This window comes from Candidatus Rhodobacter oscarellae (genome assembly GCF_001078595.1).
Taxonomy (GTDB): Bacteria; Pseudomonadota; Alphaproteobacteria; order Rhodobacterales; family Rhodobacteraceae; genus Rhodobacter_B; species Rhodobacter_B oscarellae.
In genome coordinates this window covers 1558675-1613999 of sequence record NZ_LFTY01000002.1, presented here as the reverse complement: position 1 = coordinate 1613999, position 55325 = coordinate 1558675, and the positions used below count along the sequence as shown (strand labels likewise).

Below are 55325 nucleotides of genomic sequence, written 5' to 3'. Positions count from 1 at the left end.
TGGCGCCGCCGGCGGGCTTGGCGGGCTCTTTACGGGCACCAGTTTCGCGACCAGCCAGGATTCGATTGCCGTGCAGGGCTATCTGGGCTCGCTTGATGCGATGCTACGGTTGGAGCAGGATCTGGGCTTTATCAGCCACTTCAGCGACGAGCGCATCGATCCGCTGCAGCGGCTGGAAATCGACGCCACCAAAGAGCAGGCGTACAAGGTCTTCAAGAAGAAAGTTCTGATCAGCTACGACCCAACCGAGGGCCTCATTAAGATGGAGGTGATCGCCGCCGATCCGCAAGTCGCGCAGAGCTTTGCAGAGCGGCTGATCTCCTACGCCGAAGAGCAGGTCGATAACCTCACCCAGCGCCTGCGCGAGGATCAGATGTCCGGCGCGCTCAAAAGCCTTTCCGAGGCCGAGAAAAAGCTGCTGTCGGCGCAGGCCAAGGTGCTGGAGATCCAGCAGAAACTGGGCGTCCTTGACCCGGTCACCGAAAGCCAAGCGCTGATGACGCAGATCACGTCCTTTGAGACCCAGCTGCAGGAAAAGAAGCTGCAACTGGCGCAGCTGCAGTCCAACGCGCGCCCCAACAGCGCCCGCGTCGAGGGCACCGAGGGCGACATCGCGCGCCTGAGCAGCCTGATCGAAGAGCTGCGCTCGCAGCTGACGCAGAACAGCTCTTCCAGCGAGTCGCTGGCCTTCATCACCGGGCAGTTGCGCCTGGCCGAGGCCGATCTGCAGACCCGTCAGGCGTTGGTCACCCAGGCTGTGCAGCAGCTTGAGACCGCGCGGATCGAGGCGAACCGGCAGACGCGCTATCTTGAGAACTCGGTCAAGCCCATCGTGCCCGACACGGCGAGCTATCCGCGCGCGTTTGAGAACACGATCCTCGCCTTCCTGATCTTCGGCGGCATCTATATGATGTTCTCGCTGACCGCGTCGATCTTGCGCGAGCAGGTCTCGGCCTAGGGCGGGCTTCTTAGCTGGGCTAGGCCCAGCACCGCCCGCTTTGGCGCGTTCTGACGCCAGATCGAGCCGCCTGCCATCACGCAAGCAAGCCCCTTGGTGGTGGTCATCAGCACGGTGAAGGTGCCGGTCTCTCACAAGGCCCAGACCTCGATGATGAGCGCTTGGTTCTGCAGGCCACCACCGGCAAATTGCTCGCCATACTTCGTCTATCACGCGGTCGCGCGGGCCGCGGTTTTGGGGGGCGTGCGAGGGCGGCAGCCCCGCGCGAAAGGCAAGCCCGTGAGCACGTTGTGAGCGGCGCGTCTTCCCAAGCCGATTTGGCTGTGGCATCTACGCGCCGGCCACAATGCGATCACATAGAGGAGCCTCATGCCCAAGCCCCCCCGCGCCTGGCAACGCATGCTTTCGGGCCGCAGGTTAGACCTGCTGGACCCGACGCCCGTTGATATCGAGATCGAGGACATCGCCCATGGCCTAGCCTTCGTTGCGCGTTGGAACGGGCAGACCGAGGGCGACTTTGCCTATTCGGTGGCCGAGCATTCCTTGCTGGTCGAAGAGATCTTCGCCCGCCAGCACCCGGACGTGCCCGCGCGGTGGCGCCTGGCCGCGCTGCTGCATGATGCGCCGGAATACGTGATCGGCGACATGATCTCGCCGGTGAAGGCCGCCGTGGGGCCGGGCTATGGCGCGCTGGACGAGCGGTTGACCGCGGCGATCCACATCCGCTTTGGATTGCCCGCGCAGATCCCGAAATGGGTGAAGGCCAAGATAAAGCGCGCCGATAAGGTCTCGGCCTGGCTGGAGGCGGTGCAGCTTGCCGGTTTCAGCGAGGCGGAGGCGAATAAGTTCTTTGGCAAGCCCCGACCCGAGGACGTGGCGGGGCTGACGCTGATCCTGCGCGCGCCGGTGGAGGTCCGCGCGGCGTTCACCGCGCGCCACGAAGCGCTATTGGGGCAGCTATGAGTCTGCATATCCGCCGCGCCGGACCGCTGGACGCCGCCCCGTTGGCCGAGCTTTTGAACGCAATCATCCGCCGCGGCGGGACCACCGCGATGACGGTCGAGTTGTCGGCGGCAGGCATGGCCGCCTGGATGGCGCAGAGCGCTGACCGCTCGGCCTGGCACTTGGCCGAGGATGACGGCGGCACGATGCATGGGTTCCAGACCATCGGCCCGCATCAGCACCTGCCGCCCGAGGCCTGCGACATCGCCACATTCGTGCGGATCGGGCGCACCGGGCTTGGGATCGGCACGCAGCTATTTGAGGCGACCTGTGCTGCCGCCCGCGCGTTGGGCTACACCTGGATCAACGCCACGATCCGCGCCGACAACCCCGGCGGGCTGGCCTATTATCAAAGCCGCGGCTTTGAGGATTACGCGCGCAAGGACGACGTGGCCCTGGCAGGCGGGCTCGTTGTGAACCAATTGCGCAAGCGCTACGAGCTTTAGGGCGGCGCGCCTTATTGGCCCTTGACTTGTTGCCCGCTTGCCCCGATAAGCGCGGCTCTTATTCACAACACGCCCATGGGCGCGCTGTTCGCGGTGGCCAAACGCCAAAAACGCCTCTGACCAGAGGGACCAAAGAACGCGGAAGGTAAAGGAAGAATGCCATGTTTGCGGTCCTAAAGACCGGCGGCAAGCAGTACAAAGTGGCCTCGGGGGACGTGCTCCGGGTCGAGAAGCTGGCCGCAGCGGCGGGTGAAACCGTCCAATTCAACGAAATTCTGATGGTGGGCGACACCGTTGGCACCCCGACCGTCGAGGGCGCAGGCGTCCAGGCCGAGGTGATCGAACAGATCAAAGGGCCCAAGACGATTAACTTCGTCAAGCGCCGCCGCAAGCACTCGTCCAAGCGCACCAAGGGCCACCGCCAGCAGCTGACGCTGCTGCGCGTGACCGAGATCCTTGCCAAGGGCGCCGACACGTCCGGCGTGATGGCCGCTGTGGGCGCAGGCTCGGTTTCGGCCGCTGCTGTTGCCGCCGTTGCTGCGCCAAAGAAGGCGAAGGCTGAGAAGCCCGCCAAAGAGGAAAAGCCTGCTAAGGCTGCGAAAGCGGACAAACCCGCCAAGGCCGAGAAAAAGGCCGAGGCCGCGGCGCCCGCCGCCGCTGAGGGCGCTGACGACCTGAAGAAGCTTTCCGGCGTGGGCCCGGCCCTGGAGAAGAAGCTGCTCGCCAACGGCGTGACGAGCTTTGCCCAGATCGCCGCCTGGAGCGCCGAGGACATCGCCGATTTCGACGAGAAACTGTCGTTCAAAGGCCGGATCGAGCGCGAAGGCTGGGTCGAACAGGCCAAAGAGCTGGCTAAAGGCTAAGGAGAGAACGAGATGGCACATAAAAAAGCAGGTGGTTCCAGCCGTAACGGCCGCGACTCCGCGGGCCGTCGCTTAGGCGTGAAACTGTACGGCGGTCAGCACGCCATACCCGGCAACATCATCGTGCGGCAGCGCGGCACGAAGTGGTGGCCGGGCGAGGGCGTAGGCATGGGCAAAGATCACACCATCTTTGCGACCTCCGAGGGCAACGTGACCTTCCACAAAGGTCTCAAGGGCCGCACCTTTATTTCGGTACTCCCAGCCCAGGAGGCCGCCGAGTAAAAGCCGAAACCTAAGGGTTATGATTTTAGGGGGATCGGCTTAAAAGCCGGTCCCTTTCTCTTTTTGGAGGACCGGCGTCACCTTGGGCCAATACTTAGGCCCATCCGCGAGGAGGAAGCGGAGCCATGACGACGAATATTACCGGAAAAGACCTGATTGATTTGGGGTTTGAACAGGGCCGCGAGCTGGGCGCTGCGCTGGAGCGCGTGCGCGTGTTGGGGCTTGAGGGCCAGGCGCTGGCCGACTGGGTCAACGCCAACAAGCCCGCGCCCAAGCTAAAGCCGCAGGTCGCCCCCGAGATCCAGTTCAACCTGGAGGCCGAAACCGAGGCCGAAGAGGAAAACGTCGCCAAGGTGCGCGAGACGATGGACGTGCTGATGCGCACGCCGACGCTGCGCGCGGGCGCGGTGATGCCCGACGCCTGCCCGGCGGGTCCGGTGGGCACGATCCCCGTGGGTGGGGTCGTGGCGGCTCAGAACGCAATCCATCCGGGCATGCACTCGGCTGATATCTGCTGCTCGGTCATGGTGACCGAGTTCGAGGACGCGCAGCCCAAGGACATCCTGGACGCGGTGCATAAGGTCACGCATTTCGGCCCCGGCGGGCGCCCGAACGGGATGCGTTATACCATGTCGCCAGAGCTTTATGACGCGTTCCGCGAGAACTCTTTTCTGAACGATAAGAAGATCTTGCAGGCCGCTCTTGAGCATCTGGGCACTCAGGGCGACGGCAACCACTTTGCCTATGCGGGCACGTCGTCCGCGAATGGCACCACTTGCTTGGTCACCCACCACGGCTCTCGCGGGCCGGGGGCGAGCTTGTACAAGCTGGGGATGCGCGCGGCGGAGGCCTGGCGCAAGAAGCTGTCAACGGGCGTGCTGAAGCAGAACGCCTGGATCCCCGCGGATACCGACGAGGGCGAGGCCTATTGGCAGGCGCTGCAGTTGATCCGCAAGTGGACCAAGGGCAATCATAACTGCCTGCATCAGGCCGCCGCGCAGGTGGCCGGCAAGGACGTGCGCGAGCGCTTCTGGAACGAGCATAACTTTGTCTTCCGCAAGGGGGACATGTTCTACCACGCCAAGGGCGCGACGCCGGTGGATACCGAGATGCTGCCCGATACCAACGGCACACAGATTGTGCCGTTGAACATGGCCGAGCCGGTGCTTCTGATCCGGGGCGCGGTGACCGACCGCAACCTGGGCTTCGCGCCGCATGGGGCGGGGCGCAACTTCTCGCGCTCGGCGCATAAGCGTGCCTTGGGCGAGCGCTCTGAGGCAGAGATCTTTGCCGCTGAGACGCAGGGCATCGACGCGCGGTTCTATAGCGGCAATATCGACACGTCAGAGCTGCCCTCGGCCTATAAACCCGCCGCGACCGTGCGGGCGCAGATGGCCAAGTTCGGCCTTGCGGATGTGGTCGACGAGATCGTGCCCTACGGCTCGATTATGGCCGGTGACTGGGAACGCGACGCGCCTTGGCGCAAGAAAGCCGCGGCAAAGCGCGCCGCGCGGCAGACGGGAGGACCGGGCGATGGCTAGGTACATCCTGACCGAGCGTCTGTTGCTGCGGCCCTTCCGGGCCGCGGACGGCCCCCGCGTGGTCGAACTGTTGAATGACTTTGCCGTGTCCAAATGGCTGGCCAAGGTGCCGCATCCCTTCGGGCATGCGGACCTGCGGCTGGTCGACGAGGACGGCTCGGACCGCTGGCCGGAGCTTGTCGCGATCACGCTGGACGGCGCAGTCGTGGGCGGGATCAGCGCGGGCGAGCATTTCGGCTATTGGATCGGGCGCGACTATTGGGGGCAGGGGATCGCGACGGAAGCCACCGCCGCGATGCTGACCTATGTCTTCAACGAGGAGGGCCGCGACGAGATCACCTCGGGCTGTTTCACCGGCAATGGCGCCTCGGCGCATATCCTGAACCGGCTGGGGTTCCGCGAAGAGAGCCGCGACTTTGTGGAAAGCCGCGCGCGCGGGGTTGAGGTGTCCAATGTGAACCTGCGGCTGACTCGCGAGAATTGGAGGCGGGTGTCATGACACTGACAGCAACCTCTGCCAATGCACCGGTGATCGCCTGGGATTTCGACGGCGTGCTGAATGACAACGTGAAGGATGGAAGGTTCGTCTGGGCGGATGATTTTGAGACGTTCACCGGGCAGAGCCTTGCGAGGTTCAAGGCCTTTGTGTTTGAGAAGGATTTCCAGCAAGTGATCACCGGCCAAGAGGACCTGCGGGACCGCGTCGCGATTTGGGCGAATGCGGTGGGCTATGCGCCTGGCGCGGACGCGATGCTCGAGGAATGGTTCTCGCGGGATTTCCACCCCAATGCGCAGGTGCTGGCAGAGCTGGATCACGCGCGCGACCATGGCGCGCGACAGGTCATGGCGACGAATAACGAATGGCGGCGCACGAAGCGGATTGGCGCGCACCCGGCCTTTGGGGCGCGGATGGAGCGCATCTTTGCTTCGGGCGAGATGGGTGCCTGCAAGCCGAACCAGGACTACTTCGAGGCCGTTACCACAGGGTTGGGCGTTGTTCCCGGCCAGATGATGCTTGTCGATGACCTGGCCGCCAATGTGGCGGCCGCTCGTGCCAGCGGCTGGGCTGCGTTCCACTTCACCGAGGCCACGCGCGGCGCGTTGCGGCGGGCCGTATCCGCGCATTGCGAGGCAGGCACATGAGCGTGCCTTTGAAACCGGTTCTGTCCGCGCAGAACGTCACTTTGCGGGACGCCCGGCCCAGCGATGCCGAGGCGCGTCTTGAACTTGGGCGCAACCCCGAGATCGAGCGTTGTTTTGGGCTGGACCCAAGCCTTCTCCGCGAGTTGACCATAGAGCACGCGCGCGACTGGGTGGCCGGTATTGCCGCGAACCCGATGGAATTCGTGATCACCGTCGATGGAACACTGGTGGGCGCGACGCGGTTGCATTCCTTGGTGGCTGCAGATCGTCGGGCCAGTTTCGCGATCGGCATCATTTCAGCCGCGCATCTCGGTCGTGGGCACGGCACCACGGCCGGACGCCTTTTGCTGTCGCATGGGTTCGACACGCTTGGATTGCATCGGATTGGGTGCCGCGTGTTGGCTTTTAATGCGCGTGCCATCGCGTCTTACCGCAAGCTTGGGTTCGTCGAAGAGGGCCGGGAGCGCGAAGCAGCCCAGATCGGCGATGAATGGCATGACGACGTGATGATGGGTCTTCTGGCGCGTGATTTTGAGGCAGGCACATGAGCGTCGCGGTTGGTCTCTTCGCGGCCTTTGCGGCCAGCCAGGTCGGTACGCCGGGCCCTGCCAATATGGCGATGCTGGCCACCGGGGCGCGTTATGGGTTCCGGGCGGCGCTGCCGTTCATGCTGGGGGTGCTCTTTGGCAAGCAGTTGATCATCTGGCCGATTGGGTTCGGTCTGATGGAGCTGGCCGAGGCGGTGCCTTGGCTGTTCACCGCGCTGAAATACGCGAGTGCGGCCTATATCATCTTTCTCGCCTGGAAGATCGCAAATCTGCGCCTAAAGCCTGGCGCGGCGGGGGCGGTGCCGGGCTTTCGGGCCGGGTTGATCGTGCACCCGCTGAACCCAAAGGCCTGGGCGATGATCACCGCGGGGTTCACGAATTTTGTGGGCCCGGAAACCTCTGCTTTACAGGCAACCGCTATCATCGCCGCCGTGCTCTTTGCGGTCCAGGCGGTGTTCCACCCGATCTGGACCTTTGGCGGCGACAGAATCGCCGCGACGGTGGCCGGAACCCGGGCAGAAAGATACCTGATGTGGACGCTGGCGGCGCTGACCGTGGCGTCGGTTTTATTCGTTTTGACCTCGGGAGGAGGGGGCTGAAAGATGTTGGAGCAAAAGATAGAGCAACCCAGTTTTGAGGCGGCGCGGCTGAATTTGCGGCCCTTGCGTGCGGGCGACGCCGCGCCCCTGGAATCCTATGCGGGCGACCCGCTGGTGGCGCGCAACATCAACTTGCCGCACCCGCTGCCGCCGGGGGCGACGCAGGCGTTTCTGGCCCAATGCGCGGACCCCGGGCGGGTCGAGGATGTCTGGGCCATCGACGGCACTCGGGCGGGTCTGCCCGCGCTGGTGGGCGCGGTCGGGCTGGAACGCATGGACCGGCAGCAATCCGAGATCGGGTTCTGGATCGCGCCGCAGTTCTGGAACCAGGGGCTGGCCTCCGAGGCGGTAGAGGCGATGATCGCGGCCAACCCGCATGGCGCTCGGACCCTGTTCGCCTGGGTGTTCCAGGACAACCCCGCCTCGGGGCGGGTCTTGAGCAATGCGGGGTTCGAATATCTGGGGGACGCCGAGCACCACTCGGTCGCCCAGGGCATGACCGTGCCGACCTGGACCTATCTGCGCAAGCTGGAGTGACGGCGCGCCGTCGGCGCCCACCCGGCGCTAGTGTCGCGCGATTCGCCTGAAGATTCCCCTAATTTTTCGTCACTCGACCGAACAATCCAGGCCGTAAGGAGGCCAACATGACGTCGACCCAAGACATTGAAACCGCACGCCTGGCGCTGCGCATGCTGCGCCCCGAGGACGCGCCGTGGATCGCCCGCGAGATCGCCAACCCGGCGGTGCATCGCTGGCTGACGTCGCCGCCATGCCCCTATACCGAGCAAGACGGGCGCGAATTTATCGAGATGTTCCAGGACAACCCGCGCTATCGCGTGATCACGCAGGGCGGCGCGCCCTTGGGCGTGATCAGCATGGGTGACACCAAGGGGCCGTCCTACGAGCTTGGCTATTGGCTGCGGCAAAGCGCCTGGGGGCAGGGGATCATGTCAGAGGCGGCGCGCGCGCTGGTCGACTGGCATTGGCAGCGCTCCAAGGCGCCCCTGATCAGCGGTTGGGTCAAGGGCAACGCGGGCTCGGCGCAGATCCTCACCCAGCTGGGGTTCACCTACACTAAGGAGATCAAGCGCTGGGTGAATTTCTTTGGCGAGGACCGCGACCTGATCTGCGTGCGCCTAGAGGGTCCGCATGTGCCGCTCTTCACCTGCCGGACCGAACGGCTGGTGCTGAATGCGGTGACGCTGGAGGATCTGCCGGTGATCCATCGCGAGCATGGGCGCCCCGAGACGGCGCGCATGCTGGCCAGCGCGATCCCGAACTGGACGCTGGAGCAGGCGCGGGACTGGCTGACCGGGCGGCTTGTGCCGGGGCGGCAAGGGTTCAGTCGGGCGATCCGGCTGCATGACGGGACTTATGTGGGCTCCATCGGTTGTGGCGGACCAGAGATGTCGCTGGGCTATGTGATTTCAAAGGCGCATTGTGGGCAGGGCTATGTCACCGAGGCGCTGCGCGCCTTCCTGCCCGCGGCTTTCGCGCAATGGCAGGACCTGGACGAGATCACCGCCGACGCCTTTACCGACAACCCCGCCAGCGCGCGGATCTTAGAGAAGTTGGGCTTTGAACCCCGCGGCCAGGGTATGGGCGACAGCAAAGGCCGCCTTGAGCCCGCGCCCGTAAACCTCTATCGCCTGACGCGAGCACAAATGGACGCGATGCAATGAAATTCCTCGACCTGGCGAAGGTCTATATCCGCTCGGGCAGCGGCGGCAACGGGGCGGTCAGCTTCCGGCGCGAAAAGTATATCGAGTATGGCGGGCCCGATGGCGGCGACGGCGGGCGCGGCGGCGACGTGATTGCCGAGGCGGTGGACGGGCTGAACACCCTGATCGACTTCCGCTATCAGCAGCACTTCTTCGCCAAGAACGGCCAGGGCGGCATGGGCAAACAGCGCACCGGCAAGGATGGCGACGACATCGTGCTGCGGGTGCCGGTGGGGACCGAGATCCTCGACGAGGACGAGGAGACCGTGCTGGGCGATCTGACCCGCGTGGGGCAGCGGATCGTGCTGGCCAAGGGCGGCAATGGCGGCTTTGGAAACCTGCACTTCAAGTCCTCGACCAACCAGGCGCCGCGCACAGCGAATCCGGGGCTTGCCGGGGTGGAGCGCACGCTCTGGCTGCGGCTGAAACTGATCGCGGATGCGGGGCTGTTGGGGCTGCCGAATGCGGGCAAGTCGACCTTCCTGGCGGCCACGTCCAACGCGCGGCCCAAGATCGCGGATTACCCCTTCACCACGCTGCACCCGAATCTGGGCGTGGTCGGCGTGGACAACGCAGAGTTCGTGATGGCGGATATTCCGGGGCTTATCGAGGGCGCGCATGAGGGGCGCGGGATCGGCGACCGCTTTCTGGGCCATGTGGAGCGCTGCGCGGTGCTCTTGCACCTGGTGGACGGCACGTCCCAGGACGTCGCGGGCGACTACGCCACCATCATTGGCGAGCTAGAGGCCTATGGCGGCGCGCTGGCGGATAAGCCTCGCGTGACCGCGCTGAACAAGATCGACGCGCTGGACGACGACGAGCGCGCCGAGGCGCGCGCCGCATTGGAGGCCGTTGCGGGGCCCGTCATGCTCATGTCGGGGGTCAGCCGCGAGGGGCTGACCGAGGTCCTGCGCGCCGTGCGGGCCCAGATCGAGGACGACCGCGTGCGCGAACGCCGCGCCGGCGAGGAGCCAGAGACGTGGAAACCCTGAACGCAGCAAAACGCGCGGTCATCAAGATTGGCTCGGCGCTTTTGGTGGACCGTGACGACGGAACCCTGCGCGCCGATTGGCTGAAAGGCCTGGCAAAGGACGTCGCGGCGCTGAAGTACCGGGGCACGGATGTGATCCTGGTGTCCTCGGGCTCAATCGCCCTGGGGCGCGCGGTGCTGGAGATGCCCGCGGGCACTCTGGCGCTGGAACAGTCCCAGGCCGCCGCCGCGGTGGGCCAGATCCGGCTCGCCCGCGCCTATGAAGAGGCGCTGGCCCCGCACGGGCTGACCACGGCGCAGGTGCTTCTGACGCTGGAGGACAGCGCGGACCGGCGGCGCTATCTGAACAGCCGCGCGACGATGGAGCAGCTCTTGCGATTGGAGACCGTGCCCATCGTGAACGAGAACGACACCATTGCCACCGACGAGATCCGCTTTGGCGACAACGACCGGCTGGCGGCGCAGATCGCGGTGACCGTCGGCGCGGATGTTTTGGTGCTGCTCAGCGATGTGGACGGGTTTTATTCCGGCGATCCCCGCCAGGACGCCGCGGCGAAGCGCTATGACAAGGTCGAGGAGATCACGCCAGAGATCGAGGCGATGGCCGGCGATGAGGGCTCTGGGCTGTCGAAGGGTGGCATGAAGACCAAGCTCTTGGCGGCAAAAACAGCCACCGGACGGGGCTGTGCGATGGTGATTGCCGAGGGGTCGCTGATGCGACCGCTGCAGGCTTTGCATGATGGCGCGCCCTGCACCTGGTTCGCCGCGCAGGGCGATCCGCAGGCCGCCCGCAAGGGCTGGATCGCTGCGATGAAGCCCAAGGGTGAGATCCTGGTTGATGCCGGTGCGGCAAAGGCGCTGGGGCGCGGCAAATCGCTCTTGCCGGCAGGAGTGACCACGGTCAGTGGCGATTTCGGGCGCGGCGATCCGGTTGTGATCACAGGGCCGGACGGCGCGTTGGGGCGCGGGCTCTCGCGCTACACCAGCGCCGAGGCGGATGCGATCAAAGGCCGGCAATCGGGTGACATCGAGGCGGTGCTGGGCTATCCAGGGCGCGCGGCTCTGGTGCATCGCGATGACATGGTGACATGAAGAAGGGGCGATAGGATGAAGGATTTAAACGATATTCCCGCCGTGATGGCCGATCTGGGCACGCGCGCGAAAGCTGCCGCTGCGCAGCTTGCCTTCGCCCCAGCCCAGGCCAAGACCGCCGCGCTGAACGCCGCCGCGGATGCCGTTTGGGACCGCCGGGCCGAGATCATCGCCGCCAACGCCCAGGACATGGCGTTTGGCCGCGACAAGGGGCTTTCGGATGCGATGCTCGACCGGCTGATGCTGGACGAGGCGCGCATCCAGGGCATGTGCGACGGGCTGCGGGCCGTGGCCGCACAGGACGACCCGGTGGGCGAGGTGATCGCCGAATGGGACCGGCCCACCGGGCTGCATATCCGCCGGGTGCGCACGCCGTTGGGCGTCGTTGGCGTGATCTATGAGAGCCGCCCGAATGTGACCGCGGATGCAGGCGCGCTCTGCCTGAAGGCCGGGAACGCCGTCATCCTGCGTGGCGGGTCCGAGAGCTTCCACTCCTCCGGCGCGATCCATGCCTGCCTGGTGGATGGGCTGCGCGCCGCGGGGCTGCCCGAGGATGCGATACAGCGCGTGCCCACGCGGGACCGCGCCGCGGTTAGCGAGATGCTGACCATGGTGGACATGATCGACGTGATCGTGCCGCGCGGCGGCAAGGGCCTTGTGGGGCTGGTGCAGCGCGAGGCGCGGGTGCCGGTCTTTGCCCATCTCGAGGGCATCGTGCATATCTATATCGACGCGGCGGCGGACCCGCAGAAGACCATGGATGTGGTGCTGAACGCCAAGACGCGGCGCACCGGCATCTGCGGAGCGGCGGAGTGCTTGTTGATCCACAAAGACGCCCTGGCGCTGGGTCAGGACGTGGTGACGATGCTGATGGAGGCGGGCGTCGAGGTGCGTGCGGAAGGCCTGGAGGGCTCCTTGCCCGCCACCGAGGCCGATTGGGGCATGGAATACCTCGACATGAAAATTGCCGCGAAGGCCGTTGATACTATTGATGAAGCTGTGGCACATATCCGGCAATATGGCTCCGATCACACTGATTGCATCCTGACCGAGGATGACGAAGCGGCAGAGCGGTTCTGTGAGCGGCTCGACAGCGCGATCCTGATGCGCAACGCCTCGACGCAGTTCGCCGATGGCGGCGAGTTCGGCATGGGTGCCGAGATCGGCATCGCCACAGGCAAGATGCACGCACGCGGGCCGGTGGGCGCGGCGCAGTTAACCAGCTTTAAATACCTCGTCGAGGGAGACGGCACGATACGCAAGTAGGGCGGGACTTGTCCCGCCGTCTCTCAAAGTGACTGCGGGAAGGCCGGACTATCGCCCGCAACCCTCTGCTCGACATGGGCCAATCACGTCTCAAACGGTCGTGACGTGACCTGCACGGAGTTACCCGCTGGGTCCTTCGCGTTGGCGAATTCATAGTCTCCAGCGTCATGTATTGCGCCGAACTGGACCAAGGTTGTATCGGCCTCGGCGCAGAAAATGGCCACATCCGCGACTTGGAAGGACAGCTTGGTCTGGGCCTGCCCCTGACGGGCCTTGGCGCTGGCTTTGTGCAGCAAAAGGCGCGCGCCGGGCCCGTCGGGGATCAGCTCTGTGATCCGATCCCCGGGGCGGTTACGGGCGCGGTAGCCAAACACATGGCAGTAGAATGCCTGAACCGCGCCCAGGTCTTTGACGTAGAGCACGATATGGCTCAGCCCCGGCATTTAGCGCAGGATCGAGGCGCCCGCGTATTCCGCGCTCTCGCCCAGCATTTCCTCGATACGGATCAACTGGTTATACTTTGCCAGCCGGTCAGAGCGCGCCAGCGAGCCGGTCTTGATCTGCCCGCAATTCGTGGCCACTGCAAGGTCCGCGATAGTGGCGTCCTCGGTCTCGCCGGAGCGGTGCGACATCACGTTGGTGTAGCCCGCGCGATGCGCCATATCGACCGCCTTTAGCGTCTCTGACAGCGAGCCGATCTGGTTGACCTTCACCAGCATCGAGTTGGCGCAGCCGGACTCGATGCCTTGGCTCAGCCGCTCGGGGTTCGTCACAAAGAGGTCGTCGCCCACAAGCTGCACATGCTTGCCCAGAATTTCAGTCAGGGTGCGCCAGCCATCCCAATCATCCTCGGCCATGCCGTCCTCGATTGAGATAATCGGATAGTCGCTGACCAGCGCATGCAGGTAAGAGGCATTGTCGTCAGAGCTGAGCACCCGATCCTCGCCCACCAGCACGTATTCGCCGCCCTTAAAATACTCTGTCGCGGCGCAATCCAGCGCCAGGTAGATATCCTCGCCGGGGCGATAGCCCGCCTTGTCCACGGCGCACAGGATGAAATCCAGGGCCTCGCGGGTGGAGGCGATATTAGGCGCAAAGCCGCCCTCATCGCCGATGCCGGTGGAGAGCCCCGCTTCAGAGAGCTCTTTCTTCAGCGTGTGGAACACCTCGGAGCCCATGCGCACCGCCTCGGCCATCGTCGGCGCCGAGACCGGCACGATCATGAATTCCTGGATGTCGATGGGGTTGTCGGCATGCTCGCCGCCATTGATGATGTTCATCATTGGCACCGGCAGCACGCGCGCCGAGGTGCCCCCCACATAGCGATAGAGCGGCTGCCCGGTGAAGTCGGCCGCGGCCTTGGCGGCGGCCAGGGACACGCCCAGGATCGCGTTGGCGCCGAGGCGGGCCTTGTTGGGCGTGCCGTCGAGCTCGATCATCGCGGCGTCCAGCGATTCTTGCTCGGTCACGTCGGCGCCGATCAGCGCCTCGGAGATCTCGCCGTTCACAGCGGCCACGGCCTCGAGCACGCCCTTGCCCTTGTAGCGCGCGGCGTCGCCGTCGCGCTTTTCAACGGCCTCATGGGCGCCGGTGGAAGCGCCAGAGGGCACCGCGGCGCGGCCCTGGGTGCCGTCCTCGAGTGTGACGTCAACCTCGACGGTGGGGTTGCCCCGGCTGTCGAGGATTTCGCGGGCGTGGATGTCGATGATCATGCTCATGGGGGCCTCCGATATGGGCGGGGTGCAATCATTGGGGCGGTCATAGCAGGGCAATGTGACAGATGAAATGGTCCAGTTAGCGATAACATCGCCCCGGGGTGCCGCGCCCGGGCTGTTGTTAAAATGAGTGCCTGCGGCACGCTCTTTGTCCCCGTACTCGCCTCCGGCTCCGTGCGGGTGGGCTGGGCGCGCGGCGACGTGCTACACTGACGTTGCGGCCTGCGAGAGGTTGCGCAGCTTGGTCATGGCCAGGTCACGCCCGAGAAAGCCCAGCCCGCAATCGGGCGCGGCGATCAGCCGCTCTGGCGGCAGATGCTCTAGGATAGCAGCCATGCGCGCCGCGATTTCTTCGACGGGTTCCACCCGGCTGGAGGCCACCGTGACAAAACCCACGATCAGCTTAGAGCGCTCAAAGAGCCCGAAGAGCTCTGCGGGGTTGTGCCGGTGCGCGTCCTCGATAGAGATCTCATCAGCCACGCCATCCACCGCGCGGGCGATCTGCACATAGCTGTCCTGGTCGGCCTTGGGGTAGTCCATATCATCCAGCCGGTTCGGGTAGCCGCAGCACATATGCATCACGCGGGTCACCGTGTCGGGCAGCCCGTCAAAGCAGCGGCGCAGCGCCTCGACGCCGAAATCCAGCGCCTGATCGGGCTTGCGGGCAAAGATCGGCTCGTCGATCTGGATATGGGTGCAGCCGGCCTCGGCCAGCGCCCGCGCCTCGGCGTTCAGCGCCGCGGCGAGATCAAAGGCCTGGGCGCGCGGGTCGCGGTAATGCTCATCGGCGGTGGTGTCCGAGATCGTCATCGGGCCGGGCAGGGTGATCTTCACCGGGCGGTCCGGCGCTGCGGCCTGCGCGACCTGCCAGTCGCGCACCAAGACGTTCTCGCCCGTCGCTCGGACGGCGGAGCGGATCGTCGGCAGCTCGGCCACATAGGCGCCGTTGCGCAGCACCCGCTTGGTGAGGTTCTGGAAATCGAAGCCCTCAAAATGCCGGCACTGGTAATGCACGTAATTGTCGCGCCGCACCTCGCCATCGGTGGGCACGTCGACGCCGCAGGCGATCTGATCGGCCACGACCTGAGCCGTGGCGCGGTCCAATGCCTCTTGGATCTCGGGCGCTTCGGACCAGCCGCGCAGCACCGTGTCGTTATAGTCTTCGGCGTCATGGCCGACCTGGAACCAGTCGCGGATCGGCACATAGTCAGGCTTGGGATAGGCGCCGATGCAGGTGGTCTTGAGCGGCATGATCGCGGTCCTTTGGGGGCTGTATCAGGCCGCAGTTTGCGCCAGCGCGCGCTCGCGCAGCAAGACAAAAAGCCCTGAGGCGATCACCACCGCCGCGCCGATCAGCGTGGCGGCGTCCGGGCGCTCGCCCAGAAACAGCATGGCCAACACCAGCGCGAACAAAAGCCGCGTGTAGCGGAAGGGCGCGACCGCAGAGACCTCGCCCGTGCGCATCGCCGCGGTGATCGCGTAGTAACCCAGCGCCGTGGCCGCCGCGGCCACGAATGTGATCGCAAGCGGGCCAGGCGCGAGGGGCGCCGCCTCGGTAAAGGCCATAAACAGCGCCGAGCTGGGGATCAGGCTGGCCGTGCCCCAGATCGCCAATTGCAGGTTGGTGACATCCGGCGGGGCCAGGCGCGAGGCGATGTCTCGGACCGCCAGGCCGATTGCCGCACCCACCGCCCAGAGCGCGCCGAGGGCGATGCCCTCTGAGGAGGGGCGCAGCATGATCATCACGCCCAAGAGCCCCACCGCCACGGCCACCCAGCGGCGCGGGCCCACGTGCTCTCCCAGAAACAGCGCCGCCCCCAGGGTTACCAGCAGCGGCACCGCTTGCACGATCGAGATCGTCAGCGACAGCGTCGTCGCCGAGATCGCGCTGACCATGCAGATCGCCGTGCAGGCCTCGACCAGGTTGCGCAGGATCACCGGCGGGGCCCAGAATCCCGGGGCATAAAGCGGCTGGCCCGCGCGCAAAGCCAGCGCCACGAAGAAGACCAATCCCATGCTGGCGATGATCAGCACCATCTGCCCCACGGCCAAATCCGCCGAGGCCACCTTGATCAGCGCATCGCCTATCGCAAACGTCGCCATCGAGAAGAGCATCAGCCCGATGGCGCGCAGATTGCTCATGTGTCTTTGTCGAGGGGGACGCCGTAAAGCTCCAGCCTGTGGCCCTTGAGGCGGTAGCCCAGCTTGGCCGCGATCTTTTCCTGCAGCGCCTCGATTTCGGGGTCCACGAACTCGATCACCTCGCCGCTTTGCAGGTCGATCAGGTGGTCGTGGTGGTCGCGCTCGGCGTCCTCATAGCGGGCGCGCCCGTCGCCGAATTCCAGCTTGTCGAGGATGCCGGCCTCTTCAAAGAGCTTCACCGTGCGATAGACCGTGGCCAGCGAGATGCGCGGGTCCACGGCGCTGGCGCGGGCGTAGAGCTCCTCGACATCGGGGTGGTCGTCAGCCCCCTCTAGCACGCGCGCGATCACGCGGCGTTGCTCGGTCATGCGCAGGCGCTTTGCCTCGCAGCGTTCCAGGATCGTGTCGCCCATCTTTCCCCTCGGCTCACCGGTGGTGAAGGGTTCTACCGCAATGGCCCGGCGAAAGGGAACGGTTGTTGAGAGAATTTTCACAGATTTTTTTGAACCATGAGCGCGGGCGGTCCGACCCATGTTCAACAAGTCGTTGGGCCCCAACGCACGAATTCAAGGAGAGAACACATGCGCGCCGCGATTATCTTTTTTGCCGGGTTTATGACGCCAACCCTGCTGGCGATCGCGCTGGCTGGCTAGCCCTTCACCTCATCGGCGTCATAGGCCTCGATGATCTTGGCCACCAATTGGTGGCGCACCACGTCCTTGGATGTGAAGTAGTTGAACGAGATGTCCGAGATTTCGCCCAGCAGGCGCTCGGCGTCGCGCAGTCCCGACTGCACCCCGCGCGGCAGGTCCACCTGGCTGCGATCCCCGGTGATCACCATGCGCGAGCCCTCGCCCAGACGGGTCAGGAACATCTTCATCTGCATGGTGGTGGCGTTTTGAGCCTCGTCCAGGACCACAAAGGCATTCGCCAGGGTGCGCCCGCGCATGAAGGCCAGAGGCGCGATCTCGATCTTCTTCTCCTCGATCAGCTTGCCGACCTGCTTGGACGGCAAAAAGTCATTCAGCGCGTCGTAGAGCGGCTGCATGTAGGGATCGACCTTGTCCTTCATGTCGCCGGGCAGGAAGCCCAGGCGCTCGCCGGCCTCAACGGCGGGGCGGGACAGGATGATTCGGTCCACATGGCCCGAGATGAACATATTAACGCCCACGGCCACGGCCAGATAGGTCTTGCCGGTGCCCGCAGGCCCGATGCCAAAGCCCAGCTCATGCGCAAAGAGGTTCTGCACATAGGCCTTCTGTGCGGCGGTGCGCGGCTCGACGGTTTTCTTGCGGGTGCGGATCTCGACATCGCCCTTGCGGAACATCTCGATCTGGTCGCCATCCCGCGCGCCGGTCTGCTCGCCGGTGCCGCCGAGGCGGATCGCACCGTCAATCTCGCCGGGGTCCACCGCACGCCCGCTTTCCAGCCGCGCATAGAGCCGCCCCAGAACCGCGGCGGCCTGCGCCCGCAGCTCGGCCTCGCCCACAATCGTCAGCAGGTTCCCGCGCCGCAGGATCTGCACGCCCAGCTTCTGTTCGATCTGCGCGAGGTTCCGGTCGTGCTCGCCGCACAGGTCAATCAGCACGCGGTTGTCGGCAAATTCCAGAGCTGTCTCGTGCGGGTCTTCCGCAGTTGCGCTTTCGGGCGACAGGGTACTGATGGCCAATCTGAACTCCTAGATGTTGTGAGTCGGAGCGTGCCAAGACCTAGGCCGGGGGGCAACCCAGAAGTTCGAAATGTCACGAAAACTCTGCAATAGGTCAGCGCTGATCACATCAAATCCGGCTCGCGCCCCAGGCGCGTGGCGACCCGCGCCACCGTCAGGCCCTGGATGATGATCGAACACAGCACCACCATATAGGTGCAGGTCAGGATCAGCGGCTTCCACTCGCTGTCGGGCAGGCTCAGCGCCAGCGCCACCGAGATGCCGCCTTTGAGGCCGCCCCAGGTCATGATCGGGATCGTGCCGGGCGAGAATTCGCGAAAGGGCCTCAGAAGCGTGACCGGGATCGCCACCGCCGCCAGCCGCCCGATCAGCGCCAGCACGATGGACATCGCCCCCGCAATCACCGCGTCCAGGCCAAAGGCCACGGCAAAGACCTCCACCCCGATCATCAGGAACAGAACCGCGTTCAGGATCTCGTCGATCAACTTCCAGAAGGCGTCGACATAGTTCCGCGTCTCCTCGCTCATGCCCTGCTTGGCGCCGATATCGCCAATCAACAGCCCGGCGCAGACCGCCATGATGGGGGCGGAGAAATGCAGATAGACGGCAAGCTGGTAGCCGCCGAAGACCAGGCCCAGCGTCAGCAGCACCTCCAGCGAGTAGTCATCGATGCGCCGCATCACCCGGAAGGTCAGCCAGCCAAGCACGATGCCAAGCACCGCGCCGCCCACGGCCTCTTGGAAGAACAGCGTCGCCGCGTCGGCAAAGCCCGAGCCGTGATGGTCGTCGCCCGGGAAAGCTATCCCCACCAGCACCAGGAACACCACATAGCCCACGCCGTCGTTGAACAGGGACTCACCCGCGATCTTTGTTTCCAAGGACTTGCGCAGGTTCGCCTCGCGCAGCACGCCCAGCACCGCGACGGGGTCGGTGGGCGAGATCAGCGCGCCAAAGACCAGCGCCACCAGGAATGGCATGCCTGTGATCACAGAGAACCCGGTGCCCACGATCACCGTCGACAGCGCCACGCCCATCGTCGCCATCAGCGCCACAACGCGCCATTCCTGGCGCAGATCGCTCAGCTTCACATGCAGTGCGCCCGCGAACAGCAAAAGCCCCAGCATGCCCTCTAAAAGCGCCTCGGAGAACTCGAACGCCTCGACCTGCGCCTGGATCGCGGGGGTGATTGAGAGCCCCGGCATAAGCCAGTCGAGCCCCATGACGGCCAGCGACGCAAAAAGCGCCACCACAAGGATGCCAATCGCCGAGGGAAGCTTTAAAAACAAATAGTTGATCGCCCCAAAGGCCCCGGCCAACACGATCAAAAGCGCTGCGATCTGTAATAAGGTCATCTATGCGTCCCTCGTTCTTACGACCGTTTAGCACGCAGGGCGGGCCGCAGGAACCGGCTTGACTATCGCGGCACTTGGGCGTTCGGTCGCGCGGATGGAACGCAAGGACAATATCGACCTCTTCGGGGCGGTCTCGTTGATCGGCTTCTCGGCGCTTCTGGGGCTGAACCAGGTGGTGATCAAGATCACCAATGTCGGCGTGCAGCCGGTGTTTCAGGCGGGCGTGCGGTCCTTCGGGGCGATGTGCTTGCTTTACTTATGGATGCGGTTCCGCGGCGAGGGCCCGAATTTCACCCGCCGGGTTGCGCCGTGGGGGATCCTGGCGGGGTCGCTTTTTGCCTTTGAGTTCATATTGTTGTTCGTCGCGCTGGACTTCACCACTGTGGCGCGGTCCTCGCTGATGTTCTACACGATGCCGGTCTGGCTGGCGGTGATGGCGCATGTGCTGATCCCGGGAGAGCGGCTGACGGCCCCCAAGATCGCGGGGCTGGCCTGCGCGGTGGCCGGGGTCAGCCTGGCGCTCCTGTCGCGGGACGGCGGCGGTGGCGCATTGATGGGCGACCTTATGGCGCTGATCGGAGCGCTTGGCTGGGCAGGGATCGCCGTGGTGGCCAAGACCACGCCCTTCAGCGAGGATAAACCCATCATGCAGATGTATTGGCAGCTTTGCACCTCGGCGGTGATCCTGCTGCTGGCATCGCTGTTTTTCGGCCCGTTTATCAGAGAGTTCGCGCCGGTCCATGTGGCCACGATGGGGTTCCAGATCGTGGTGATGGGCGCGCTCGGGTTCCTGTTTTGGTTCTGGCTTTTGATGCGCTACCCGGCCTCGGGCGTGGCCTCGTTCAGCTTCCTGGCGCCGATCTTTGGCGTGGGCTTTGGCTGGCTAATCCTGGGCGAGCCGGTGGGCGTGTCTTTGCTGGCAGCCCTGGCGCTGGTCTGCCTGGGGCTGGTGCTGATCAACCGCGCGGCTCAGGTGCCGCAGAAGGTCTGATGCACGACCTCTTCGGGCTGGGGCGGTTTGGCGTAGTCGGCTTCGGAGAGCTCAAAGGGCTTGGACAGTACCGCGTTTAACTTGAAGAACGGCGCGTAATCCTCTGATGTTGCGGCTTGAATGGCCTCTTCAACGCGGTGGTTGCGCGGGATGACGGCCGGGTTGGTGGCGCGCATCAATGCAATGGGGTCGCCGGGCTCGCGGGCCAAACGCGCCTGCCACTCCTCCGCCCAGCCATCATAGGCGGCGGGGTCGCTGAACTGCTGCCGCGCGGTGCCCTCCGACAGGCCCCGGAACGTATTCGTGAAATCGACCCGCAGGGTCGCCATCCGGCCCAGGAGCCCCTCGATCAGGGCCGCGTCGCCATCCTCCTCGGTCGCCAGCCCGATCTTGGCGCGGAACTCTTTCAGCCAGGCTTCGCGGTAGATATCGGGGAAGCGATGCACAGCGTCGGTCGCCAATTTCACCGCCTTATCAATGTCTTCGTCGATCAGCGGCAGCAGAGAGGTGGCAAGCTGCGCCATGTTCCACACCGCGATCTCCGGCTGGCGCCCATAGGCGTAGCGCCCAAACTGGTCGATCGAGCTGAACACCTTGTCGGGGTGGAAATCGTCCATGAACGCGCAAGGGCCATAGTCGATCGTCTCGCCCGCGACATGGCTGTTATCGGTGTTCATGACGCCGTGGATAAAGCCGACGCCCATCCAGCGGGCAATCAAACGGGCTTGCAGCGCGATCACATTCTCTAGCAACTCCAAAGCGTTACCCGCATCTGGATAGTGCCGGGCGATCACGTAGTCGGTCAAGGCGCGCAGCGCCTCGGTGTCGCGTTGAGAGGCAAAATACTGGAACGTGCCCACGCGGATATGGCTGGAGGCGACGCGCGTCAGTACCGCGCCGGGCAGGGGGCGTTCGCGCATGACGGTCTCGCCTGTGGTGACGGCGGCCAACGCGCGCGTCGTGGGGATGCCAAGTGCGTGCATCGCCTCTGACACGATATATTCGCGGATCACCGGGCCGACCCAGGCACGGCCATCCCCGCCACGGCTATAGGGCGTTCGACCGGAGCCTTTTAGTTGAATATCGCGCCGCAATCCTTTGTTATCTATAAGTTCTCCTAAGAGGATCGCCCGGCCATCCCCAAGCCGAGGCGACCACCCGCCGAACTGGTGCCCGGCATAGACCTGGGCCAGCGGATCCGCGCCATCAAACCGAGCATTCCCGGCAAGCGCTGCCACACCGGGCTCCGAGGTCAAAGCCTGGAAGTCCAGCCCAAGCTCCTGCGCGAGCTTTTGGTTGACCGCGATCAGCCCCGGCTCCGCGACAGGCACCGGGTCTTGGCGCGTGTAGAACCGTTCGGGCAGGCGCCCATAGCTGTTGTCGAAGGGGATGGAGAGGCTCATGCGCTCTATTTAGGGCGCATCTGGCGTCGGCGCCACCCAAGTCATCAAATTGTAGCGGTCGCGGATCTTGAACCCCAGGCGGGCATAGAGCCGCGCGGCGCTTTCTTTGTCGCGGTTCACCTCTAGATGCAGCGCCTTGAGCCCCGCCTTGGCCAGCTCCGGCAGCAAGGCGGCCAGCGCCTCGGTGCCCATGCCGCGGCCCCGCACCTTCTCGCGAATATAGAATTCGTCAATGAACCCATCCATGCCGCCAAGCTCGATCGACCAACCAAAGCACACCGCAATATAGCCGACAGGGGCACGTCTTGGCCCGATGACCCAGATTGCACCATAGGGCGACCCTTCCAAAAGAGGGAGGATCGCATCCTTTAAGTGTTGGTCGGAAAACGTCATGTTTTCAGTGGCATGGAATGCGTTGACCATGGTCAATACGCGGGCGAAGTCCTCAGGCCCGGCCAAATGCAGCATGTCTATAGCCGTCCCAGACGCTCGGTCAGCAGCGCGTAGAAGCCGTCGCGGTCCAGATGCCCTATAAACAGCGCGTTGGCGGGCCGCTTGGTGACGCCCCACCAATCGGCCACGGTCATGCCGCGGGTCAGGTCTGACTGGGTTTCGATCTCGACATTGATGTGCTTGCCGCTGAAGAGATCGGGCTGAAGCAGATAGGCGATCACCGTCGGGTCGTGCAATGGCGCGCCCTTAGAGCCGTATTTGGCGACATCGAAACGCTCGAAGAAATCGGTCCAAGAGGCGACGGCCTCGCCCACGCGGCCCTGAGCGCGCATGGTCTCGACCCAATCGCGGTTGGTAAGCGCCTTGTGGGTCACATCCAGCGGCAGCACGACGATGTCCACGCCGGATTTGAACACGATCTCAGCGGCTTCCGGGTCGACATAGATGTTGAATTCAGCGGCGGGCGTGATGTTGCCGACCTCGAAATAGGCGCCGCCCATCAGCACGATCTGCTGGATGCGGTCGGCGATCTCGGGCGCTTTTTGCAGCGCCGCCGCGATGTTGGTCAGCGGCCCAAGCGGGCAGAGCGTGACCGTGCCCGGCGGTTCTCTTTGCAAGGTCTCGATGATGAAATCGACGGCGTGCTGGTCTTGCAGCGGCATCTGAGGGTCGGGCAGGGCGATGCCGTCCAGCCCGGTCTTGCCATGCACGTGCTCGGCGGTCACCAAGGGCTGTCGCAGCGGGCAGTCGCAGCCGGCAAAGACCGGTATGTCCGGGCGCCGGGCCACCTCGCACACGATGCGGGCGTTCCTTTCGGTCAAGGACAGCGGGACGTTGCCCGCCACGACGGTGATGCCCAACACGTCCAGCTCGGGCGAGGCCAGGGCCAAGAGGATCGCGACCGCGTCGTCCTGGCCGGGATCGGTGTCAATGATGATCTTTCGTGTCATCTGGCTAAGGTCTCTGGGAATGCGTCCAATGGCAAGGTCAAGTTAGCCTTGCTCCCGTTCATCGGCCTTCACCGCGTCCCAAAGCGCGTCCATCTGGGCCAGGTCGCTGTCTTCGGGGCGTTTGCCCATGGCGGAGAGCTTGGCCTCGATGCCTTGGAAACGGCGGGTGAACTTGGCATTGGCGGCGCGCAGCGCGCCTTCGGGCTCGATCTTGAGGTGCCGGGCGATGTTTGCGATCACAAAAAGGAGGTCCCCGAACTCCTCTTCCATATCGGCATGCGTTTTGTGATCACGGGCCTCAACAAGCTCGCCGACTTCCTCGGACAGTTTGGCCAAGACCTGATCCACGTTGGGCCAATCGAAGCCGACCCGCGCGGCGCGCTTTTGCAGCTTCACCGCGCGCAGCAGCGCCGGCAGCCCGACCGCGACATCATCCAGCACCCCGGAGGCTCCGCGCGCGGCGCGCTCTGCCGCCTTCACGCTCTCCCAGTCGCGGGTTTGCTGCTCGGCTGATTTGTCCCGCGACTGGTCGCCGAAGACATGCGGGTGGCGCGCGACCATCTTGTCAGACATCGTGTCTGCGACGTCGTGGAAGTCGAAAAGCCCAGCCTCATCCGCCATTTGCGCGTGGAACACAGATTGGAATAGCAGATCGCCCAGCTCGCCTTTTAATTCGTCCCAGGCCTCGCGCTCGATGGCATCTGCGACCTCATAGGCCTCTTCAATCGTATAGGGCGCAATGGTGGCAAAGCTCTGCTCGATATCCCAAGGGCAGCCCGTTTCGGGGTCGCGCAGCCGCCGCATAATCTCGAGCAGCCGCGGCAACCCGCCCTTGGGGTCATGCACCAAGGTGTCGCTGTCATTGCTCATTGCTGCCCCTTTGGATCTGTGAAACTGCTTGGTCCGTTATCAGAGGGATCGACGAGGGAGACAAGCCATGCCGGTGATCAATCGGATCGGGGATTTTGCCGCAGAAATGGCCGAGTGGCGGCGGTGGATGCACCGCAACCCCGAGCTTGGCTTTGATTGCTTTAAGACCGCGGGCTTTGTGGCCGAGCGGCTGCGGGAGTTCGGCGTGGATGAGATCCATGAGGGCATCGCGACCACAGGGCTTGTTGCGATCATTCAGGGGCGCGGCGCAGGAGAGGCCTGCATCGGGCTGCGCGCCGATATGGACGCCCTGCCTATTGAGGAGGTGACCGGCGCAGATTACGCCAGCGAGACGCCCGGCAATATGCATGCCTGCGGCCATGACGGGCACACCACCATGCTGTTAGGCGCGGCGAAATATCTGGCCGAGACGCGCAACTTTTCGGGACGGGTCGCGCTGATCTTTCAGCCCGCCGAGGAGGGACCCGGCGGCGGTAAGGTCATGGTCGATGAGGGCATTATGGAGCGTTTCGCCATTGACCAGGTCTATGGCATCCACAATGCGCCTTTGTATGGCACTAACACCTTCCACACCAAACCCGGGCCCATCATGGCCGCGGCGGATGAATACGCGGTTGTGGTGCGCGGGGTCGGCGGGCACGCGGCCTGGCCGCATGAGGCGGTGGATCCGATCCCACCCGCTCTGGCGATGATGCAGGCCATTCAGACCATCACGTCGCGTAATCTGCGACCGTCCGATGAGCTGGTCGTATCGGTCAATCAAATCCAGACCGGCACGGCGACCAATATCATCCCGGCTGAGGTCAACTTTTCTGGCACAATCCGGACCTTCTCGAAACCGGTGCAAGAGATGACTTTTCAGCGCCTGCGCGAGATCGTGGCGGGTCACGCGGCGGCCTTTGGCGTAGAGGCCGAGATTGAGATTGAGGTGGGATACCCGGCGACCGTCAATCACGTGCGCGAAACTGCATTTGCCGCCGGTGTCGCCGCGGAAGTGGTTGGCGAAGATAACGTGTCCACAGAAATCGCTGCCGAGATGGGGTCTGAGGATTTCTCTTACATGTTAGAGGCCCGGCCCGGCAGCTATCTCTTCCTGGGGCAGGGGGACACGGCCTATTGCCACCACCCGGCCTATGACTTCAATGACGAGATTTCGCCCATAGGGGCGTCGTTTTTCGCACGCCTTGTTGAGCACGCGCAGCCAATCGAGTGACGCGCCGCTCAGCAGGCATGGTCGAACCTGCGGACGCATTGAAAAGGAATTTTTAGCAAGTTCTTTACCGAATCGCCCCAAAATAAAGGGCGGTAGGGAGGGGGTAATCAATTCAACGGTTTAACCCCCGCCTCCCACCCTTGATTGTCCGGTGATTCGGTGAAGATTTCCCTTCCAACCCTGTTGCGTGTCAATTTTTTGATGTCGACAGGTTCCCAGTTAGACGCCAAGTAACACATGGATTGACCATTAGATCGCCGCCGCCGCGGCCGAAATGTAGAGGGTGGAAATGGGCCTAGAGGACGCAAAAAACCAGGTCGACACGGCGCTGACACGCGAGGGGCTTAAGGGGCTGTCGAACGAGAACACCTTTGGCGGGATCACCTCTTTTCTGCGACGGACCTACACTAAGGACCTATCCGGTGCCGACATCGCCGTGACGGGTATCCCTTTTGATCAGGCTGTAACCAATCGCCCTGGCACCCGGCTTGGACCGCGTGCGATCCGCGAGGCCTCCGCGTTGCAGGCCCCGGACGCGCCCTACGGCTGGGGCTATGACCCGATGAGCGAGTTGGCCATCGCCGATTACGGCGACCTGGCGTTTGACTATGCGGTGATGGCCGACGCGCCGGGGGCGATCGAGGCGCATATCCGCGGCATCTTGGAACAGGGTGCGGCCTGTATCTCTCTGGGCGGCGACCATTCAGTGACCCTGCCGATCCTGCGCGCGCATGCGGCAAAGCACGGGCCGCTGGCCTTGGTGCAGTTTGACGCCCATGGTGACGCCTGGGCGGATGATGATGCAGCCCGCGTCGACCATGGGACCTTTGTTTACAAGGCGGTCAAAGAGGGCATCGTTGACATGTCCCACTCGATCCAGGTGGGCATCCGCACCGACAACCTCGACCCGCTGGAGTTTGAGATCCTGGACGCCGCAGAGGCGCACCGCCTCGGGCCGCAAGCCGTGGCGGATCGGATCAAAGCCAGGGTGGGCGACGCGCCAGTCTATCTGACTTTTGACATCGACTGCCTAGACCCCGCCTTTGCGCCTGGCACGGGCACGCCCGTCTGGGGCGGGCTTGCAAGCTGGCAGGCGGCGGCGATCCTGCGCGGGATCGCGGGCATCAACATGGTGGGGGGCGACGTGGTCGAGGTCTCGCCGCCCTTTGACCATGCCGGGATCACCGCGGTGGCGGGGGCTCATGCCGCGCTGGAGCTGATCTGCCTTTGGGGCTGGACGCGGCGTTAGGGCAATCATGGGCTTGAAACCATCGGCGGGTGACGTAACTGAGAGTACATGAAGATGCTTCTCGCCCTCATCGCCCTCGTTTTGGCCTTTGCGGCCTATGTCCGATTGGCACCCAGCGACCCGACGCGATGGCATGTCGACCCAGTGGCCGCGAAAGACCCCGGGCAGGCGGGCGCGCTGATCCGGCACGCCGTGCCGCTCTCGCCAACCGAGGCGCTGGCCGTCTTCGACGCACTTGTCCAGCCCGCGGTGCGGACCGCTCGCTTGGCTGGGTCGGTGGAGGAGGGGCGCGTCACCTATGTTGCCCGCTCGCTGGTGATGGGGTTCCCCGACTACATCACCGCCACGGCGGTCCCAACAGAGACGGGATCAGAACTGGTGATCCTGTCGCGCCTGCGCTTCGGGCGCAGTGACTTGGGTGTGAACCGCGCGCGGCTTCAGCGCTGGCTACAGCAACTCCCGCAGGCTTAGTCTACTGCGTCCATTCCGGGTCGCGCTTGTCGATAAAGGCCTGGATGCCCTCGACGGTGTCGCGGTGCATCATGTTCTCGACCATGACCTCGCCGGTATAGGCGTAAGCCGCCTCAAGTGGCATCTGGATCTGCTCGTAGAAGGCCTGTTTGCCGATCTTCACTGCCGAGCCCAACTTGGAGGCGACCAGATCGGCCAGCTCCGCAGTCTTTGTGGCCAGCTCCGCCTCGGGCACCGCATGGTTGATCAGCCCAAGCTCTGCCGCGCGGGCGGCGTCGATGAAGCTGCCGGTGGTGAGCATCTCAAAGGCCTGCTTTCGCGGGATGTTGCGGCTGAGCGCGACCATGGGCGTGGAACAAAAGAGCCCGATATTCACGCCGTTCACCCCGAACCGCGTGCCCTCGGCGGCCACGGCCATGTCGCAGCTCGCCACCAACTGACAGCCCGCGGCGGCGGCGATGCCGTGCACCTGCGCGATCACCGGCTGCGGCAGGCGCGGGATGGTCTGCATCATCGTCGAGCAGCGCGCGAAGAGATCCGCGAAATAGGCAGCACCACCATCCTCATTGGCGCGGCCGCGGGTCATCTCCTTGAGGTCGTGGCCGGGGCAGAACGCCCGCCCGTCGCCCGCGATCACGATCACCCGGATTGAGCGGTCCTCGGCCAGCCGGTCGAACTCTTCTTGGATCGCCGCCAGCATCCCATCAGACAAGGCGTTGAGGTTGCTGGGGCTCGTCATCGTCAGATGCGCCACCGCGCCACGGTCCTCGCGCTTGAGCAATGCCATCTTGTCCTCCTTGTCTTTTGGTGACTACCTAGTGCGAAACGCCGCGCGAGGGAAGCATGCAGCCAGTTATGACGCCCGATGACCTGATGGGTTTTATGGTCGAGGTCTTCCCGCAGGTGCACAAGGATTTCAACGTCGAGGCCGTGACCGAGGACGGGGTGCGCATGCGCCTCTACGTGACCGAGGCGAATCTGCGGCCCGGCGGGACGGTGTCTGGCCCATCTATGTTCGCGCTGGCGGATGTGGCGATCTATCTGGCCACGCTCAGCCGGATCGGGCCCGAGGCGCTCGCGGTGACCACCAACGGCTCGATTGATTTCATGCGCAAGCCGTCCGCGAATACCGATCTGATCGCCGAGGCGCGGCTCTTGAAGCTGGGCAAGACGCTGTCGGTGGGGGATGTGCTGATTTACTCCGAAGGGGTGGACGCGCCGGTGGCGCGGGCGACGCTGACATATTCGATCCCGCCGAAACGAGGGTAACAGATGTATGGGCCTGCCGTTGGTGCGCAGGCTCTGGCCTGAACCGCCCTTGGAGCGCGCCAAATCTCTTGCAAGAGATTTGCACTTTCCTTCCAAGGAAAGTGGGCCCGCAGACTGGCGAGCGGTCGCTGTTAAGGGATCATCTCGTGTCGCGCCAAAGAAACTCTTTCAAGAGTTTCGCAATTTTCTTGCAAGAAAATTGTGGCGCGCGAATGCCCGCCGGTGGTCGAGGCCAGATAAACACCCAGCGGCTCAGAAAACACGTCACCCAACGAAAAAGGCCACCCAAACTGGGCGGCCCTTCGCAATAGATATCGCGTCGATTAACGCTTGGAGAACTGGAAGCTCCGGCGCGCCTTGCGCTTGCCGTATTTCTTCCGTTCCACGACGCGGGCGTCGCGGGTCAGGAACCCGGCTGCCTTCAGCGCGCCACGCAGGGAGGGATCGTAAAGCTGCAGCGCCTTGGAGATGCCGTGCTTGACGGCACCGGCCTGGCCCGAAAGCCCGCCGCCCTTAACGGTCGCCATCACGTCGAACTCGCCCTCAACGCCAGCCACGGTGAAGGGCTGGCGCAGGATCATCTGCAGCACGGGGCGCGCGAAATAGGCGTCCATCTCTTTGCCGTTCACGGTGACCTTGCCGTTGCCCGGCTTGATCCATACCCGCGCCACGGCGTCTTTACGCTTGCCGGTGGCATAGGAGCGGCCCAACTCGTCGCGGACGGGCTCGCGGGTGATCTGCTCTTCTTGGGCTACGACGGCAGCGGCGGTGTCCTCGGCCACGACGCCCTCTGCGACCTGGCCCAGCTCTTCCAGAGAATTCACTTGATCGGCCATTATGCGGTCCCCGCGTTCGTACGTGTGTTCTTGGAGTTCATCGCCTTGACGTCCAGCACCTCGGGCGCCTGCGCCTCATGCGGATGCTCGGCACCCGCGTAGACACGCAAGTTGGTCATCTGCTGGCGGCTGAGGCGGTTGCCTGGCAGCATGCGCTTGACGGCCAGGGTCAAGACGCGCTCGGGGTGGTCGCCCTCAAGGATCTCGCCGGCCTGGCGGCTCTTGATCCCGCCGGGGTAGCCGGTGTGGCGCCAATAGGTCTTGTCGGCGCGCTTCTTGCCGGTCAGCTGCACCTTGTCGGCGTTGATGATGATCACGTTGTCGCCCATATCCATGTGCGGCGTGAAGGTGGCTTTGTGCTTGCCACGAAGGCGGTTTGCGACGATCGAGGCGAGACGGCCCAGAACAACGCCTTCGGCGTCGATAAGGATCCACTTCTTGTCGATGTCCGCAGGGGTCGCGGTGAAGGTTTTCATTGCGGTCTCTTTGGTCAGAGGTTCATTCGGATGCGCGGTTTATAGAGATTGCCGCCGCGCAGTCAATAAGCGGGTTGTGAATAAAAGTATTGGAAATCAGTGACTTAAAATTAAGGTATTATATTACCCCATAAAATCGCCCACGCCGCGCCCCTTGCGTGACGCCAAAATCCGCGCCAGACTCACCGCGTCGATCCCAACCTGCCGCCGCAACAGAGACCCGCCGACCTTGCCAATCGAACTCGCCCCCGCAGCCGCCGCGCTGGTCGTGCTGGCAGTTGCAAGCCTCGCCGGAATGTTCCCGGTGGTCAAACTGATCCGGGTGCGCGAGGCCCAGCACGAGCTGCGGCACGGCTCTGCGGGCTGGATCCGATCCATCTCTGGCTGGTCCGTCATCGCGTTCTGGCTGCTGGCGACCTGGTTCTGCGGCACCATTCTCGGCGACTGGTGGGCCAGCGGCGACCTGGACGCGGCGATAGAGCGGTCCTGGCTGCGGCTGCGCATACTACTAGAGATCGCGATCGCCATCGCGGAGTCTGACTGATGGAGCCGCTGGGCGCGCAGCAGCGCGGCCTTCTATGCCCGTCCTGCGGCGGGCAATGCGCCTATGACCCCGCCGCGCGGGGCCTGAAATGCGAAAGCTGCGGCACCGTGCAGAGCCTCAAAACGCCCAGCGACGATCAGGCCGCCAAGGAGTTCCCCTTTGATGCGGACGCCCCCGCCGAGGAGGCCCCGGCCTTTCGCGGCAGCCAGGTGCACCACTGCCAGACCTGCGGCGGCGACGTCGTGTTCACAGGCCCGGCGCTCAGCGAGCGCTGCCCCTATTGCAACGGTCCGGTTGTGCTTGGGACCGAGGATCTGGGCTATGAGACGACCGCGCTGGTGCCCTTTCGCGTGCCCGAGGCGGACGCGCAGGCCTATGCGCTCGACTGGGTCCGGCGGCGGATCGCGGCGCCGAGCGATCTGGCCCGCACCGTGTCAAAGGGCCGGGTGGCGGGGCTCTACGCGCCGTTCTGGACCTTCGACAGCCAAGAGGCCGTGCAATACTGGGCCAGCTACACCGTGGGCAGCGGCAAGAACCGCCGCCGCAGATCGGTTTCGGGGAAGATGAGCATCACGTTCGATGACCTGCTGATGCCGGCCTCGCCGCATGTCACGCCGCTGATCCGCGACGGCATCCTGCACGAGTTCCATCCCGAACGCCTGCGCCCCTATGGGGCAGGGTACCTGGCGGGTTTCGCCGCCGAACGCCATCATCAGAGCGTCGCCGAGGGGCTGGAAGCGAACCGCACAGACAAGCGCCTTCTGATCCGCAACCGAATAAAGTGCCATGTCGGCAGGCCCGGCACCAAGGTCGGTCGCTTCAGAACCGATACATCGGGCATCCACTACCGGCGCATCCTGCTGCCGGTCTGGATTTTGCACTACGCCTATGGTGGCAAAGGGATGAAAGTGGTGGTCTCTGGCATCGACGGGCGTACCTTTGGCGAGCGACCGTTCTCCTATTGGAAGCTGGCGGGTCTATCGGCTTTGGCCTCGGCGGCGGCGCTTGCGTTTGGGATGGTTTGGGGCGCGGCAGGGTTTTTGTGAGCGGGGTCTACTGCCAGCGCGATAACCCCGCGCGATGATGTCGCCCATGGCCGCCACCCTACTGCGTCTTCTACCGGGCTCTGGGTTCGCCTTCTTCGGGGCGGTCCATAAGCTTCTCGATCTCTTCCATCTGCGCCTGAGGCAGTGGACCGAGATCCAAGGCCGCCACGAGCTCTGCCGCCTGCTCGGGCGTCCGCATGCCCGGCACGGGGATGCAGCGCGGGCTGCGCGCCCAAAGCCAGGCCAGGGCGCCTTGCGCCAGGCTGCGCCCGCCCACAGTTAGGCATTCCCGCACCGCCTCCAGCCGCGCCACGTAGGCGGGGTTGGCACGACCGTCCTTGAAGTACTGCATCCAGCCCGCATCGCTGGCGCGTACGTCATCCTCCGCCAGCACCGTTGTGGCGCCGATCCGCCCGGCCAGAAGCCCCATCGCCAGGGGTGAGCGGATAAGCGGCACGCGTTCGCTGCCGTCCAAGGCGTCCGAGATCTTGTCCCCGCGAAAGAACACGTTCATCGCCAATTCCACCGCGCGGAACCCCACGTGCTCCGGGAAAGCCGCGGCCCTGTCCGGAAAGTCCGTGCTCCAGCCATAGGCGCCGACGCGGCCCGCGTCGTGCAGTCCCTGCAGCATGTCAAAGATCGGCGCGGCCTGGTCCAAGGGCAGATCGTTCAGATGCAACAGCACTAGATCCACTTGGTCGCGCCGGAGCCGTCTGAGCGAGGCCTCAAGACTGTCGCGGATCGCATCGGGATCCGTCACCACGCCGGTGAGCTCCCGCCGCGCGGGGTCGATCCCGAGGCCGATCTTGGTCACCACGCGCGCGTCGGGTTTGTCGCCCAGAACCTCGCCGAGCAACGCCTCGGAATGCCCCGCGCCATAGGCCTGCGCGCTGTCAAAGACCCGTAGGCCCGCCTCATAGGCGGCGGCGATTGTCGCGCGCGAGACCGCGTCGTCGGTTTCGCCCCAGCCCACCGGGCGGCCCTCTAGGGAGAAGGGGCCGCCGATGGCCCAGCATCCCATGCCAAGTGCGGGCACCGGCGCGCCGGTCCAGTCTTGTCTTTGCATCACTGGGGAACCCCCATTCCAGAATAGATCGCGATTTTGTGGTCGAGATAGGCCGAGCAGGTCTCGATCTCGGCGCGCTTGGCCTCCAGCCGCGCCGCATGGGCGCGCAGGATCGCCAGGCGCTCTGCCATCGCGGCCTGGGTCTCTGCCAAAGGCCCGTTGGCCGAGGCCGCAAAGCGCCTTACGTCCTCCAGCGGCATGCCCGTCTTGCGCAGGTTGCCCAGCACCCGCAGCCAATCGAGCGCATCCCCCGAGAATTGCCGCCAGCCCCGCGCGTCACGGGCCAAGGGCGGCAGCATGCCAGAGCGCTCGTAGAACCGGATTGTATCAATGGATAGGCCGCTTTCAGCGGCGGCTTCGGCGATCTGCATCCGCGCCTCCTAACTGCTTTCGAATCAGAGATAGCTTACTGGAGTCACTCCAGGTCAAGCAGGCATCTGCTGCGTGGCGCAATGGATGCCGCCGCCGAGTTCTCCCAGAGCGTCGGTGTTCAGGGTGACGATCTCGCGGCCCGGGTAGTGGCGTGCCAGCGCCTTGGCGGCGATAGCGTCGGCATCTGGATCGCCGAATTGCGCCGAGATCACCGCGCCATTGCAGGCATAGTAATTCACGTAACTGGCCACGAATTCCGGGTCGCGCACGCGCCGCTGGACGGGCTCGGGGATGACCTCCACATTGTACTCCGCCGCCAGGGCGTCATGGGTTTCTAGGGCGGCGCGGTGGAACGGGTCGCGCGGGTCCGGCGCGTCGGGCAGGTTCATCAGGATGCGCCCCGGCCCGGCGAAGCGCGCCAGGCTGTCGATATGGTAATCCGTGATGTCCTGGTCATAGACCCCGCGCGCCCAGGTCAGGCGGTCCGCGCCGTAGGCCTCTTTGAGCCGCGCGCCGATCTCGTCGCGGCTGAGCCCCGGGTTGCGGTTCTCGATGAGCCAAGAGCTTTCATGCGCAATAAGGCTGCCATGGCCGTCATGGTCGACGCCGCCGGGTTCGCCTTTGAGGCCCGCATCGACCAGCGGCAGGCCCAGGCGGCGCGCCACGGCCGTCGCCACCTGCGCGTCATGCCTGTGAACCTGCTTACTCCCCCAGCCGTTGAACTGGATATGGCTGATGACGGTGTCAGAGCCGCTCTTGGCAAAGAGCGGCCCCGCGTCGCGCGCCCAAAGATCCTCTGTCGGGACGTCCCATAGCTGGACATCCGAGCGGGTCCGGCGCTGGATCTCGGCATGCAAGCTGGCATCGGCCAAAAGGGTCACGGGCTCAAAGGCAGCAATGGTGGACGCGATGTCGGCGATCGTCGCTTGCACGTCGTAGAGGTGGTCTGCATCGCGATAGACCCGGCGGCTTGCGGGCCACATCATGAGGGTGCGTTGGTGGCGCGCCTCCTCGGGTGGCACGTAAAGCGGCTGCATGGCATGTCCCGTTTTGGCAAAGGGCACGGCGGCGGCACCCGCAATGAAGGCGCGGCGGTGTAGCTTGGTCATGGCTGGTCCCACTGGCGTTGAATTTGCTCCCAGATCTTCTCGCCGATCAAGCAATCATAAGCCCGGGGCTGGAGCTGCTGCGCGGGGATGATCTGCGCGGTCGCCGGGCGGGACACCATCTCGAGCACGAGCTTGCGACGCACCGCCTCGGCGAAGTCATCCCAATCCAGCACCGGGATCACGAAACTGCCCGGCCCGCCGATCACGCAGGCCTCGTAATAGCGGTCCAGGTCGTCAAGATGCCATTGCGCGCCCATGCCTTCGCGCGTCATCAGCGGCAGGCCGTTGATGACGATGCCCTGCGCGAGCACCGTGTCGCGGGCGCGCCTTACCGGGCGGCCCTGGTTGTTCGGGCCATCGCCAGAGACGTCGATGACCCGGCGCAGCCCCTCATAGGGGTTGGTGCGGATCGTCTCGGCGCCGTAAAGCAGCGCGCCCGAGATCGAGGTGCGCCGCAGCGCCGGATTGAACTCGGCGGTGAGCGTGTTGGCGAAAGCGGCCAGGTCGTCGCGGGTCTCGAGCACTCGCCAATCCACGACCACACGCTGCGTGCCGGCCCATTCGACATAAGTCATGGCGACGCGCTGCAGAAGGCCGGATTTCACGGCGGCATATACCGCATCCGATTGCAGCGCCTCTGCATAGCCGCGCCGCTGGATCTCGAGCTCGCGCTCGGTCATCGAACGCGACACATCCACCATCAAAACCAGCTCTAGATCGACCTCAATTCCGTCAGCCTGAGCGGGCAGGGCGAGAAAAATCAGCGCGACAACTCGGAGAAGGGCGGCGGCCATGCCTTTAGCATGGCCGCGATCCTGCCGCCTTGTCCATTCACTTTTTGTGGGCCTCGTAGGCGGCCTCAAGCTCGCCGCGCAGAAAATCGCCAAAATTAATCGGCTCGAACCGCGGCGCGCCGGTGCCGGGCAGGGGCGCCACGTCATAGGCCACGTCCGGGTCGTAGAAGAATGGGACCGAGTAGCGCTCGCGCCCGGTGCGATTGACCACCCGATGCGGCGTAGAGCGCAGTTTGCCGTTCGACATTCGGTGCAGCATGTCGCCCACATTCACGATGAAGGCGTCCGCGCGGGGAGGTGCATCAATCCACCCGCCGCCGGGCGCCTTGACCTGAAGACCACCCACATCGTCGGTGGCCAAAAGCGTCAGGCACCCGAAATCGGTATGCGGCGCGCTGCCATAGAGGTCCGGCGGGCTGCCATCGGGCAAGGGCGGGTAGTGCAGCAGGCGCAGCCACGTCGTGGGGCGGGCAAAGGCGTCGAGCACCGCGGCGGGGGCGTCGATACTGCGAAGCGCCACCCCCATGAGCCGGTGGGCGAGGGCGGTCATCGTGGCGTTATACGCCTCCACCGCCTCACGAAAGCCCGGCAGGTCGGGCCACTGGTTCGGCCCCGAAAGGTAGCGCGCCGGGTCCTGGGCCTCCTCGCGCATCATCATAAAGCTGGCGGATTGGTTCGGCTTGGTGACCTCGGCCAGAGAGGAGTTCACATCCGTCGAGGTGGCGGTGGCGATATAGCCGCGGTGGTTGCGGTCGAGCGCGATGGCCTGCTTCTGGGCCAGGGGCTGGGCGTGGAAGGCCCGGTTGGCGTCAAAGACGCCGTTTACGAGCGCAAGGGGTACGCCGTGCCCGGTGAGATAGGCGAACCCGACCGTGCCATAGGCCTCGGCGAATGCGCGCACCAGTGTATCAGTCGGTTTGGTTGCATCGAGGACGGGGATTTCCATGAGATCTTTTACACCGAACTGAGAAAGGCGTCGCGCGTTTTTGACCCCTGAGATGTATCGGCATTTCGAAGGTTTTGGAAATTATGATTGCGGGATTGCGGCAGCCCCTCGTTGTGTTCGCGCGCGCAATTGTTGGATGATCGCGTTTTGGCCTGGAGCGGGCATTGGTGCGCCGCAATTTTCTTGCAAGAAAATTGCGAAACTCTTGCAAGAGTTTCTTCAGCGCGACACGAGATGATCACTCTACCCCAGCGTCTTATCGGCGCGCGGGGGCCACTTTCCTTGGAAGGAAAGTGCAAATCTCTTGCAAGAGATTTGGCGCTTCCAAACGCCCGCTTCAGGCCAATCCGAGCATCAATTCCGCAGATTTCTCCGATCTGACTGCGGATTAGCCAAACCCATCGCCGTCGCTGTTTTGCTGCCAGGGCTTCACCAGGTTGCCAAAGCGGGTGAATTGCGCCTCGAAGGACAGCTCGACCGTGCCGATGGGGCCGTGGCGCTGCTTGCCGACGATCACTTCTGCCTTGCCATGCAGGCGCGCCATCTCTTCTTGCCAGGTGGCCATGGCCTCTAGGTTGGCGTCGTCGGGCTTCTCGCGTTCTTTGTAGTATTCGCCCCGGTAGACGAACATCACGACGTCGGCGTCCTGCTCGATGGAGCCTGATTCCCGCAAGTCGCTCAGCTGCGGGCGCTTGTCGTCGCGGCTCTCCACCTGGCGCGAGAGCTGCGACAGGCCAATCACCGGGATGTCGAGTTCCTTCGCGATGGCCTTGAGCCCCATCGAGACCTCGCCGATCTCCTGCACCCGGTTGTCTGCCGAGCCGCGCACCAACTGGATATAGTCCACGATCAGCAGGTCCAGACCATGCACACGCTTCAGGCGCCGCGCGCGGCTGGCAAGCTGCGAGATCGGGATCGCCGCGGTGTCGTCGATGTAAAGCGGGCAGGCCTCCAGGGTCTTGGCCGCCTCTACGAAGCGGCGGAACTCTTCCTCGGACATGTCGCCTTGGCGGATCTTATGCGAGGAGATCTCGGACGCCTCGGCCAGGATCCGGCCGGCGAGCTGCTCGGCGCTCATCTCTAGCGAGAAAAAGCCGACCACGCCGCCATCGATCGCGCCCTCGGAGCCGTCCTGCAATTGCCCGCGTTTGTATGCTTTGGCCACATTGAAGGCGATGTTGGTCGCCAACGAGGTCTTGCCCATTGAGGGCCGCCCCGCGAGGATCAAAAGGTCGGACTTGTGCAGCCCGCCAAGTTTGCCATTCAGATCGTCGAGCCCTGTGGAGATCCCCGCCATATCGCCATCGCGCTGGTAGGCCGCGTTGGCTTGATTAACGGCGTCCGTTACCGCCTTGAGAAAGCTCTGGAAACCGCTCTCGGACTGGCCCTGCTCGCCGAGCTTGTAAAGGGCCTGCTCGGCCTCGATGATCTGCTCGCGGGGCTCGCTTTTGACGTCGACCTTGGCGGCCTTGGCGGCGATGTTGCCGCCGAGCCCAATCAAGTCGCGCCGAATTGCCAGATCATAGATCATCTGCGCGTAATCGCGGGCGGCAAAGCTCGAGATCGCGGCCCCGGCCAGGCGCACCAGATAGGCCGGTCCGCCGAGTTCCTTCAGCCCCTCATCCTCCTCCAGGAACGCCTTGAGCGTCACCGGAGAGGCCAGCGCATTCTTGGCAATGCGCGCGGCCGCGACCTCGAAAATCCGGGCGTGCACGGGGTCATAGAAATGCCCCGCGTTGATCACCGACGCCACCCTGTCATAGGTGTCATTGTTGGTCAGAATCGCGCCCAGAAGCTGCTGCTCGGCCTCGATGTTATGTGGCAAGGTCTCAACGTCGTCCGCCGGAGCGGAGGCGTGAATCGCCGCTATTTCGTTCATTATTGCCCCCTTGTCCCGGTGCTCAGGACTAGTGGAAGAATTGGGCGCTGCCTACACGGAAATCTCTGTGGGTAACCGCCTGAACAAGCCTGTGGAACCCGATTTCCCGCGCGAGCGATGCCCAGGTTTCGTATGCGAGTATACCCGATCCGCTACATGCGGTGCAAGCATGCGATTCTGTGGAAGGATCATTCACATTTCCCTCACAGAACTTATCCACGAGAAATTTTAGGCTTTGGAAAGGATTGTCCCGGCGCCCGTCCTAGGGATGCGCCGCTTGCCATTCCCGCGGGTCGTGCAAGAACGCCTCGACCTCGCTTAGGGTCTCGGCGTCAAAGGCTGCCCGGTCTTTCGCCACGGCCAGGACATCCCACCAGGTGCATAACGAATGCAGCGCGATCCCGTGGTCCAAAAGCATCTGCCGCGATCCGGGGAAGATGTCATAGAAGAAGATCACCGCAGTGTGACCGCAGGTAGCCCCGGTCTCGCGGATCGCCTCGACGAAGCTTACCTTCGAGCCGCCATCGGTGGTCATGTCTTCCACCAAGAGCACCCGCTGGCCCTCGCTCATGCCGCCCTCGATGCGGGCATTGCGGCCGTAGCCCTTTGGCTTCTTGCGGACATAGGACATCGGCAGGGCCATGCGTTCGGACACGAAGGCGGCAAAGGGGATCCCCGCCGTCTCGCCGCCCGCGATATTGTCGAACGCCTCGAAACCGGCGTCCCGCATCACCGTCACCGTCAGGAAATCCATCAGCGTGGACCGGATGCGGGGGAATGAGATCAGCTTGCGGCAGTCGACATAGGTCGGCCCTTTGAGCCCGGACGCGTAGGTGAAGGGTTCGCGCGCGTTGAAATCCACCGCGCCGATCTCCAGCAGCATGCCCGCTGAGAGGCGCGCGATTTCGTCTTTGGCGGGGAATGAGGACGGGATCATAGCGGCTCCATGTTTTCTTAGTCGGCCCCGCTCAAAGGACGCTCCAATGCAACGGGCGGCCCGGGTCGAATACGGTAACGGAAGAGCCACCCTCGACGGGCAGGGGCGGCGGCAGGTCTTGCGGGGCGCCCTTGGTCAGGGTCACGGTCTCGGTGTTCGCCGGCAGCCCGTAGAAGGCCGGGCCGTGCAGCGACACGAACCCTTCCAACCGGTCCAGCGCGCCAAGACCCTCGAAGGTCTCCGCCAGGCAGGCCAGCGCGATGGGCGCGGTGAAGCAGCCGGCGCAGCCACAGGCGTTCTCCTTGGCGTGGGTCGCATGCGGCGCGCTGTCGGTGCCCAGAAAGAACCTTGGGTCGCCAGAGATGGCGGCGCGCTGCAGGGCCTCGCGGTGGCTGCCGCGCTTTAGGATCGGCAGGCAGTAGTAATGCGGGCGGATGCCCCCCACCAGCATGTCATTGCGGTCCAGCATCAGGTGCTGGACGGTGATCGTGGCACCCAGAGTGCTGTCCTGCGCGCTGGCATAGTCCACGGCGTCAGAGGTGGTGATATGCTCCATCACCACCCGCAGGCCGGGCGTCGCGCGGCGGATCGGGTCCAGCACGCGGTCGATGAAAACCGCCTCGCGGTCGAATATGTCGATCTCGGCGTCCGTGACCTCGCCATGCACGCAAAGCGGGAGGCCGATTTCAGACATGCGCTCGAACACCGGGCGGACCCTGTCAAAATCGCGCACACCGCTGGCGGAATTCGTGGTGGCCCCGGCGGGGTAGAGCTTTACCGCCTTCACCAGGCCAGAGGCATGGGCCGCGGCCACGTCGTCTGGATCCGTGTGCTCGGTCAGGTAGAGCGTCATCAGCGGATCGAACGTGTAACCGTCTGGCAGCGCAGCCATAATCCGGTCCCGATACGCGCGGGCATCGTCCCCCGTCACCACTGGCGGCACCAGGTTCGGCATAATGATCGCGCGCGCAAAGTGGCGGGCGCTTTCGGGCAGCACGGTTTTCAACATGGCGCCATCGCGCAGATGCAGATGCCAGTCGTCGGGGCGGCGGATTTCCAGGCGGGTCGTCATGCGGCATCATCTAGCCGAGCATCGCGCGGGTTGCCAGGGGCGGAATCGCTAGACAGGTGGCGATTGCGCTGTCTAGGGTCGAGGAAGTTTCAGAGATTGAGGAAATGGTGTTGCGTAACAATGAGTTAAGCTATGTGTGATGAACGGCGCTAACCATCAGATGCTCAGCCGGCGCGCCTTGGCGCATGATTCGGCGAGTTTACGCGCCACCTGGGAGCGCCTGAAGGACGTCATGGCGCCCGGGGCGCTCGACCCGCTCGTCAAAGAGTTGCTTTATATCGCTGTCTCGGTAACCAATGGGTGCGATTATTGCATCCACTCTAACACCGCTGCGGCACGGGCGAAGGGTATGACGGACGCGCAATATATCGAGTTGCTGGCGGTGATCGGGATGGCGGCGCAGACCAATCCGCTTGTGACGGCGATGAAAGTGCCGGTGGACAAGGAATTCCAGGTCTGAGCCATGCGCCTGCTGCAGCGCGGCATTGCTTGATCGGCAGTACTCATTCGCCGTCGGGACGCCCATATAGTTGTTGTAACCAGACCAGAAAATTTTGAGGCCCAATATGGCAACCGCAACCCTGACCGCCCCCGCTTCGCGCAACCCTCTGACAGCCGTGCTGGCTTTCTTTTCGTTGTTCCGTCGGGCGCAGCGTTTTGAGTATCTCTTCAGCCTCAACGACGCGCAACTTAAGGCGCGCGGGCTCGACCGCGAGATGCTGGCGCGTCACTACATCAGCGGCCTGACCACCAATTAATCGCGCAGAGCGCTAGGCGGCGGCCTCCCCGTCGCCCGCGCAGAACGCATAAAGATCGCGGTAACTGGGCTCATCCAGAAGCTGCTGAAAGCGATCGAGATGCGCCTTTAGCACGGCGAGGCGCAGTTCTTCCAGTTTTCCGCCGGAACGGTCGTTCAGCGCCGCCATCGCGCTGACGATCTGTGGCGCGCGCTGCGCCAGACTAGCGTCACTCTGGTCGTTGAATTTGCGCCGCTTCCAGTAGCGTCGGCCGATGCCACGGTTGGCCTGGTGAGCGCATCCAGCGTCCCGTCGCCCACATGGATATGCCGGTATTCGTGCATTACGCGCAGAATTTCATGCGTGTAATTTTGGGAGTATTTTGAAAAATCAAGATGTTATAGAGCCCGATCACGCGGTGAAAGGCGACCTACCCCAAAAGCTATGTGCCCTCACTCCTCGCCGCTGCGACTGGTGTGTATGACATGCCTGCCCACGCTTGTTTTTCCACAACATTGCTGCGCGGGTTGTGGACAAACACGGGAATTCGGTATTGTTGCCTTGTTTTTTAAGGCCCTGTGGGTGAAACTGGCCGCAAATCGAAGCGCCGTTCACGAAAAGGTACGATACGGCGCCATATTGAGGTGAGTCGTCACAGCTGTGGCGAGAGGAACGAGAGAGAAATTTATGGACCTCCCCATTATTGCGTCGCTGTGGATTGGCGGCTCGCTCAGCTATATCGAGCAGGTTTGCCTCAAGAGCTTTGCGGATCACGGCCACCGCACGATCCTCTACACCTATGGCGAGGTCACGGGCGTACCAGATGGCATCGAGGTGATGGACGCCAATCTGATCTTCCCCAATCAGAACTACATCCGCCATGCGAAATCGGGCTCTCCGGCGGTGCATGCCGACGCGTTCCGATACCGCATGATCGAGATGCAGAACGTGATCTGGGTGGACGCGGATATGCTGTGCATGAGGCCGTGGGACTTCAAGGATCAGTGGGTGTTCGGTTGGGAAAAGCCGGGTCGGCTGGTCTGCAACGCGGTGCTGGGGCTGCCCCGTTTCTCCAAGACGCTGTCTAAACTCAACGACCTGTGCGGATCCGAATACCCGATCCCGCCCTGGGCCAAACCCGAGGAGAAAGCGCGGCTAGAGGCGGCCCGCGACGCGGGCAATCCGATACATGTGTCCGAGTTGGAATGGGGGGTGTGGGGCCCCGCGGCGCTGACGCATTTCCTGAACGAGACCGGCGAGATGCAATATGTGCTGCCGCAGATGGCGTTCTTTCCGATCTCATTCAAATACCGCCGCGACCTGCTGAAACCCGGCCAAGTCATCGACGAGCAGCTCGATGACGGCTGCTATGGCGTGCATCTGTGGAACCGGCGGCTGCGCCGGCGGCTGGTGACGCATGAGGGCGGGATTGCGCATCCCGACAGCTTCCTTGGCCGCGCGCTTGCCCGACACGAGGTCGATCCAGAGGGCGCCCCGATCCCTGACGAGCCCCCCGCCAGCGTTCTGGCCGAGCGCGCCGAGGAAGAGGCCAAGCAGGCGGAACGCGCCGCGGCGCAGGCGCCGCGATCCTCCAAGTCGAAGGTCGAGGTCGACGATGACGAAGAGGAAAGCCCCAGCCAGTCCAACAACCCCCATGTCACCCTCACGCGGCCCGCTGCAATGGACGACATGCCGCTGATGATGAACCAGCAAACCAGCCATTACCAGGCGATCATAGACGGGCTGGAGGGGCGCACGGGCAATATCACAGGGTACCTTAAAGGCCCCGCGGAACCCATTGAGAACGATAATATTCTCGTGGTGACCTCGATGAAGAACGAGGCGCCGTTCATCCTGGAATGGGTGGCGTATCACCAATCAATCGGAGTCAAGCATTTCCTGGTCTACACCAACGATTGCACCGACAATACCAACGAGATGCTGGACCGGTTGGAGGAGATGGGCCACCTGACCCGCGTGGCGAACCCTTGGGTGAAGGACAGCGGCAAGAAGCCCCAGCACGTGGCCCTCAAGGACGCGCTGAAAAAGCCCTGCTATCACGACGCGGACTGGGTCTTGACGATCGACTGCGACGAGTTCGTCAACATCCATGTGGGCGACGGGACATTCGCCGATCTCTTTAAGGCGGCGAACTATCCCAACGTGGTCAGCTTCACCTGGAAGTTCTTTGGGAACAAAGACATCCACGGGTACGAGGACCGCCCCATCACCGAGCAATTCGTCAATTGCGCGCCCGAGTTCATCCCCAAGCCGCGCCTCGGCTGGGGGTTCAAGTCGATGTTCCACAAGTCCTCGCCTTATACCCGGATCGGCGTGCATCGTCCGCTGGGGATTGATGACGGCGAAGAGGATCAGGTGCGCTGGGTGAACGGCTCTGGTCGCGCGATGCCGGACATGCTGTTGACGAATAATGGCTGGCGCTCGACCAAGCGGTCGGTGGGCTACCGGCTGGCGACGCTGAACCACTATATCCTGCGCTCGGCAGAGAGCTTTTTGGTCAAGCGCGACCGCGGGCGGATCAACCACACCGAGCATGACCAGGGCATCGACTATTGGACCCGGCGCAACTACGCGACCGAGGTGGATGATCGGATCAAGGCGCGTTTGCCGGGCATGTATGAGATTCTGGACAGTTACAAGTCCGACAAAGTGCTGTCCAAGCTGCACGAAGAGGCCGTTGACTGGCACCAGGGCAAGATTAAGACCCTGATGGAGAAGCCTGATTATAAACAGCTTTTCGACGACCTGACGATGGTCGAGCGGCCCGATGCGCTCGACATCGCCAAGGAGGCCGAGCAAGAGGCCGAGCAGCTCAAAGAAGAGACCCGCGCCGCCCGTGACGCCGAAAAACCCACTATGGCCTATGAAAAGGCGCAGCCGCTGACCAGCCTACGCCTGGTCGTCGCACCTGAGACGGCGCTGGACCAGCCGACTCACGAGCGGTTCACCGATGCGCGCGGCTTTGCCAATAAGATTAACGGCTTCCTGTGGGAGGGCCCGGCCAATGCAGTGATGTTCGCGCCGCGTTCGCGCCGGCTGGTGGTGGCGTTTGACAACGTCTCTATCGCGCGCGCAGAGGGCCAAAGATGGCCCTGGGGGTTCAAGCAGCTGTGGCAAGAGATGGAGTGCTCGGTTCTTGGCGTCATGGCGGTGGAACGCAACTGGTTCCGGCAGGATTTCGTGCATGACGCGATGGAGACCCTGCGCGACCAGGGCTTCTTTGAGCAGTTCGACGAGATCCTGTTCTATGGCGCATCCATGGGGGGGTATGCGGCGCTTGCCTATCAAAGCCTGGCGCCGGGCTCGAACGTGCTGGCGATTGCGCCGCAATCCACACTCAGCCGGGAGATCCTGCCGGACGAGGATCGTTGGGGCTGGACCAAGCGGCTTGATTGGGAGGGGCGCTATCGGGACGTGGTGGGGCTGACGGAGAGCGCCAAGAACAACTTCATCATCGCCGATCCATACTACAAGCCGGACTACGATCAGGTCAGCCGGATCACCGGCGACAATGTCACCTGGCTGAAGACGCCGTTCATGGGGCATCAGTTGCCGAATGCCTTCGCTGTTATGAACATCCTGAAGGACCTGCTTTACGCGGGCGCGGGCGGCACATTGACGCCAGAGCTGTTTTACAAGCTGTTCCGCGCGCGCAACGATCTGCCGCGGTACCAACACGACCTGCTGATGGAGGCCGAGCGCCGCGGCAAGGTGAAGTCTGCGATCCGGGTTTGCGAATACACGCTGAAGAAACGCAAGGCGCCGAATATCCAGAAATCCCTTGACCGTCTGCGCGAAGAACTGGCCGCGCTGGAGGGCCGCAAGGAGGCGGCGGAGTGATGGCAGATGCTTGCAAGCATCTGGTCAGAGCCTTCAAAGGCTCTGGTCAGCGTGCGAATTCATAGGTGAAGCCATGAACATTGAGGGCAACGAGAGAACCCGGGCGGAGGCAGACGCTTTGAAGCGTCTGGCAAAAGCCTTGCAAGGCTTTTGGGCCGTCGGAGAGCGCCGTCCATGACCCGCCGTTTGATCATCACCTGCATGAAGAACGAGGCCCCGTTCATCCTTGAATGGGTCGCCTATCACCGCTCTATCGGGTTCAACGACTTCTTGGTCTTCACCAATGATTGCGACGACGGTACGGTGGAGATGCTGGATTGCCTTGCGGGGCACGGCATCCTGACGCGGATGGACAATCCTTACTTGGACATTCCTGGCGATCATAACCCGCAGAAGGGCGCGCTGCGCTTTGCTGAGGACCTGCCCAAGGTGGCAGAGGCCGATTGGGTAATGGTCTCGGACGTGGACGAGTTCGTGAACATCCATACCGGCGATGGAACGTTGGATGCGCTGTTTGCGGCCACGGGCGAGATTGATGTCATCTCGATGCAATGGCGGCTTTTTGGCAATGGCGACCTGGACGCCTACGAGGACAAGTTCGTCACCGAGCAGTTCATTCATTGCGCGCCAAAATTCGCGCCCAACCCGGTGCAGGCCTGGGCCGTCAAGTCGATGTATTCCAACGCGGGCGACCATAAGGTCGGCAAGCTGACGCGCATCGGTGTGCATCGCCCTATGAATCCCGGCAAGGGCGAGGGCCCCGACACGATCCGCTGGGTGGATGGCAGCGGGCGGCCGGTTCTGGATAAGTTCGTCAAAGAGGGCTGGCGGTTCGGCACCCATTCCTACGGCTATGACCTGGTGACGCTGAACCACTACGCCTGCCGGTCGGCCGAGAGCTTTGTGGTCAAGCGCGACCGGGGGCGCGTCAACCACGTGGATCGCGACCAAGGTCTAGCCTATTGGCTGCGCATGAACTTCAATATGGAGCAGGACCGCTCCATCCTTGCGCATGTGCCGCGCGCCTATGAGGAGTTCGACCGCCTGGCCCAGCTCGACGGCGTTCTGAAATGCCACTCGGACGCCGTGCGGGCCCATAAGAACAAGATTAAGTCCCTGCTGAAGCGGCCTGACACGAAAGACTTTTACCAAGACATCACCTCGGACCGCATGCAGCTTGTGTCGCGCCACCTGAACCTGCTGAACCGCAAGATCCTGACGGAGGGGCCAGGGCGTATCCCCAAAGAGATATTCGAGCGCATCGCCCAGGTGCCCGATCTGATGGCGGGCTAGATGGTCGACGCGGTTTGGCTGCACATTGGGACGCCGAAATCGGGCACCTCCAGCCTGCAGAACCACATGCTAAAGAACCGTGCGCATCTCGCGGCGCAGGGGCTGGCCTATCTAAGCCCGAACGGCAAGGGTAGCTCCAACGATCTGGCGATTGCCATCAACAAAGCCCGACCCGAGATTAAGACGCTGGCGGAGGAACTGAACCGCCAAATTGAGGAGGCGCCGCAGCGGGTTGGCCTCATCTCGTCAGAGATGTTCTACGGGATCAAGCCCGAGACCCTAACGGGGTTGATGCCCGCCTTGGCGGAGCGCCCGCTGACAGTGCTGGTCTATCTGCGCCGCCAGGACCGATTTATCGAGGCGATGTATCTGCAGAAGTCCAAGAACGGGCGGTTTCGGGGCTCGATCGCGGAGTACATCGCGAAGTTTCAGGGCAGCGGCTCGGACTATGCGGCGATGTTGGCCGATTGGGCGGCGCATGAGGCGCCTCTGGTGCCCCGCGTGCTAGAACCCGCGCGTCTGGCGGGGGGAACGGTTGTGACCGATGCCCTGTTGCAGATGGGGATCGATGAGCCCGGCGAGATGCAGCGCGATCTGAACCTGTCCCCGGGCTATCACCGCGTGCAACTCTTGCAGGCGGCGGCTTCGGTCGAGGTCGCCGACCCGCGGCGGCTGCAACGCCGGCTGGCCGCGCGCTATCCGCAGTCGCCCGAGGAGCGTAGCCCGGTACTTACGCCACAAGAACGCATAGAGTATGTCGCGAAATATGCCGATGGAAACGCAGCCTTGGCACAGCAGTTCTTTTCCGGCCAAGAGGATCTATTCGACCGGTCGGACCTAGAGAGCCCGGCGGATGAAACAGGTATCCCGGCCTACACGGATGCGCAGCTGCGCGAAATCTCGCGGCTTTTGGAGATTATCAAAGAGCTGCGCTAGGATTTGCCTCGGGCGTCTGCTGTGGCTCTTGCGCGTCGTCCATCAGCCAATCGGGCAGGGGCCCGCGGCGTGAGATGACATCTTTTGCATGCGTCAGCGCGCGCCTGAAGAACGGCCCGCCGCGGTTCTTGTCCAAGACGTATTTGGCGATCAGCGCCACGCGCAGCGGCTGGTTGCGGCGGTTCACAGCATGCACCAGCGTGCGTAAGTATCGGTTGTTGTCGCGGCGACGGCGCATGAGTCGATAGAAATCGCCTTCTTGCAGCGAGCCTTCTGCGGCTGCCTCGGTGACCTGGTGCATCACGTCCAGCTCGCGCAGTGCAAGCTCGATCAGGCCGTCGAGATGCCGGCATTTCAACCGAACGACATTGGGTCCGTTGAAGAGGCTTGCATGCACGTGATCCAGCGCGCGGAACGGGTCAAACAGGATGTAGACGCGCTGTGCGCCCTCCACCATGTCCGGCGCGTAGCCGTAGCGGTCGTTAAAGACCAGCCGCTTAGCCTCGGGGTAGCGCGCGTCCCAGCCAGCGCGCTCTGGATCTAGGGTCGCTTGCGGTGCGATGGCCAGAACGTTGGAACCGGGTGCTGAAACCGAGAACGCGCAGGCCGCATAGGCGCCGGTCCCGGTGCCATAGAAGGCAACCTGGTCGAAATCCTCAAAAAAGCAGTCGTCCACCAACTCGTCAAAGAACGCGTAGACGGCGGGGGCACGGAACCAGCTATCCTCGGGGGCGGTCAGATGCAGCAAGGACCAATTCTTGTCCTCTGCAAAATCCAAGCCAATGGGTGTGCCGTCCTGTGATATCTGCAGCACGTTCTGCAGCGTCTCGAAGGTCACCAGGATCTTTGGGCCGCGCGCCACAAACGTCGCTGTGTGCTGTTCGTCCAAGCTACGCTGAAAGCCTTCGCGCCCAAGGTCATCGGCAAGATGTGCCAAGACATCCTCGGGCTGCAACGCTTTCTCTTTGTCTGCTACTTCGTCGACCATCTGGTTCCTTTATGCAGTCACCTTTTGTGGATGACCAGCATTTGATCGCGCCGCTGCTTCTGGAACGCCGCCTGAAAGACGAAACACCCAGATATGTCGGCGCGGATGTCATTTAACTCCGCCTTGGCCTTTTCATCGGGATGATCGAACACGCCAGCGTCTAAATAGCCGTTAAAAAGCGCCGCCGTTTTGACCAGACCATGTTCTTCCAATGACGCAGGTTGTGTACGCAGATCCTCTACAACGTAAAGACCGCCATTGGCCAGCTTTGGGAAGAGCGCGCGGATTGCGTTCTGCTGGTGGTGGCTGGCATGCGTGGCATCGTCGATTACGATATCCGGGGCATCTGGCACCAGCGCGGCGATCTCTCCGGGGTCCTCAAGCGTCGATTGGTGATACGTGACGCGCTTGTTGCGCACGGGCAGTTTCTCGGCGCGGTCCAGCACGGTGAACTCGGCCTTTGGGAAATAGTCAATCCACATCGCCAGCATGGGCTTGGCAATCTCGACCCAGCTATCGGGCGCATCCACCGCCCCGCCGCCGTCCAACCCAACGAGGGTGATCCGCAGCTTGCGCTCGCGCAGGGGCAGGAACAGCATCTGGTAAAGCTCGGTATAGCGGTGGCGCAGCGAGCCGCGGTCGTTGCCATGCTCGTCCGCCAGATCGGTGAGGTTAGGCTTGCCGCGTCCGCGCCGCGCCTCGGGCGGCAGGCGTTCGAGCTTGGGCGGCGGCGCGGGCAGCGGTGCGTCAGAGGGCACGATACTGTGCTTGTCCAAGAGCCGCCCGATGAGCGAGTCCTTGGCCGGCTCGCCGCCCTCATTCATGATCCGCTCGCGCATCCGCCGCCCATAGAAATGGATCGAGAGCGTGTTCGCGGTCAGGAAACGATCGGTATTGGCCCCGGGGCGCACCATCAACCCGCGCTCCTTAAACCCGATGGGATACAGCGCCTCGCGCGGCAGGGCATGCCGGATCTCGCCGGTCTTATGCAGGAAATGCGTCAGCGCACGCGGCCCCCAAGCGCCCCATTGCTGGTCGCCGACACCGATCGGTGCGCCAGCCTGCTTGGCGGCGCGCAGCCGGTCCTGTTCCGCCGCGGGTAGCCATTCCGGTATGGCATATTCGTCCGAGGTGAAGGCGATCAGCTCTTGCAGCGTGTCGCTGTCCTTGGGCAAGCCCAACACGCCGTTATTGACGTGATGCGCCGACTCCCAGCCGTAGAAATGGCCGTTCTCGGTGGTGAAGGGCTGCACGCAATAGGCGTCGGTGTCGGCCCATATGATGTCGTCATACTTGGCCAGCATGTGATAGCGGAACCGGTCAGCCTGGGGCGCGGGGCTGCCGGTGCGGGTGTGGCGGATGAAATGCTCGGTCGAGAGCACCTCGTTGCCGTCGGCCACCTCGATACCATCGGGGATGTGCTGCACCTCACCATAGGTGAAGAGCGTCACGTGGTGGCCCGCATCGGCGAAGGATTTCAGGCAAAGTTGCTCAAGAAAGCTAAGGCTGCCGCCGATCCACAACGCCCCAATTCGGTATTCCCTAGCCATAAAACGGTACCTCGTGTTTAACCAACATTTGTGCCACACTGGAAACAATCGAGCCATGAAACGCAAATGAAAACAAACATCGCAACAAATCGTGGGGCAGGGCGCGCACGTTGAAGATCCTCTTGGTGTCAACCTTGCGGGATGAGGCCCCGCATCTGTTGGAATGGGTGGCGCATCACCGGGCGCTTGGGGTCACCGATTTCCTTTTGTTCAGCAACGATTGCAGCGACGGCACGGACGCCATGCTGGACGCCTTGGCGCCGCTGGGCGTGGTGCATCTGGTCAACGCGCCGCCCGAGGGCAAGTCGCTGCAATGGAACGCGCTGAAGCAGGCCTGGGCCCACGATCTGCGCAAGGCCGCCGATTGGGTGCTGTGCATTGACTGCGATGAGTTCATCAACCTCAGGCCGCCTCTGGCGTCTCTGCCCGATTTGATCGGGGCCTGCGGTGAGGCGGACGCAATCGTGCTTCCGTGGCGGCTTTTTGGCCATAACGGGCATCGGCACCTGTCCGAGGCGCTTACGCTGGAGCTTTTCACCCGCGCCGCGCCAGAGCGCTGCAACTACCCGGTGGGCGCGCGCCTGTTCAAGACGCTCTTCAAAGCACAGGGCCCGTTTCGCCAGATCGGGGTGCACCGTCCCCGGCTCAAGAAGGGCGCGACCGCGCGATGGGCCGATGGCTCGGGCGCGCCGATGCCCGAAGTATTCGCGTTGGCCGAGCAGCGCATCACCCTGTTTGGCTTGCCAGAGGCGACGGCACTGGTGCAACTCAACCACTACTCGGTGCGCTCGGCGGAAAGCTTTATGCTGAAACGCGACCGCGGCCTGCCGAACCGGCGGGGCAAGCCGATCGACCTGACTTATTGGGTGGAACGCAATTTTAACGTCGTCGAGGATACCAGCATCCATGGCCTGTTGCCGGCCACCAAGGCAGAGCTGGCCCGGATCCTGCAACTGCCCGGTTTGTCTGACCTGCGGGAAAAGGCCATCGCGCACCATCACGCGGCGTTCGAGGCGATGATGAAACAAGAAGCATCGGTGAAGTTCTTCGGCAGGTTGTTACTGGCGGCGTCTTCCCAGCCCCTGCCCAGGGATGTCATCAACGACCTCGTGCAACGATATCAGGACAGCCAGAATGACTAGCCGCGTCCTTCAGCGCACGCTGAATGCCGGCGAGCATGGCGGGTTGCGGGTGTTGGAGTGTTTGCGGTGGCCGACGCCATTTGGTAGCGGCCTGCGGCTATATGTGGGCGCGCATTCCGAGCTTGAGGTGCTCAAGACCGCGCCGGATGCCGCCGTGCAGATCACCGACATCGCCCGGGTGGGCGATAACGCAATCGCCGTGGGCGGCGCGCCCTCGGGCACGGGGGCCGTTGAGTTTGCATTCGGCGCCGACCGCTTTTTGATCGAGGCGATCTCGCCCGAGACCGCGTATTTCGACAGTTGCGATGTGATGCTGGCGCAGCGGTTTGCCGAGACGGCCGAGCAGGCCCTGGACTGGGCCCGCCGCCATAATGCCGAGCATGGCGCGAACGGTTTTTTATTCTTTGACCGCGCGGAGGCATCTGCGTTCGGTCGCGAGCTCGCGAAGATGTGGGACCTAGAGGCCCGCGCCATGGTCGTGTCTTCGCCGCTGCCGCTGGGCCACCTCAGTATGCCACCGGTTGGGCATCTCGCTCTGGCACCCCGCGCGAAGTCTCGGGCGTTTTCGCCCGACCCTTGGCTTGCACCGCTGGGCGAGCCCGTGCTTTTCGACCTTTTGCGCTGGCGTTTTCTGGCGCGGGCCGACACTGTCGTCTCGCTGGACCTCAGCGATTTTCTGACCGAGCCGGTGGATGGGGCAGGGGCATTCGATTTGATCCGGCAGTGCCATACCGGAATGATGCCGCTGCGCGGGCGCGCGATCTTTCCTTGGCGGGTGCGACGTGATGAGGTGCCACGGCTGGAAGATCACATCTGTGTTGCCGAGCCTGACGTGCAGGTTCCCAACCGCTGGGGCGTGGCCGTCAAGCGCATCGATGCGGGCGCGCTTTGGCTGCCCGGCAAGATCGCCGGTGTGCCCGCCGTCGCGGATGAGGTCCTGCATTACGATCAGGCGATGTCGCTGCGCTTTCCCGAGGTTGAGGTCGCCGAGCTGGTGAACAAGGACCTGCTGATTCTGGGCGAGCATTTGCACGCGCGGGCCATCACGGCGGGCCACAAGCCGATCCAGCCACCGGCAAAGCCAAAACCTGCCGCCACGGCGCCGCTTATGCCGGCTCCATCGGGCCGCGTGGCGGTGGTTACCTGCATGAAAAACGAGGGGCCGTTCATCCTGGAATGGCTTGCCTATCATCGCATGATCGGCGTCGACGATTTCCTGGTCTACACCAATGACTGCGACGACGGCACCGACACAATGCTGGACCTGCTGGCGGCGCGGGGGCTGGTGCAGCGCCGCGACAACCCGTTCCGCGACACCGGCGGCAAGCCGCAGCAATCTGCGCTGGATGCCGCGCGCTCCGAGCCGCTGGTGCGCGACGCCGGTTGGTTGCTGTCGATGGACGTGGACGAGTTCATCAACGTGCATGTGGGCGCCGGGCGGCTGCAGGACCTCTTCGCGGCGGTGCCCGATGCCAGCCTGATCTCTATGACCTGGCGCCTCTTTGGCAACGCCGATGTCGCGGCGTATGACGACCGCCCCATAACCGAGCAATTCACCCGCTGCGCGCCGCATTTGATACGCCGCCCGCACCAGGCTTGGGGATTTAAGACGCTGTTCCGAAATCAGGGGCTGTTTAAGCAAATTGGCGTGCATCGTCCGCGCGGGCATCTGGGGCAGGACGCGCTTTGGGTGAACGGCTCTGGGCAGCCCATGCCAGAGCGCATGTTCAAGACGGGATGGCGCAGCGAGCTGGAAACCTATGGCTACGATCTGGTGACGCTGAACCACTATGCCTGCCGCTCGGTCGAGAGCTTTCTGGTCAAGCGCGATCGGGGGCGGGTGAACCATGTGGCCCGCGATCAGGGCGAGGCGTATTGGTTCCGCATGAATAACAACGACGAGCAGGACCTGTCGATCCAGCGCCACGCCCACGGTCTGCGCGTGGCCATGGCGGAGTTGATGGGCGACCCCGAGATCGCCGCGGCGCATAATAGCTCCGTAGCCGCGCATCGCGACAAGATCGCAAATCTGCGTAAGGACCGGGAATACGCGCAGCTCTACGATAGCCTGACCGGCGAGAGGCTGCGCCGCCTGTCGCGCATGCACCGCCATTTCGGGATGAACGTCTTCCTATGCGGCCCCTCTGTGGTGCCCGACAAGGTGCTAGAGCCGGACCTGCCGCCCAATTTCTTCTTCAACACAGCACCCCCAGGCCAAGACGCCGCACAGTAGCATGGTTGCGGTCAGGCTCAGAGAAACTTAAGAACTACATCATACCGAAGGGAGTATTTGGTGGCTCCCCCTGAGAAGGTCAAAGAGCAGCGAGTTCGATGCGCATAGGAAGTCCCGCAGTCACCTTTGCTTACCATCTGGGTGCGCATTGTACCGACGAGAGCATGCTCATCCGTTCGCTGCTAAAAAACGGCGACGATCTTAACCAGCGCAAGATCATCGTGCCCCGCCCGCGCCGCTACCGCACGCTGCTGGGTGAGGTCACGCAGAAGTATCGCGGCGACCCGATGCCCGATGATGTGCAGCAGGATCTGTTTGACCGCCTTATGATGGGCTACGCCGCCGAGCGGGTGATCTTTGGGTTCGAGAATTTCCTATGCCCGCCGCAAAAGATTTTTGAGTACCAGAAGCTCTACGGAAAGACGTATTTCCGCTCGACATGGCTGCGTTACTTGTTCCCCGAGAACCCATGCGAGTTCTTCCTCGCAATCCGCAACCCCGCCACCTTTGTTCCAGCCGCGATGCGTGCCGCTGATACGACCGACTACGCGGGGTACACCAAGGGCGTGGACCCGCGCCAGATGCGCTGGAGCGAGGTCATCAGCGCGTTGATGGAGAACAATCCCGATTGCCCCATCACGGTGTGGTGCAACGAAGACACCCCGCTGATCTGGCCCACTGTGCTGCGCGAGATCTCGGACGCGGATGACGACATCCAGCTGTCCGGTGAATTCGACGTGTTGCGCTCGATCATGACGGAGGACGGATTCGCACGTATGGAAAGCTATCTGGCCAACCATGTGCCCCCCAACGAGATACAGCGCCGCCGCGTGTTTGCGGCCTTCCTGGACAAGTTCGCGATCAGTGGCGAGCTGGAGGAAGACATCGACCTGCCCGGATGGACGCCGGAATTCGTCAATGAGGTCACCGCGCTATATGACGATGACGTCTATAAGATCGAGCGTATGCCCGGGGTGAACTTTATCACCACCTAAGGGGCTCTGCCCTGCAGCGCGCATCAAGTTGGCTGCAAACGCCGGATCAATCTCGGCGTTCGGCCGTTTCGCCGCGTGTCTCGGTTCGGGTTTGGGGCGGGCCGCTTTAGCGGGTGCGCGCGGCGTCGTAGCGGCCGATCGACATCACCACATCAATCACCTTTTTGGCGGCCCTGACCGGCGGGACCGCGGATTTGGCATTTGCGCGCTTGCTCTGGGTGGGGCCTGCGTAAATGCGGCCGAACCGTTCACCGCGGCAGCTATGAAGCGAGGCCACCTCTCGAGACTTGGTTTGAACGCGAGAGTTCTGATAGCGCGAGATATCGCCCATCAGCGTTGCTTTCACTGCGTCGACAATACCGAAAACTATGCTCATGCCTTCGTCCTCACGGGTTATCGCCCATTCTGGACGACATTGGTGAAGAAAACGGCCACTAACAGGACCGGCGCAGGGCCTTGAAAGGTTCATTGCATGAAAAATTTGAGGCAATCCTCCCAGATTGCCTCATTGTTTCCACATTCGAAACGGTTGGCGCGGGCTATGGCCGCGCCTCTCGGGGCCTAAAAGAACGCCTGCAGACCCGTTTGCGACCGCCCCAGGATCAGCGCGTGCACGTCGTGGGTGCCTTCATAGGTGTTCACGGTCTCCATGTTCATCATGTGCCGCATCACGTGGAAGTCCTGCTGGATGCCATTGCCGCCATGCATGTCGCGGGCCAGGCGCGCGATGTCCAACGCCTTGCCGCAATTGTTGCGCTTGACGATAGAGATCATCTCGGGCGCGGCGCGGGCCTCGTCCATCAGCCGCCCAACGCGCAGGCTGGCCTGAAGCCCCAGCGCGATCTCGCTTTGCATATCGGCGAGCTTTTTCTGAAAGAGCTGCGTCTGCGCCAGGGGTTTGCCAAACTGCTTGCGGTCCAGGCCGTATTGGCGCGCCGCGAACCAGCAGTTCTCGGCCACGCCCATAGCGCCCCAGCTGATGCCGTAGCGTGCGCGGTTCAGGCAGCCAAAGGGCCCTTTGAGCCCCTCGACATTGGGCAGCAGGGCGTCCTCGCCGACGCTGACATCCTTCATCACAATCTCGCCGGTGACCGAGGCGCGCAGGCTCAGCTTGCCCTCGATCTTCGGCGCGCTCAGCCCCTCGGCGCCCTTCTCAAGCACGAAGCCGCGGATCTTGCCGCCATGCTCCTCCGACTTCGCCCAGACCACGAAGACATCCGCTATGGGCGCGTTCGAGATCCACATCTTGGCGCCGTTCAGAACATAGCCGCCCTGCACCTTCTTGGCGGTGGTCTTCATCCCGCCGGGGTCGCTGCCCGCGTCGGGTTCGGTCAGCCCAAAGCAGCCGATCAGCTGCCCGCTGGCCAGGCCGGGCAGGTATTTCTGGCGCTGCTCTTCGGAGCCATAGGCGTAGATGGGGTACATCACCAGGCTGGACTGAACCGACATCATCGAGCGGTACCCGCTGTCGATGCGGTCAACCTCGCGCGCGACCAGGCCATAGGTCACATAGCCCGCGCCCAGCCCGCCGTATTGCTCTGGGATGGTGGTGCCCAAAAGCCCGGCCTCGCCCATCAGCGGGAAAAGCTCTGGCGCGACGGTTTCTTGGCCGAAGGCCTCGGTGACGCGCGGCTGCAGGTTCGCATCCGCAAAGGCGCGCGCCCCGTCGCGTAGCATGCGCTCGTCCTCGGTCAGCTGGTCCTCCAGCAGGAACGGGTCGTCCCAATTGAAGCTCGCCAGATCGGGCGCGTCTTTGGGTTTCAGGTCGGGGTGGATGTTCATTGGGGCGGTCTCCTCGGATTTACTTTAAGCTTAAAGCATATTGCGCGCCGCATTGCAATCGCCGTGCAACGATAGCCGATCGCGCCAGGAAGGGCAGGCGAAACTGGCGCTTGACCGCCCCGGTACGACATGCCCAACTGAAAGCTGGCGAGTGGTAGGAGCGTGACGTGGCGGGACAGATCAGCGGGATCGAGGATGTGCAGGCCGCGCTGGCGGGGCAGGATTATGTCTGCGGGCGCGCCTTGGCCACGGTGGTCTTCCTGGCGCTGCGCCTGGGCCGGCCGCTGTTCCTGGAGGGCGAGGCCGGGGTCGGCAAGACCGAGATCGCCAAGGCCATCGCCGCCGCTCTGGGGCGCAAGCTGATCCGGCTGCAATGCTACGAAGGGCTAGACGCGTCCAGCGCGGTCTATGAATGGAACTTCGCCGAGCAGATGATCGCGATCCGCACGGCCGAGGCCACCGGGGGCGCGGAGCGCGGCGCGCTTAAGGCCGAGCTCTTTACTGAGGATTA

General features: G+C 63.6%; 57 protein-coding genes and 1 pseudogene (2 of these 58 only partly in view). 31 read left to right on the top strand and 27 right to left on the bottom strand.

The features are described from left to right. The 15 genes from AIOL_RS12610 to AIOL_RS12540 form a co-directional block, all read left to right on the top strand. Positions 1-958: the 3' portion of a capsule biosynthesis protein gene (locus AIOL_RS12610; protein ID WP_049643303.1), read on the top strand. Its footprint begins 785 nt before the window's first position; only the last 958 of its 1743 coding nucleotides appear in the window; its start codon lies beyond the left edge, outside the window; its stop codon occupies positions 956-958. Between the two features lie 369 nt (positions 959-1327). Beyond that, positions 1328-1921, top strand: a complete 594-nt coding sequence (locus AIOL_RS12605; protein WP_049643302.1) for an HD domain-containing protein — start codon at positions 1328-1330, stop codon at positions 1919-1921. Continuing rightward, complete coding sequence (locus AIOL_RS12600; protein ID WP_049643301.1) at positions 1918-2406, top strand: GNAT family N-acetyltransferase; 489 nt, start codon at positions 1918-1920, stop codon at positions 2404-2406. Before AIOL_RS12605 ends, AIOL_RS12600 begins: the two co-directional genes overlap by 4 nt. Before the next feature lie 161 nt (positions 2407-2567). Further along, a complete protein-coding gene (locus tag AIOL_RS12595; protein WP_049643300.1) occupies positions 2568-3269 on the top strand; it encodes a 50S ribosomal protein L21 in 702 nt (233 codons plus the stop codon). Positions 3270-3281: 12 nt separating this feature from the next. Continuing rightward, positions 3282-3551 carry a 50S ribosomal protein L27 gene (rpmA, locus tag AIOL_RS12590; RefSeq protein ID WP_049643299.1) on the top strand — a complete coding sequence of 90 codons (270 nt, stop codon included), beginning with the start codon at positions 3282-3284 and terminating at the stop codon, positions 3549-3551. Positions 3552-3676: 125 nt separating this feature from the next. Further along, the gene (locus AIOL_RS12585; RefSeq protein WP_049643298.1) at positions 3677-5092 is read left to right on the top strand and encodes an RtcB family protein; all 1416 of its coding nucleotides are present in this window, start codon (positions 3677-3679) and stop codon (positions 5090-5092) included. Next, complete coding sequence (locus AIOL_RS12580) at positions 5085-5591, top strand: GNAT family N-acetyltransferase (RefSeq protein WP_049643297.1); 507 nt, start codon at positions 5085-5087, stop codon at positions 5589-5591. Before AIOL_RS12585 ends, AIOL_RS12580 begins: the two co-directional genes overlap by 8 nt. Then, on the top strand, positions 5588-6235 hold the full coding sequence (locus AIOL_RS12575; protein ID WP_049643296.1) for an HAD family hydrolase: 648 nt from the start codon (positions 5588-5590) through the stop codon (positions 6233-6235). Before AIOL_RS12580 ends, AIOL_RS12575 begins: the two co-directional genes overlap by 4 nt. After that, on the top strand, positions 6232-6783 hold the full coding sequence (locus AIOL_RS12570; RefSeq protein WP_049643295.1) for a GNAT family N-acetyltransferase: 552 nt from the start codon (positions 6232-6234) through the stop codon (positions 6781-6783). Before AIOL_RS12575 ends, AIOL_RS12570 begins: the two co-directional genes overlap by 4 nt. Continuing rightward, positions 6780-7382: a LysE family translocator gene (locus tag AIOL_RS12565; protein WP_049643294.1), complete on the top strand. Its 603-nt coding sequence runs from the start codon at positions 6780-6782 to the stop codon at positions 7380-7382. Before AIOL_RS12570 ends, AIOL_RS12565 begins: the two co-directional genes overlap by 4 nt. Before the next feature lie 3 nt (positions 7383-7385). Continuing rightward, complete coding sequence (locus AIOL_RS12560) at positions 7386-7919, top strand: GNAT family N-acetyltransferase (protein WP_049643293.1); 534 nt, start codon at positions 7386-7388, stop codon at positions 7917-7919. A gap of 107 nt (positions 7920-8026) precedes the next feature. Then, positions 8027-9064 (top strand): GNAT family N-acetyltransferase, encoded by a 1038-nt coding sequence (locus AIOL_RS12555; protein WP_049643292.1) that lies wholly within the window; start codon positions 8027-8029, stop codon positions 9062-9064. After that, entirely contained in the window at positions 9061-10095 is a 1035-nt protein-coding gene (obgE, locus tag AIOL_RS12550; RefSeq protein ID WP_049643291.1) for a GTPase ObgE, read from the top strand. Before AIOL_RS12555 ends, obgE begins: the two co-directional genes overlap by 4 nt. Beyond that, positions 10083-11186 carry a glutamate 5-kinase gene (proB, locus tag AIOL_RS12545; protein ID WP_049643290.1) on the top strand — a complete coding sequence of 368 codons (1104 nt, stop codon included), beginning with the start codon at positions 10083-10085 and terminating at the stop codon, positions 11184-11186. The genes obgE and proB overlap by 13 nt, the downstream gene beginning before the upstream one ends. Before the next feature lie 15 nt (positions 11187-11201). Beyond that, the gene (locus AIOL_RS12540) at positions 11202-12452 is read left to right on the top strand and encodes a glutamate-5-semialdehyde dehydrogenase (protein WP_049643289.1); all 1251 of its coding nucleotides are present in this window, start codon (positions 11202-11204) and stop codon (positions 12450-12452) included. A gap of 83 nt (positions 12453-12535) precedes the next feature. On the opposite strand, the gene AIOL_RS12535 is transcribed toward AIOL_RS12540, so the two are convergent. The 7 genes from AIOL_RS12535 to AIOL_RS12505 all read right to left on the bottom strand — a co-directional run bounded on the left by AIOL_RS12535 (position 12536) and on the right by AIOL_RS12505 (position 19330). Beyond that, a complete protein-coding gene (locus AIOL_RS12535; RefSeq protein ID WP_049643288.1) occupies positions 12536-12895 on the bottom strand; it encodes a VOC family protein in 360 nt (119 codons plus the stop codon). Beyond that, positions 12896-14170 carry a phosphopyruvate hydratase gene (gene eno / locus AIOL_RS12530; protein WP_049643287.1) on the bottom strand — a complete coding sequence of 425 codons (1275 nt, stop codon included), beginning with the start codon at positions 14168-14170 and terminating at the stop codon, positions 12896-12898. 201 nt (positions 14171-14371) lie between these two features. Then, positions 14372-15418 (bottom strand): cobalamin-independent methionine synthase II family protein, encoded by a 1047-nt coding sequence (locus AIOL_RS12525; RefSeq protein WP_049643286.1) that lies wholly within the window; start codon positions 15416-15418, stop codon positions 14372-14374. A gap of 24 nt (positions 15419-15442) precedes the next feature. Next, positions 15443-16309, bottom strand: coding sequence for a DMT family transporter (locus AIOL_RS12520; RefSeq protein WP_049643285.1), 867 nt, complete (start codon positions 16307-16309; stop codon positions 15443-15445). Then, a complete protein-coding gene (locus tag AIOL_RS12515; protein ID WP_049643284.1) occupies positions 16306-16722 on the bottom strand; it encodes a Fur family transcriptional regulator in 417 nt (138 codons plus the stop codon). Before AIOL_RS12515 ends, AIOL_RS12520 begins: the two co-directional genes overlap by 4 nt. 236 nt (positions 16723-16958) lie before the next feature. Continuing rightward, positions 16959-17978: a PhoH family protein gene (locus tag AIOL_RS12510; RefSeq protein WP_049643283.1), complete on the bottom strand. Its 1020-nt coding sequence runs from the start codon at positions 17976-17978 to the stop codon at positions 16959-16961. Positions 17979-18082: 104 nt separating this feature from the next. After that, the gene (locus AIOL_RS12505) at positions 18083-19330 is read right to left on the bottom strand and encodes a cation:proton antiporter (protein WP_049643282.1); all 1248 of its coding nucleotides are present in this window, start codon (positions 19328-19330) and stop codon (positions 18083-18085) included. A 58-nt stretch (positions 19331-19388) separates the two neighbouring features. Between AIOL_RS12505 and AIOL_RS12500 the strand changes: the two genes are divergently transcribed. Next, positions 19389-20321, top strand: coding sequence for a DMT family transporter (locus AIOL_RS12500; protein WP_326973111.1), 933 nt, complete (start codon positions 19389-19391; stop codon positions 20319-20321). Here the strand turns inward: AIOL_RS12500 and AIOL_RS12495 are convergent. The 4 genes from AIOL_RS12495 to mazG form a co-directional block, all read right to left on the bottom strand. After that, entirely contained in the window at positions 20300-21724 is a 1425-nt protein-coding gene (locus AIOL_RS12495; protein ID WP_049643280.1) for a protein adenylyltransferase SelO, read from the bottom strand. The two genes, AIOL_RS12500 and AIOL_RS12495, sit on opposite strands and share 22 nt — an antisense overlap. Before the next feature lie 9 nt (positions 21725-21733). Continuing rightward, positions 21734-22117 carry a GNAT family N-acetyltransferase gene (locus tag AIOL_RS12490; RefSeq protein WP_326973110.1) on the bottom strand — a complete coding sequence of 128 codons (384 nt, stop codon included), beginning with the start codon at positions 22115-22117 and terminating at the stop codon, positions 21734-21736. Positions 22118-22194: 77 nt separating this feature from the next. After that, positions 22195-23127 carry a nucleoside hydrolase gene (locus AIOL_RS12485; protein ID WP_049643278.1) on the bottom strand — a complete coding sequence of 311 codons (933 nt, stop codon included), beginning with the start codon at positions 23125-23127 and terminating at the stop codon, positions 22195-22197. Positions 23128-23169: 42 nt separating this feature from the next. Continuing rightward, positions 23170-23997, bottom strand: coding sequence for a nucleoside triphosphate pyrophosphohydrolase (gene mazG / locus AIOL_RS12480; protein ID WP_049643277.1), 828 nt, complete (start codon positions 23995-23997; stop codon positions 23170-23172). A 67-nt stretch (positions 23998-24064) separates the two neighbouring features. On the opposite strand from mazG, the gene AIOL_RS12475 reads away from it, so the two are divergent. The 3 genes from AIOL_RS12475 (at position 24065) to AIOL_RS12465 (ending at position 26951) form a co-directional block, all read left to right on the top strand. Further along, complete coding sequence (locus tag AIOL_RS12475) at positions 24065-25231, top strand: M20 aminoacylase family protein (protein WP_049643276.1); 1167 nt, start codon at positions 24065-24067, stop codon at positions 25229-25231. Positions 25232-25520: 289 nt separating this feature from the next. Next, positions 25521-26480, top strand: coding sequence for an agmatinase (gene speB / locus AIOL_RS12470; RefSeq protein ID WP_049643275.1), 960 nt, complete (start codon positions 25521-25523; stop codon positions 26478-26480). 48 nt (positions 26481-26528) lie between these two features. Then, complete coding sequence (locus AIOL_RS12465) at positions 26529-26951, top strand: DUF1499 domain-containing protein (RefSeq protein ID WP_049643274.1); 423 nt, start codon at positions 26529-26531, stop codon at positions 26949-26951. A 1-nt stretch (position 26952) separates the two neighbouring features. Here the strand turns inward: AIOL_RS12465 and AIOL_RS12460 are convergent. After that, positions 26953-27747, bottom strand: a pseudogene (locus tag AIOL_RS12460) (enoyl-CoA hydratase); the annotation flags it as partial. Between the two features lie 47 nt (positions 27748-27794). Here AIOL_RS12460 and AIOL_RS12455 point away from each other — a divergent pair. Further along, the gene (locus AIOL_RS12455) at positions 27795-28220 is read left to right on the top strand and encodes a PaaI family thioesterase (protein WP_049643272.1); all 426 of its coding nucleotides are present in this window, start codon (positions 27795-27797) and stop codon (positions 28218-28220) included. Positions 28221-28543: 323 nt separating this feature from the next. Here the strand turns inward: AIOL_RS12455 and rpsI are convergent, their stop codons facing one another. Both rpsI and rplM read right to left on the bottom strand, forming a co-directional pair. Beyond that, on the bottom strand, positions 28544-29056 hold the full coding sequence (rpsI, locus tag AIOL_RS12450) for a 30S ribosomal protein S9 (RefSeq protein WP_049643271.1): 513 nt from the start codon (positions 29054-29056) through the stop codon (positions 28544-28546). Continuing rightward, positions 29056-29532 carry a 50S ribosomal protein L13 gene (rplM, locus tag AIOL_RS12445; protein ID WP_049643270.1) on the bottom strand — a complete coding sequence of 159 codons (477 nt, stop codon included), beginning with the start codon at positions 29530-29532 and terminating at the stop codon, positions 29056-29058. The genes rpsI and rplM overlap by 1 nt, the downstream gene beginning before the upstream one ends. A 154-nt stretch (positions 29533-29686) precedes the next feature. Here rplM and AIOL_RS12440 point away from each other — a divergent pair, with 154 nt between their 5' ends. Both AIOL_RS12440 and AIOL_RS12435 read left to right on the top strand, forming a co-directional pair. After that, complete coding sequence (locus AIOL_RS12440) at positions 29687-30076, top strand: hypothetical protein (protein ID WP_049643269.1); 390 nt, start codon at positions 29687-29689, stop codon at positions 30074-30076. Continuing rightward, positions 30076-31122, top strand: coding sequence for a hypothetical protein (locus AIOL_RS12435; protein WP_049643268.1), 1047 nt, complete (start codon positions 30076-30078; stop codon positions 31120-31122). The genes AIOL_RS12440 and AIOL_RS12435 overlap by 1 nt, the downstream gene beginning before the upstream one ends. A 70-nt stretch (positions 31123-31192) precedes the next feature. On the opposite strand, the gene AIOL_RS12430 is transcribed toward AIOL_RS12435, so the two are convergent. The 8 genes from AIOL_RS12430 to pyrC form a co-directional block, all read right to left on the bottom strand. Then, positions 31193-32188: an aldo/keto reductase gene (locus tag AIOL_RS12430; RefSeq protein WP_049643267.1), complete on the bottom strand. Its 996-nt coding sequence runs from the start codon at positions 32186-32188 to the stop codon at positions 31193-31195. Next, complete coding sequence (locus AIOL_RS12425; RefSeq protein ID WP_049643266.1) at positions 32188-32559, bottom strand: MerR family transcriptional regulator; 372 nt, start codon at positions 32557-32559, stop codon at positions 32188-32190. Before AIOL_RS12425 ends, AIOL_RS12430 begins: the two co-directional genes overlap by 1 nt. 54 nt (positions 32560-32613) lie before the next feature. Further along, on the bottom strand, positions 32614-33669 hold the full coding sequence (locus AIOL_RS12420; RefSeq protein WP_053101263.1) for an agmatine deiminase family protein: 1056 nt from the start codon (positions 33667-33669) through the stop codon (positions 32614-32616). Further along, a complete protein-coding gene (locus tag AIOL_RS12415) occupies positions 33666-34463 on the bottom strand; it encodes a DUF1194 domain-containing protein (RefSeq protein WP_049643265.1) in 798 nt (265 codons plus the stop codon). The genes AIOL_RS12420 and AIOL_RS12415 overlap by 4 nt, the downstream gene beginning before the upstream one ends. Before the next feature lie 37 nt (positions 34464-34500). Continuing rightward, on the bottom strand, positions 34501-35409 hold the full coding sequence (locus tag AIOL_RS12410; RefSeq protein WP_049643264.1) for an isopenicillin N synthase family dioxygenase: 909 nt from the start codon (positions 35407-35409) through the stop codon (positions 34501-34503). Positions 35410-35797: 388 nt separating this feature from the next. Continuing rightward, the gene (locus tag AIOL_RS12405; RefSeq protein ID WP_049643263.1) at positions 35798-37288 is read right to left on the bottom strand and encodes a replicative DNA helicase; all 1491 of its coding nucleotides are present in this window, start codon (positions 37286-37288) and stop codon (positions 35798-35800) included. A 262-nt stretch (positions 37289-37550) separates the two neighbouring features. Then, positions 37551-38225 carry an orotate phosphoribosyltransferase gene (locus AIOL_RS12400; protein WP_049643262.1) on the bottom strand — a complete coding sequence of 225 codons (675 nt, stop codon included), beginning with the start codon at positions 38223-38225 and terminating at the stop codon, positions 37551-37553. Between the two features lie 31 nt (positions 38226-38256). Beyond that, the gene (gene pyrC, locus AIOL_RS12395) at positions 38257-39297 is read right to left on the bottom strand and encodes a dihydroorotase (protein WP_049643261.1); all 1041 of its coding nucleotides are present in this window, start codon (positions 39295-39297) and stop codon (positions 38257-38259) included. 139 nt (positions 39298-39436) lie between these two features. On the opposite strand from pyrC, the gene AIOL_RS12390 reads away from it, so the two are divergent. Then, positions 39437-39757 carry a carboxymuconolactone decarboxylase family protein gene (locus AIOL_RS12390; RefSeq protein WP_082152569.1) on the top strand — a complete coding sequence of 107 codons (321 nt, stop codon included), beginning with the start codon at positions 39437-39439 and terminating at the stop codon, positions 39755-39757. Positions 39758-39863: 106 nt separating this feature from the next. Further along, entirely contained in the window at positions 39864-40055 is a 192-nt protein-coding gene (locus AIOL_RS12385) for a hypothetical protein (RefSeq protein WP_049643260.1), read from the top strand. 12 nt (positions 40056-40067) lie between these two features. Here the strand turns inward: AIOL_RS12385 and AIOL_RS25515 are convergent, their stop codons facing one another. Beyond that, on the bottom strand, positions 40068-40223 hold the full coding sequence (locus AIOL_RS25515; RefSeq protein WP_160314479.1) for a hypothetical protein: 156 nt from the start codon (positions 40221-40223) through the stop codon (positions 40068-40070). 498 nt (positions 40224-40721) lie between these two features. Between AIOL_RS25515 and AIOL_RS12380 the strand changes: the two genes are divergently transcribed. The 3 genes from AIOL_RS12380 (at position 40722) to AIOL_RS12370 (ending at position 46124) form a co-directional block, all read left to right on the top strand. Then, complete coding sequence (locus AIOL_RS12380) at positions 40722-43895, top strand: glycosyltransferase family 2 protein (protein ID WP_049643259.1); 3174 nt, start codon at positions 40722-40724, stop codon at positions 43893-43895. 174 nt (positions 43896-44069) lie between these two features. Continuing rightward, entirely contained in the window at positions 44070-45188 is a 1119-nt protein-coding gene (locus AIOL_RS12375; RefSeq protein WP_049643258.1) for a glycosyltransferase family 2 protein, read from the top strand. Next, positions 45189-46124 carry a hypothetical protein gene (locus AIOL_RS12370; RefSeq protein ID WP_049643257.1) on the top strand — a complete coding sequence of 312 codons (936 nt, stop codon included), beginning with the start codon at positions 45189-45191 and terminating at the stop codon, positions 46122-46124. Here AIOL_RS12370 and AIOL_RS12365 read toward each other — a convergent pair. Together AIOL_RS12365 and AIOL_RS25720 are read right to left on the bottom strand one after the other, a co-directional pair. Next, positions 46108-47112 (bottom strand): hypothetical protein, encoded by a 1005-nt coding sequence (locus AIOL_RS12365; RefSeq protein ID WP_049643256.1) that lies wholly within the window; start codon positions 47110-47112, stop codon positions 46108-46110. The genes AIOL_RS12370 and AIOL_RS12365 overlap by 17 nt on opposite strands. A gap of 17 nt (positions 47113-47129) precedes the next feature. Continuing rightward, positions 47130-48662 (bottom strand): hypothetical protein, encoded by a 1533-nt coding sequence (locus AIOL_RS25720; RefSeq protein ID WP_200898751.1) that lies wholly within the window; start codon positions 48660-48662, stop codon positions 47130-47132. 110 nt (positions 48663-48772) lie between these two features. Between AIOL_RS25720 and AIOL_RS12355 the strand changes: the two genes are divergently transcribed. From AIOL_RS12355 to AIOL_RS12345, 3 genes are all read left to right on the top strand, one after another. After that, complete coding sequence (locus AIOL_RS12355; RefSeq protein WP_049643255.1) at positions 48773-49804, top strand: glycosyltransferase family 2 protein; 1032 nt, start codon at positions 48773-48775, stop codon at positions 49802-49804. Further along, a complete protein-coding gene (locus AIOL_RS23960) occupies positions 49797-52037 on the top strand; it encodes a glycosyltransferase family 2 protein (protein ID WP_053101261.1) in 2241 nt (746 codons plus the stop codon). Before AIOL_RS12355 ends, AIOL_RS23960 begins: the two co-directional genes overlap by 8 nt. A gap of 164 nt (positions 52038-52201) precedes the next feature. After that, a complete protein-coding gene (locus AIOL_RS12345; RefSeq protein WP_049643254.1) occupies positions 52202-53032 on the top strand; it encodes a hypothetical protein in 831 nt (276 codons plus the stop codon). Between the two features lie 106 nt (positions 53033-53138). Here AIOL_RS12345 and AIOL_RS12340 read toward each other — a convergent pair whose 3' ends face one another. Both AIOL_RS12340 and AIOL_RS12335 read right to left on the bottom strand, forming a co-directional pair. After that, positions 53139-53408 carry a hypothetical protein gene (locus AIOL_RS12340; protein ID WP_152912512.1) on the bottom strand — a complete coding sequence of 90 codons (270 nt, stop codon included), beginning with the start codon at positions 53406-53408 and terminating at the stop codon, positions 53139-53141. A 185-nt stretch (positions 53409-53593) separates the two neighbouring features. Beyond that, positions 53594-54814: an acyl-CoA dehydrogenase gene (locus AIOL_RS12335; RefSeq protein ID WP_049643252.1), complete on the bottom strand. Its 1221-nt coding sequence runs from the start codon at positions 54812-54814 to the stop codon at positions 53594-53596. Between the two features lie 167 nt (positions 54815-54981). Between AIOL_RS12335 and AIOL_RS12330 the strand changes: the two genes are divergently transcribed. Continuing rightward, positions 54982-55325, top strand: the beginning of a protein-coding gene (locus tag AIOL_RS12330; RefSeq protein WP_049643251.1) for an AAA family ATPase. The gene runs 568 nt beyond the window's last position; 344 of the gene's 912 nt are visible here — the first part of the coding sequence; the start codon lies at positions 54982-54984; the stop codon falls past the right edge of the window.

What these genes read in the sequence shown, in the direction of transcription:
- AIOL_RS12390 (WP_082152569.1), top strand. Translation starts at nt 39,437, where the DNA reads ATGAACGGCGCTAACCATCAGATGCTCAGCCGGCGCGCCTTGGCGCAT.
- AIOL_RS12585 (WP_049643298.1), top strand. Translation starts at nt 3,677, where the DNA reads ATGACGACGAATATTACCGGAAAAGACCTGATTGATTTGGGGTTTGAA.
- AIOL_RS12415 (WP_049643265.1), bottom strand. Translation starts at nt 34,463, where the DNA reads ATGGCCGCCGCCCTTCTCCGAGTTGTCGCGCTGATTTTTCTCGCCCTG.
- eno (WP_049643287.1), bottom strand. Translation starts at nt 14,170, where the DNA reads ATGAGCATGATCATCGACATCCACGCCCGCGAAATCCTCGACAGCCGG.
- AIOL_RS12485 (WP_049643278.1), bottom strand. Translation starts at nt 23,127, where the DNA reads ATGACACGAAAGATCATCATTGACACCGATCCCGGCCAGGACGACGCG.
- AIOL_RS25720 (WP_200898751.1), bottom strand. Translation starts at nt 48,662, where the DNA reads ATGGCTAGGGAATACCGAATTGGGGCGTTGTGGATCGGCGGCAGCCTT.
- AIOL_RS12380 (WP_049643259.1), top strand. Translation starts at nt 40,722, where the DNA reads ATGGACCTCCCCATTATTGCGTCGCTGTGGATTGGCGGCTCGCTCAGC.
- AIOL_RS12570 (WP_049643295.1), top strand. Translation starts at nt 6,232, where the DNA reads ATGAGCGTGCCTTTGAAACCGGTTCTGTCCGCGCAGAACGTCACTTTG.
- AIOL_RS12430 (WP_049643267.1), bottom strand. Translation starts at nt 32,188, where the DNA reads ATGCAAAGACAAGACTGGACCGGCGCGCCGGTGCCCGCACTTGGCATG.
- speB (WP_049643275.1), top strand. Translation starts at nt 25,521, where the DNA reads ATGGGCCTAGAGGACGCAAAAAACCAGGTCGACACGGCGCTGACACGC.
- mazG (WP_049643277.1), bottom strand. Translation starts at nt 23,997, where the DNA reads ATGAGCAATGACAGCGACACCTTGGTGCATGACCCCAAGGGCGGGTTG.
- AIOL_RS12335 (WP_049643252.1), bottom strand. Translation starts at nt 54,814, where the DNA reads ATGAACATCCACCCCGACCTGAAACCCAAAGACGCGCCCGATCTGGCG.
- AIOL_RS12365 (WP_049643256.1), bottom strand. Translation starts at nt 47,112, where the DNA reads ATGGTCGACGAAGTAGCAGACAAAGAGAAAGCGTTGCAGCCCGAGGAT.
- AIOL_RS12425 (WP_049643266.1), bottom strand. Translation starts at nt 32,559, where the DNA reads ATGCAGATCGCCGAAGCCGCCGCTGAAAGCGGCCTATCCATTGATACA.
- AIOL_RS12370 (WP_049643257.1), top strand. Translation starts at nt 45,189, where the DNA reads ATGGTCGACGCGGTTTGGCTGCACATTGGGACGCCGAAATCGGGCACC.
- AIOL_RS12455 (WP_049643272.1), top strand. Translation starts at nt 27,795, where the DNA reads ATGCAGCCAGTTATGACGCCCGATGACCTGATGGGTTTTATGGTCGAG.
- pyrC (WP_049643261.1), bottom strand. Translation starts at nt 39,297, where the DNA reads ATGACGACCCGCCTGGAAATCCGCCGCCCCGACGACTGGCATCTGCAT.
- AIOL_RS12540 (WP_049643289.1), top strand. Translation starts at nt 11,202, where the DNA reads ATGAAGGATTTAAACGATATTCCCGCCGTGATGGCCGATCTGGGCACG.
- AIOL_RS12495 (WP_049643280.1), bottom strand. Translation starts at nt 21,724, where the DNA reads ATGAGCCTCTCCATCCCCTTCGACAACAGCTATGGGCGCCTGCCCGAA.
- AIOL_RS12420 (WP_053101263.1), bottom strand. Translation starts at nt 33,669, where the DNA reads ATGACCAAGCTACACCGCCGCGCCTTCATTGCGGGTGCCGCCGCCGTG.
- AIOL_RS12600 (WP_049643301.1), top strand. Translation starts at nt 1,918, where the DNA reads ATGAGTCTGCATATCCGCCGCGCCGGACCGCTGGACGCCGCCCCGTTG.
- AIOL_RS12410 (WP_049643264.1), bottom strand. Translation starts at nt 35,409, where the DNA reads ATGGAAATCCCCGTCCTCGATGCAACCAAACCGACTGATACACTGGTG.
- obgE (WP_049643291.1), top strand. Translation starts at nt 9,061, where the DNA reads ATGAAATTCCTCGACCTGGCGAAGGTCTATATCCGCTCGGGCAGCGGC.
- AIOL_RS12525 (WP_049643286.1), bottom strand. Translation starts at nt 15,418, where the DNA reads ATGCCGCTCAAGACCACCTGCATCGGCGCCTATCCCAAGCCTGACTAT.
- AIOL_RS12555 (WP_049643292.1), top strand. Translation starts at nt 8,027, where the DNA reads ATGACGTCGACCCAAGACATTGAAACCGCACGCCTGGCGCTGCGCATG.
- AIOL_RS12475 (WP_049643276.1), top strand. Translation starts at nt 24,065, where the DNA reads ATGCCGGTGATCAATCGGATCGGGGATTTTGCCGCAGAAATGGCCGAG.
- rplM (WP_049643270.1), bottom strand. Translation starts at nt 29,532, where the DNA reads ATGAAAACCTTCACCGCGACCCCTGCGGACATCGACAAGAAGTGGATC.
- AIOL_RS23960 (WP_053101261.1), top strand. Translation starts at nt 49,797, where the DNA reads ATGACTAGCCGCGTCCTTCAGCGCACGCTGAATGCCGGCGAGCATGGC.
- AIOL_RS12575 (WP_049643296.1), top strand. Translation starts at nt 5,588, where the DNA reads ATGACACTGACAGCAACCTCTGCCAATGCACCGGTGATCGCCTGGGAT.
- AIOL_RS12465 (WP_049643274.1), top strand. Translation starts at nt 26,529, where the DNA reads ATGAAGATGCTTCTCGCCCTCATCGCCCTCGTTTTGGCCTTTGCGGCC.
- AIOL_RS12595 (WP_049643300.1), top strand. Translation starts at nt 2,568, where the DNA reads ATGTTTGCGGTCCTAAAGACCGGCGGCAAGCAGTACAAAGTGGCCTCG.
- AIOL_RS12340 (WP_152912512.1), bottom strand. Translation starts at nt 53,408, where the DNA reads ATGAGCATAGTTTTCGGTATTGTCGACGCAGTGAAAGCAACGCTGATG.
- AIOL_RS12505 (WP_049643282.1), bottom strand. Translation starts at nt 19,330, where the DNA reads ATGACCTTATTACAGATCGCAGCGCTTTTGATCGTGTTGGCCGGGGCC.
- AIOL_RS12515 (WP_049643284.1), bottom strand. Translation starts at nt 16,722, where the DNA reads ATGGGCGACACGATCCTGGAACGCTGCGAGGCAAAGCGCCTGCGCATG.
- AIOL_RS12560 (WP_049643293.1), top strand. Translation starts at nt 7,386, where the DNA reads ATGTTGGAGCAAAAGATAGAGCAACCCAGTTTTGAGGCGGCGCGGCTG.
- AIOL_RS12565 (WP_049643294.1), top strand. Translation starts at nt 6,780, where the DNA reads ATGAGCGTCGCGGTTGGTCTCTTCGCGGCCTTTGCGGCCAGCCAGGTC.
- AIOL_RS12605 (WP_049643302.1), top strand. Translation starts at nt 1,328, where the DNA reads ATGCCCAAGCCCCCCCGCGCCTGGCAACGCATGCTTTCGGGCCGCAGG.
- AIOL_RS25515 (WP_160314479.1), bottom strand. Translation starts at nt 40,223, where the DNA reads ATGGCGGCGCTGAACGACCGTTCCGGCGGAAAACTGGAAGAACTGCGC.
- AIOL_RS12375 (WP_049643258.1), top strand. Translation starts at nt 44,070, where the DNA reads ATGACCCGCCGTTTGATCATCACCTGCATGAAGAACGAGGCCCCGTTC.
- rpsI (WP_049643271.1), bottom strand. Translation starts at nt 29,056, where the DNA reads ATGGCCGATCAAGTGAATTCTCTGGAAGAGCTGGGCCAGGTCGCAGAG.
- AIOL_RS12580 (WP_049643297.1), top strand. Translation starts at nt 5,085, where the DNA reads ATGGCTAGGTACATCCTGACCGAGCGTCTGTTGCTGCGGCCCTTCCGG.
- AIOL_RS12400 (WP_049643262.1), bottom strand. Translation starts at nt 38,225, where the DNA reads ATGATCCCGTCCTCATTCCCCGCCAAAGACGAAATCGCGCGCCTCTCA.
- rpmA (WP_049643299.1), top strand. Translation starts at nt 3,282, where the DNA reads ATGGCACATAAAAAAGCAGGTGGTTCCAGCCGTAACGGCCGCGACTCC.
- AIOL_RS12535 (WP_049643288.1), bottom strand. Translation starts at nt 12,895, where the DNA reads ATGCCGGGGCTGAGCCATATCGTGCTCTACGTCAAAGACCTGGGCGCG.
- AIOL_RS12405 (WP_049643263.1), bottom strand. Translation starts at nt 37,288, where the DNA reads ATGAACGAAATAGCGGCGATTCACGCCTCCGCTCCGGCGGACGACGTT.
- AIOL_RS12490 (WP_326973110.1), bottom strand. Translation starts at nt 22,117, where the DNA reads ATGACGTTTTCCGACCAACACTTAAAGGATGCGATCCTCCCTCTTTTG.
- AIOL_RS12520 (WP_049643285.1), bottom strand. Translation starts at nt 16,309, where the DNA reads ATGAGCAATCTGCGCGCCATCGGGCTGATGCTCTTCTCGATGGCGACG.
- AIOL_RS12385 (WP_049643260.1), top strand. Translation starts at nt 39,864, where the DNA reads ATGGCAACCGCAACCCTGACCGCCCCCGCTTCGCGCAACCCTCTGACA.
- AIOL_RS12435 (WP_049643268.1), top strand. Translation starts at nt 30,076, where the DNA reads ATGGAGCCGCTGGGCGCGCAGCAGCGCGGCCTTCTATGCCCGTCCTGC.
- AIOL_RS12345 (WP_049643254.1), top strand. Translation starts at nt 52,202, where the DNA reads ATGCTCATCCGTTCGCTGCTAAAAAACGGCGACGATCTTAACCAGCGC.